Source organism: Pseudarthrobacter sp. As-47 (genome assembly GCF_058215595.1).
On the sequence record NZ_CM177088.1, the window covers coordinates 2380951 to 2436991 of the forward strand.

Below are 56041 nucleotides of genomic sequence, written 5' to 3' on the forward strand. Positions count from 1 at the left end.
CGTCGGAAAAGATGAACGCCGTGATGAACAGGGTTCCCCACCACAGCTGGCCGAGCGGGTAGAACACCAGCGCGCCCACCACCACTCCGGCGGTGCCGATGACCGTTACCGCATCCGGCGAAATCCCGATTTTGAGGAGCCAGCGGGCAAGGGGGCTGAACAAGGCGGTGAAAAACCCGCGCGCGTGCCTATTCAGCATCCGTCTCCCCGGGCCAGGCGTCGGCCACCTGCTGGCGGACCTCGTCAAGGGTCTGCGTGATGGCCTTGGTCTGGGCGATGATGGGGAAGAAGTTCCCGTCGCCGCCCCACCGGGGAACGATGTGCTGGTGCAGGTGCGCGGCAATACCGGCACCGCCGACAACCCCCTGGTTCATGCCCAGATTGAAGCCGCCCGGATTGGCCACCTTCCGCAGCACCCGCATGGCTGTCTGCGTGAGGTCCGCAAACTCCGCCGTCTCATCGAGTGTCAGGTCGGTGTAGTCGGGGATGTGCCGGTAGGGGCAAACCAGGAGATGCCCGGGGTTGTAGGGAAACAGGTTGAGCACCACGTAGCAGGTCTTTCCACGGTGGACGATGAGGGCTTCCTCATCAGTACGTCCGGGACCGATGCAGAACGGGCAGTCGTTCTCGTTCTTGAACTGGTGCTGCCCGCCCTTGATGTACGCCATGCGGTGCGGAGTCCACAGGCGCTGGAAGGCGTCCGGAACACCGGCGAGGTCAAAGTCGTCGGTAACGCCGGCATCTCCTGGATACCCTGCGCCTGTGTTCTCCTGCACGGTGCTGTTCCGTTCCGCTAGCTGGTCCGGTTACGGACGGCTTCCGTGATCCGCTTGACGGCCTCGGCCACAGGCACGCCGTTGTCCTGGCTTCCATCGCGGAAGCGGAACGAGACGGCGCCTGCTTCGGCATCGTCGCCGCCGGCAATCAGCACGAACGGAATCTTGTCCTTGCTGGCCGTGCGGATCTTCTTGGGGAAGCGGTCCGAGGAGGTGTCCACTTCCGCGCGGATGCCTGCCGCCTTCAGCTGGTCCACGACGTCGAACATGTACTCGTTGAAGGTCTCCGCCACCGGAATGCCCACCACCTGGACCGGTGCCAGCCATGCGGGGAAGGCGCCGGCGTAGTGCTCGGTGAGCACGCCAATGAAGCGCTCGATCGATCCGAACAGGGCACGGTGGATCATCACGGGCCGCTGGCGGCTGCCGTCAGCGGCCTGGAATTCGAGTTCGAACCGTTCGGGCAGGTTGAAGTCCAGCTGGATGGTGGACATCTGCCAGGTGCGGCCAAGGGCGTCCTTCGCCTGCACGGAGATCTTGGGGCCGTAGAAGGCGGCCCCGCCCGGATCCGCGACCAGTTCCAGGCCGGATTCCTCAGCAACCTCGGCGAGGGTACGTGTAGCTTCTTCCCAGGCCGCGTCCTCGCCGACGAACTTCTCCGGGTCCTTGGTGGAGAGCTCCAGGTAGAAGTCGTTCAGGCCGTAGTCCTTGAGCAGGTCGAGGACGAACGTCAGCGTCTTGGTCAGTTCGTCCTTCATCTGCTCGCGGGTGCAGTAGATGTGGGCGTCGTCCTGTGTCATGCCACGCACGCGGGTCAGGCCGTGCACCACGCCGGACTTTTCGTAGCGGTAGACAGCGCCGAATTCGAAGAGCCGCAGCGGCAGCTCACGGTAGGACCGTCCGCGGGAACGGAAGATCAGGTTGTGCATGGGGCAGTTCATCGGCTTCAGGTAGTAGTCCTGGGCAGGCTTCCGGACTGTACCGTCTGCGTTGAGTTCCTCATCCACGCGCATGGCCGGGAACATGCCGTCCTTGTACCAGTCCAGGTGCCCTGAGACCTCGTACAGATGCCCCTTGGTGATGTGAGGGGTGTAGACGAACTCGTAGCCGGCCTCGACGTGGCGCTGGCGGGAGTAATCCTCCATCTCCTTGCGGATGATGCCGCCCTTGGGGTGGAAGACGGGGAGGCCTGAGCCGAGTTCATCCGGGAAGGAGAAGAGGTCCAGTTCCGAGCCGAGCTTGCGGTGGTCGCGGCGTTCGGCCTCCGCGATGCGTTCCTGGTAGGCCTTGAGGGCGTCCTTGGTGGGCCAGGCCGTGCCATAGATGCGCTGCAGCTGCTGGTTTTTCTGGTTGCCCAGCCAGTACGCGGAGGACGAGCGGGTGAGGGCAAAGGCGTTGGAGATGAGCTTGGTGTTGGGCAGATGCGGGCCGCGGCAGAGATCGCACCAGACGGTGGTCCCTTCCTTGCGCTCAACGTTGTCGTAGATGGTGATATCGCCCGCGCCGACCTCGACGTTCACGCCTTCGCCGGCCTCTGCGGCCTCGTTTTTCTTGCCCAGCAGTTCAAGCTTGTAGGGCTCGTTCTTCATGGCTTCGCGGGCTTCGTCCTCGTTGACCACGCGGCGGACGAACTTCTGGTTCTGGTTGATGATTTTTTGCATCATCTTCTCGAGGGTCTTGAGGTCCTCGGGAGTGAACGGTTCGGCGACATCGAAGTCGAAGTAGAACCCGTCAGTGATGTACGGGCCGATGCCCAGCTTGGCGTCGGGACGCAGCTGCTGGACAGCCTGGGCCATGACGTGGGCAGTGGAGTGGCGGAGGACGTTAAGGCCGTCAGGCGAGTCAATGGTGACGCCTTCGACGTCGGCGCCTTCCGGGAGCTCCTGGTCAAGGTCCTTCAGTTCTCCGTTGACGCGGGCTACAACAACATCACGGCGCTCAAAGAAGAGTTCCGCACCGGTTGTCCCGGTAGTCACCTTGGTCTCTTCGCCATCGACGAGAAGGGTGATCTGCTGGGCATCTGACACGGGTGTCTCCTATTCAAAGTTGAGGCTTCATAGCTTGTGGCATACGGGGACCACAGCCAGCCATCGTCAATGCTATCGGTTCCGTTGGGGCCCGACCAACGCGGCGCACGGAAGGGTCAGCCGCTGAATCCCGTGATGGCGAGGCTCCTGGTAACTCCATCCAGCGGGTGCCGGACCTCTGGTTCCTGCGGACGGGAATCCGGGAACGGCAGTGTCTCTGTCCTGCCAAGGTCCCAGGCCATGCTGGCGCTCAGGCTGATTCCCCGCGGTCCGGTCCGCCTGGTGGTCCCTCGGATCAGCAGCAGCCTGGTGCCGAACAGGAGCATTCCTGCTTTTTCCTGGGCCTCGTGGAAAAAGACCGAATCTATGCAGCCGGTGCCGTCGTCGATACTGATGAAGACCACCCGCCTCCCGCCCCGCATGGGCGGCGTCTGGGTTGCCACCCGCACCCCGGCCACCAGGACTTCCGTCCCGTTGCGCAGGCCAAGGAGTTTGTCCGCCGTGATGACGCCCAGCCTGTCCAGCATTGGCCGGTGGCTGTCCATCAGGTGGCTGCTGACATCAACTGCCATCAGGTCCAGTTCGGCACGGACGTTTTCCACCAGGGAAGGCACCGGCAGTCCCGGCTTAACATTGCGAAGCTCAACATCACCCAGGGGAAGGGACAGCTGCCCCTCAAGGACTTCCACGCCTTTCCGCCCGCTGCCGGAACCCTGGAGCTGCTGCAGGTGGTGGACAAGATCGGCGCGGTTGGCCGTGCCGCCCGCCTCACGGTGAAGCGAATCAAATGCCCCCAGCTGGGCCAATCTCTTGATGTTGGGCTTGCTGACCCGGGACCGTGCCCTCAGGTCCGCCAGCGAGTCGTAGGGCTGGCCCGCAACGATCCGCTTGAGCTCCGTTGCGGACAGCCCGTAGATGCCGTTGAGGCTCAGCCTGATACCCAGTTTTCCTGCGTCCTTGCCGGCTTCAATCCTTTCCACCCGGTATTCGCCCTTGCTGCGGTTGATGTCCAGGGGAAGGATGGGGATGCCAAGCCGCCGGGCTTCCGCCACCAGCAGCCGCTTGGGGTACATGCCAGGATCGTGCTCCCACAGCCCGGCAAGGAATGCTTCAGGATGATGGGCCTTCAGCCAGGCAGACTGGTAGGTGGGCACGGCAAAGGCGGCGCCGTGGGCTTTGCAGAATCCGAAGCTTCCGAAGGCCTTCAGCGTTCCCCAGACGTTGTCCACTACCTCCGGCTGGTACCCCTTTTTCCTGGCCGCTGTGCGGAAGAATTCCTCCACTCCCAGTTCGAGTGCCTCGTTTCCCAGGGCGCGGCGGAATTCGTCGGCCCGTGCCAGGCCGCAGCCGGTCATGACATCAAAGGTCCGCAGTATCTGTTCGTGGAAGACGGTGACGCCATGGGTTTCCGCCAGCACCGGTTTCAGGTCAGGATGAGGATAGACCTCGGGCGCGAAGCCGTGACGGTGTTCCAGGAAGGGCCGGACCATGTCCGACTTCATGGGGCCCGGGCGGAACAGGGAGATGTCGATGATGAGGTCGTTGAACTCACGGGGGGCCATCTTGCCGATCAGTTCCCGCTGGCCGGGTGATTCAATCTGGAAACAGCCCAGGGTGTGGGTGCTTCTGATGAGTTCAAATGTGGCCTTGTCATCAAGGGGAACGGCGTTCAGGTCGATATGGCCGTTCTCCGCAATGTAGTCAGGACCGCTTCCGCCCGGACCTGACGGATGCCGGCCGGCGGCCACCACCTCCTCCTTGGACGGGTGGATGCGGATGACCTCACGGACGGCAAACGCCATGGCGCTCTGCATGCGGACTCCCAGGACGTCCAGTTTGAGCATGCCCATGGGATCCATGTCGTGCTTATCGAACTGGCTCATGGGCAGGCCCAGCCCGCTGGGCTGCACCGGGGTGCGGTCCAGGAGGGTGGCGTCACCGAGGATGACGCCACACGGATGCATGGAAATATGGCGGGGCAGCCGGTCAAGCCGTTCCGTCAGGTCAACCAGCAGGTCAAGCTGTTGGTTGCCGTCCACTTCCCGTTGTTCCACCCGGCCGGCAAATTCCCGGAGTTCAGGCTTTTCCTGCAGGGCATCACGGAATTTCCGGGCTGAGAAACGCCACAGCTGCTTGGCGATCTCCCCCACCTCGTCGCCGTCCATGCCCAGCGCCATGCCGGCATCCCGCACGGCACCCCTGGCCCGGTAACCGTTCTGCATGCTCATCAGGGTGACCCGTTCGGACCCGAAACGCTTGAAAATGCGGTGGTAGACGTTGTGCCGCTCAGCGCTTTCAACGTCAATATCGATGTCCGGAAGGGTGGCCCGGTCCCGCGACAGGAACCGTTCAAAGATGAGGTCGTGCTGCAGGGGGTTCACCTGGCTGACATCAATCAGGTAATTGACCAGGCTGGAGGCGCCTGATCCCCTGGCTGCCGCACGCACCCCCATCTCCTGGATCATTCGTGACACTTCTGCAACTGTCAGGAAATAGGAGGAAAAACCGAGGTTGCGGATGATGCCCAGTTCATGGTCCAGCCGGGATCGCATCTTCTCTCCGGCAGCACCGTTGATCCCCGGAAAGCGGCGGCTGATACCGGCCTGGCACCGTTGCACCAGTTCAACGTGTGGATCCTGGCTGATCCCCAGGGCTGAGGCTTCGGGCACAACCGGCTGCTTCCAGCCCATGTCCGTTTCCGGATCAATTCGGCAGCGGTCCGCGAGCGCCTCGGTCTGCGCCATCAGCTGTTTCAGGTCCGCGGCACCATATCCTGCCGCTGAAATGATCTCCTTGCCCAGCCGGAGCATTTCCGGGGAGGATTTCAGCCACCCCTGCCCGGTTGGCTGCAGCAGCGGTTCATCCGCAAGTTCGGGAAGGGATTTCAGGGTGCGGGCTGAGTCGAGCACATCGGCGGTGGGCGCGCCGTCTGCGGCGCAGTACCTGGCTGCGTTGGTCAGGACAGCCGGAACCTGATGCTCTTCGGCAAGCTTGAGCATCCGGACCGCGTGGGCGGTACTCAACGGCTTTCCCGGAGCGCTGAGCTGCGTCACGATCTCGGCCACCAGCGTGCCTGGGGGCATTGCATCCAGCCATTGCTTGAATAGTGTGCGGGGGCGAAGGTAACGGCGCCCTCCCATGGCCCGTCCGACGTCGGAATCAGGCCCCAGCAGGACAGTCAATACCGGTTTCAGGGTTTGCGGATCGAGGGTGCGGGACGCCAGCTCGGCCCGGGTGACGGCCACCGGGACAGTTCCACCGGCTTTTCCCGTGGTGCGGGCGTGGGCATCGGAAATCAGCCTGCACAGGGCGCGGTAGCCTGACCCGTTGTTGTGGCCCCGGGCCAGTACCACCACCCTGCCCGCCAGCTGCGTGCGGTGGTCGCCGTCGTCGTCGAATACCGCAAGGTCAACCCCAACGATGGGATCGATGCCCGCTGCCATGCACGCCTTGAGGTGCTTGATGGTCCCGTACAACCCGTCCCTGTCCGTACAGGCGAGCGCGGTTGCGCCGTCAGCGGCTGCTGCCTGCGCCAGTTCCTCGGGCCAGGAAACGCCGTAGTGGGCGCTGAATGCTGTGGAAACGTGAAGATGGGTGAAACTCATGCTGTCCTGGGCCGGAGTGCGTCATGGATGCGCAGGAGCCGCCACCTGCCGCTGCGGATATGCCGGGTGAGGTCGAGGGTCAGCGGCTCAGCGGCTTGGGCACCCCGCACCGGTGCGGAAGGCAACACCTGGACCCGCCAGATCTCATGGTCCACCACTCCGGGGCCACTGCCCAGCGGTGCGCGGGTTTCTTCAGCCCACCATTGCCGGCGCTCGTACCAGCGCACCGGTTCCGCGCAGACTGCATAGGACCGTCCAGCCCACAGCAGGCCGATGGGTTCGCCGCCCGCAGTGCAGTCGACGTCCACGGATTCGCTGAACATACCCATGGACCCTCCCCGAGTGGATGTAGCTGAAAGTATTCGAACACATATTCGAATAGAACCAGTCTACCCCTGCCCTGAACGGGAGCATAGATGGGCTGCGGGAGGGACAAAGAGATTGGCCGGGAAGGGTGGACGGACCGATCGGCAGGGAGCAGGATTGTGCCATGAAAACCCAAGACGCACTTCTGAAGCAGGCAAGCATCACAGCCCAGGATTCCACCGTGGTGGCCACGTTCGATATAGACGGCACCATCCCGGATTCCGGCGCCTACGTGGTGGGGCTGATGGGGGCCACCCCCGACTATTCCTCGCAGCGGAGGCTGTGTATTGAGTTCATGAACGGGAAGGCCATTGCCTTCTATTCCTTTAACCGCGAACAGGGAGTCGAGGAGGACTACGACCTGTCCGGGGTAACCCATTCAGAGAACACCATCACCGGCAGCTTTCCCCTTGCCGCCCTGAACGGCCTGGGCAAGGGACACCTCATGTCAGCCTTCAGCGAGGCGGAGGGCAGGGAATACCAGCACGGCGTTCCCGTGGAGGAACACCTGTAACCAGGCCCGCAGGGCGGGAGGTCAGCTGTTCTCTTTGTGGACCTTCAGTTCCAGTTCGATGAACCCGGAGATCATGGCCCTGTACGTGGACTCGACGATGTCCGGGTCGATGTCCTTCTTTTCCGCGGCTGAGCGGACGTGTTCAATGATCCGCTCCACCCGGCCAGGGGCGCGGACTTCGGCGTCGTCACCCTTGAGTGTTCCGGCGATGCGGATTAGCCGTTCGCGGCGGGCGATGAGGGTGACAATCTGGTCATCCACCTCGTCAACAGCAACACGGACGGCAGCGAGCTGTTCCTTGTCGGCCAAAGCATCTCTATCGTTTCCTTGAATTGTCGCCATCGTCTGACAGTATCGAAGCATGCAGCCAAGAGTCGACTTCATTTCGCTGGGCGTCCGCAGTGTTGCCGCGTCCCGGGCTTTTTATGTTGACGGGCTTGGCTGGCCTGTCCACCGGGAAGTTCCCGGCGACGTGGTGTTCATCCAGGTGAACCACGGGCTGGTGCTGTCCCTGTGGGACGTGCGCCAGATGCAGGCCGACGCCGGTGTCACCGCGTCCGGAGCTGTCCCCTGCATCACGCTGAGCCACAACCTTCCCGGCACGGAGGACGTGGACCGCGTTATGGAGGAGGCCGCCGCCGCGGGAGCGGAGATCATTGCCGAGCCCATCACCCAGCCGTGGGGCGGCTACAGCGGCTACTTCGCGGACCCGGACGGTTTCCGCTGGGAGGTGGCGTACAACCCCACCTGGGCAGTGGACGACGACGGCGCGGTCACCGTTTAGCCCTCCCCCCCAGGATTTGGCCCGGGCTGCTCACAGGGCCGGCTGCTAGAAGAGCGCTTCAACGGGCCGGATCAGTTCCGGCCCGTTGTTCCTGACGTTGCCGACCTCTTTCCCTACGGATTCCACCTGCCAGTCGGCGGCTACGTCCTTGACCCCTGCCCGTACCAGGTCCACGAGTCCGGCCGGATCGTCGGCCTGGGGGTCCAGCCAGGTCTGCATCGTGGCTTTGTCCATGGGAAGGGGTACCCGGTCATGGAGTGCCGTGAGTTTGCCGAACACCGTGGACTCGCTGCCCGGCGGGGGCGTGTCCGTGGTCAGGATGGACGTTGAGAGCAGCCACCCGCCCGGCTCCCCTGCCGGCCAGGAGGGATCCTTCCACCACTCATAGAGCCCCGCGAACACCAGGCCATGGCCAACGCCCGGGTGCACGTAGTACGGCTGCTTGGACTTTCCGGGCCCCTGCTTCCACTCGTAGTAGCCGTCTGCCGGGACAGCGCAACGGCGGGACTGCATGGCTTTCCGGAACGCCGGTTTCTCAAGGACGGACTCGCTGCGGGCGTTGATCATCCGCGAGCCGATGCCAGGGTCCTTGGCCCAGGACGGGACCAGTCCCCAGCGGGCGGCGTGGAGCTGGCGGACGTGCCTGTTCCCGGACTCGCCGTCCACCAGGCGTTCCAGGACGATGGGGACCGGGTCCGTCGGCGCCACATTCCACGACGGCGGGATGCTGACCTCGTCCTCAAGTTCGGCGTCGAACTCGGCAAGGAGGTCCCCCACGGCGCGTGCCATCACGTAACGTCCACACATGGCTCCAGCATGCCATCGGCGGCAGGAGCTGTCATCCGCGGGGGTGCGGCCGGCCCGGAAGCGGGGGAATACCGGACTGCACGCTACCGTTACAGGAACGAAACCGTTATCAAGCACAGAGGAGAGCTCCGTGGACTTCACTCCCGAATCCGGCACTATCACCATGTTTTCCACCACCTGGTGCGGCTACTGCAACCGGCTGAAGAAGCAGCTTGACGCCCAAGGCATCGGCTACACCGAGATCAACATCGAGGAAGTGGAAGGCACCGCCGAACTCGTGGAGCAGCTGAACGGTGGAAACCAGACTGTGCCCACCGTCCTCTTCCCGGACGGCACTTCTGCCACCAACCCGTCAGCCGCCGAGGTCAAGCAGCGCCTCGCAGCCTAGCCCTTTCACAACGGGACCGGCATTTCCACTGTTGGTCCCGTTGCGCTGCCTGGCAGTCAATGGGCCGGTTATGCCCCAAGGCTGCTGAATACAGCGGTTTTGAGGGTGGCATGATCCGCGTACACGGACAGAAGGGCATCCTCCACCGCTGCGACGTCCACACCAGGCACAAGGTCGTCCACCGCCCCTGCCGTGGCAGGGTCCCAGTCCAGCCCCAGGGCTGCGTAGCTGTCGGTCAGCACTTTGCGGATTGGCGCTGAGTTTTCCACCACGATCACCGAACTGAACAGCCACCCGCCGGCCACCACCCGCTGGGCGGTGCCCACCAGTTTCACCCGGTGCGCGCCGTCAGACGGGTCCGTGCCGTGCACGCTGAACTCCCCGGGGCAGTATTCCCCCGGAATCTCGCCTACAGCCGCCTGCACGCCGACACGGCGGAGGGCGTCCGCAAACAGTTCCCCGAAGTACCCGAACCTGGTTTTGGAACCGGCGATGGCGTCCGGATCGGGTTCAATGTGGTCCACCACCAGGGTTCCCTCGTGATAGGCGGCCGCCCGTCCCCCTGCCCGGCGGACCAGGGGTTCGAAGCCGTTGGCACGGCATGCCTTCGCAGCGGCGTCGAATCCCGGCAGGCGGGTGTCACGCTGGCCGAACGCGACCGTGGGGGCGGGCCGGTACAGACGCAGCGTGGGACCGATGTCCCCGCTTTTGGCCCTGGCCAGCAATTCCAGGCCGAACTCCAGGTCCCGGCCGGCGCCCAGCGTCTTTTCCTGCCGCACCACTGTCAGGGTGCGGGGCCCCGGACCGCCGTCGTTCATATTGCTAAGCTCCCTTATGGTCATTCTGCAATTCCTCGTTGTCGCCGCCGCCTTCGCAGCGATCGACGCCATCTGGCTCAAGCTGATGAACCCCTTTTACCGCAGCCACATCGGCGAACTGCTGGCGGACAAACCACACCTAGGTTACGCCGTGGCGTTCTACGTCATTTACATCGCCGGAATTGTGTTCTTTGCCCTCCGGCCCGCGCTCGACGGCGGCAGCTGGCTGGCTGCCCTGGGTTACGGCGCGGCGCTGGGCGCCTTCGCCTACGCCACCTATGACCTCACCAACGCAGCCACCCTCAAAGTGTGGCCGCTGCAGCTGATTGTCGTGGACATGCTGTGGGGCGCCGTGCTGACTGGCCTGTCAACGCTCGCGGGCTGGCTGGTTTTCCACGCCCGCACCTGACGCCCGCGCCGGCAACGGCTGCGGCCTGGGCACTTCGCTGTCAGAGGCCGCGCCGGCCTGCCCAGAGGCCATGCAGCAACGGAACCACTGAACCGGCCATAAGGATGCCGCCCAGGACGGCGTCGTCAGCCCGCACGATGGCGCCGGCGATGAGCAGGGCGGCAAATACCAGGGCGGAAGCAGAGCGCCGGGTGGAGCGGTCCAGCCGGGCGATGCGCCGTTCAAGGCGGGGATTTGCGACGGCGAGCGAACCTTCCTCGAGCCGGCCGGCCAGCGCATCCAGGCGTTTCGGCAGGCGCAGCGCGGTTGCCGCGGCGTCGAGGGCCTGCTGTGCCACGTCCTCCACGATGTTGCCGCGCTCGTCGCGCAGGAGCCGGGCAGCATACGGTTCCACGGAATCCCAGAGGTTGAAGCGCTCATCGAGCGAGGAGCACACCCCCGAGGTCAGCGACATCGCCCGGATGATGAGCAGGAAGTTTTCCGGGAGCTGGAACGGCAGCGAGCGGACAACGTCGCCGAATTCCACCGCGAAGTCACGGAACTCCCTCGGATCCACTTCCCGGAGCTCGGCGAAGCCCATCCCGCCGAAGCGGGCGAAGAGGTGCGTCATGGCGCGTTCCATCTCCACTGTGTCGGCTGACGGCGCCAGCACGCCGACGTCGTTGATCGCCGCCACCAGCCCACTGCCGTCACGCGCGGCGGCCGCAATCAGCAATTTCCGGAGTCCGCTGCGGGTGGAGGCGGTTATTTCTCCCATCATGCCGAAATCGATGAACGTCAGCTTCCACGGGCGGTCGCCGGCCGCTGCCGCGACGGGGGTGACGAAGATATTCCCGGGGTGTGGGTCGGCGTGGAAGAAGCCATTGGTGAACATCTGGTCGAACATAACGGCGGCGAACACAGGAGCCACCTCGGCCGGGTCGATGCCCGCCGCCCTGAGCGCCCCTGCCTCCGTGATCTTGATGGCCGTGACGTCTTCAAGGGTGAGCACGCGGCGGGTGCTCCGCTCCCAGGCAATGCCGGGCACGCAGACCCTGCCGTCGTCGGAAAAATCGGCGGCGAAGCGTTCGGAATTCGCCGCCTCGTGCAGGTAGTCGATCTCCTCGAAGCTGGTCTGCGCAAACTCCTCCACCAGGGCCGGCATATTGGCGCGGCGGGACACCAGGCGAATGCGGCTGAGCCAGCCGCCTACCTTGCGCAGGGCTGCAAGGTCGACGTCTACAATCGCCTCAATGCCCGGACGCTGCACCTTGAGCACCACATCGGTGAACCCGGTGTCGGCCGCATCGGTTGAACGAAGGCGTGCCCGGTGCGCCTGCCCCAGCGACGCGGCAGCGATCGGTACCTCCTCCACGAAAGCGAATACCTGGTCCAGCGGAGCGCCCAACTCCTCCTCGGCCAAAGCGCGGATCGCAGGAAACGGAACGGGCGGCACCTCGTCCTGGAGGCCTTCAAGCTCCCTGGTGATCTCCGGCGGCAGGATATCGAGCCTGGAGGAAAGGAACTGTCCCACCTTGATCATCAGGCCGCCCAGCTCCACGGCCAGGCCATGGAAGCGCCGGGCGAAGCGCTGCATCCTCCGCGGCCGCGTACGCTCCGCCACCCGGGCAAGTCCGATCCGCGGAAGGAACAGTTCAAACCACCACGTCACCGCCAGGTTCCAGGCGGCAAAGCGCAGGATCCGGCGGTAGCGGGCACGGGTGTCCCCGGCGCCCGCGGCCGGAGCGGCACGATGCAGGCGGACAGACGCCACCCGGGTCAATCCTGGGCGAGGATCGCGTAGAGCCGGCGCCGTGCGTCGTCGAGTACCGCCACGGCCTGCTGCACCTGGTCCGGCGAGCCCGTGCGGCCCACCTGGGCTGCAGCCTGCGCGAGCTCCACCCCCGCTTTGGGCAGGGATCCAAAGCTGCCGGCGTGCGAGCCCGGCGTGTCCCAGGGCGTTGCCCCGCGGTCCTGCGCAACTTCCTCCCGGCCGGCCTCGGTCAGCGAATAGATCTTGCGGCCGTTGGACTCCTCGGCGCTGATGCTGCCCTCGTCCGCGAGCAGTTGCAGGGTGGGGTAGACGGAACCGGTGCTCGGCTTCCAGCTGCCGCCGCTACGCTCCTCGATCTCGCGGATGATCTGGTAGCCGTGCATCGGCCGCTCAGCAAGAAGCGCCAGCACTGCCGACCTCACCTCGCCCTTGCCGGCACGGGTTCCGGCGCGTTTTTCGAACCGGGAGCGCAGCTCCTCGACGGCCTGCCACATGCCGTCGATGTTGCTCCCGCCGAATCCGGCTGCCGGGTATGAACCACGCATGATGATCTCCTCTGTAAACCGCCAACGATATACAACGATACTCAACGATACATCCATCGGGCCCGCAGGAGTTGCCGCCATATGGCGGCGTTCTGGGAACGCTGAGAGGTGCTTCGGATCGGTGACCGGGTGCACGCGCCTGCCATGTCTGGTAATTGCATTAATCGAAACTGATTTCCGTACAACCCTTCATTGTCACGGGTTCTGCGCCGGAGGAGACTTGGGGCGACGGCATCCCATCCCGGACCGCCCGCGGGGCCACCCGGCTGCGGGGCCTCACAGTTACCCTGCAGCGGCTTGGTGGATCGATGAGCTCCATGGCACCCCTCCCAAAGGCCGCTCAGCGGCCGTGCCATCTCCTGCCCCTGGTGGCTATCGCACTGATTGGATTCCTCGGCGGGTGCCAGTATGAGTCCGACGGCGTCTCCCTCCCGTCCGCCAGTACTTCGACTACGGAGTCTCGCACCGTTCCGCCGACGCCAGAGGGTGACGACACTCGTAGGGTCTCACCGCTGCCGGAGAATGGTGACATCGCTGCCGGCACATACCTCGTCCTCGCCACCGGCTTCACGGCGCCTTTCCAGATCACCGTCCCAGATGGCTGGTCGGTTACCGACGGCGAAGGCCTGGCCAAGGACGACCCGGATCACCCGGATGAATGGGGGGTCTTCGTAGGTTGGTGGCCCGCCCATTATGTGCCGACAGACGCATGCGCCTGGCAGGACGCGCTCGTCAAAGTCGATCCGTCGGCTCAGGCCTTCGTCGACGCGGTAAGGGCTCAAACGTCAACGGTGAGTACTCCTCCCGTCGAGGTCTTGCCGGGCGATTACTCCGGCTTCGAGTTCGACCACTCGGTCGAGGGCGACGTGGACATAACAGCCTGCGACCGCGACAAGTTCTGTGTCCACTCATCACTCTCAAACGAATGCACACGCTGGTACTCCAGCGCCGCTGAACGCGAAACCTACCGGGTGGTCGACATGAACGGCCAGCGCAGCGTGATCTGGGTGGTCCAGTTCCACGAGTCGATCAATCCGGAGCTGACGAGGGAGGCAGGCGCCGTCTTCGACTCGATCGTGTTCAGGTCCGACAAGTAACCGGCTGATACGGTACTCGATCCGCCCGCTGGCGCCGACTCCTTCTCTAAGCCCATCTGGGTGTCTCCTAGCCTCAGAGTCTCGAGACCCTAGTGTTTCGAGGCATATGGGTTGAGGGACACCTCGGATGGATGGGAGATAACTCTCATAGTTCGTCAGCGACATTCGGACTGACTCCCTTGTGACGATCTGGCAGAGGAGGACTCCGTCGTGGTGGGCGGGGAACTTTCTGGGGACTCCCGGACACTATTAGGTATGGAACAGCTGGGGGAAACAGATGCGGAACTGTGGGATAGGTGCAGACAGGGAGACGCAGACGCGCTAGGCGGGCTGTTTGACCGCCATGCAGATGCTGTCTTCCGGTACTGCCTGAGCCGGACCGGGTCATGGCAGGATGCCGAAGACATCGTCTCTGTCACGTTCCTCGAGGCGTGGCGGCAGCGCACCCGGCTCACGCTGGAACGGAAGTCAATCCTTCCTTGGCTTCTGGGCGTGGCTACCAACTCAGTACGGAACCGAGCCCGGTCTGTGCGCCGCCACGAGCAGTTCCTCAGGCAGCTGCCACACGCTGCTGTGGAACCCGATCATTCGTCTTCAATCGCAGACCGGGTCGACGCCGAAAACCTCGTGAAGGAACTGCTGGACGGCGCCGGGAACCTCACACGCGGTGAACGGGACGCGTTGTTGCTGTGCACTGTCAACGGCTACTCCTACCTTGAGGCGGCGGAGGCCCTTCAGGTCCGCGTTGGCACTATCCGGTCCCGTGTGAACCGTGCGAAAACAAAGTTGCGGGCCGCCGCGGTGGCCTCACCCTTGCTCTTGGCCGAGCAGAACAATCCTGTGGAATCGAGGCAGTCATGAAACTTTCAGACATCCACTATCCGGCCGAAACACGGCAGGCTGTGCGGGACGCGGTGGTTAGGGAAGCGGCTGCGCAGTCCCGTCGCAGGCCGTGGTGGCGCCGACCGATGGCGTTGTCCCTGGCCGGCCTCGCGTTGGCGGGCTCGACGGCGGCAGTGGCGTACGTGGCCTTCGCTCCGGTTGAGGACAAACGGGACATCCGGTGCTACTACCGCGCAGACCTCACCGCCACCTACCCATCTCCTCATTCCCCCGGAAACAGGATGGAACCCTATCTCCTTGCCGGGGCTATGGATGAGGGTTTCAATTATGACGCCGAAGCCCTGCAGGGGGACCCAAACGCAGGAAAGAAGCAGATTAGCGATCCGATCGGCCTTTGCGCTTTCAACTGGGACCAGGGACTGATGAACCCGGGAGGGATCACCGATGACCTTATTCCTCCGGATTACCAAGAGCCTGCCCCGGCTCCCGCCCCGACAGGGACCGTAACGGATGCTCAAGGCAACCCCGGCACGGCTTTCCCCAACACCTTTGGCCCTGGGCACTTTGTGCCTGAACTCAGGGCCTGCGTAGTCGACAACACAGTCGCAGTGATACCGGGTCCTGCGGATGTCTGCTCCCGACTCGGTATCCCCGTCCTCGAGAAGTAGATACTCACCCCCCAAGTAAGTGCCATAGGAGAATAATCCACACACAGCACATCACATCGTCTCGTGACCCTTGTCTTACGTGGCGGCTCACGCCCGTCGAAAAGGCCAAGCCGGCAAGACCCTAATTCGGGCGATATCCCGCGGCTTCCTCCCGGTCGGCGATTCTTATAACTATGCCTCAAAACCTGCGGGCTTATTCGGCATACTAATCATTAGTTATGGGACACCTCGAAGCAGCCCACGACGGAACTTATTGGCTACCCGGTAGCTCAACCGGCATCGGTCCACTCATCGAAAACAGGCGGATCTTCTGGCCGCCGGCGTCCACCCTGTTGCTCACGGAATATCCGGAGAGGGAGCTTTCCGACCTCACGTGATCAGGCACTCGAGGCGCTGATCGATGGGACCGTCTTGCGACCACCACGCTGGACAGGCTCTGGTGATCTGCCCAGTTCATTTCTGTCTTCGCCGACGAACTTCACACGGAAGGCAACGATCCCGAACCGCCGGTTGCCCGCGATCCCGGAGTGTCCCAAGCTCCCTCAGGCGGCCAGCATCCCTGAACAGGCGAGGTAACGCTCCGAAAAGACCGCCATCGACTGCCGCGCTCCACACCCGGCGGTCCCGTCAGGTTCTTCGGAGTGTGAGGATCTGCTCCGCGCGCCCAAACGGCCCCTGGAGGTCGTGCAGGACGGTGGAGGTCAGGCCTATCCCGTCCCCGCCGAACGAGACCGCGTTGTCCAGGCCCAGCCACTCCCCTTCGGGCCGGCGGTACATGTGGATCTGCAGGTCAAGGTTGGGAAAGGAGTAACTGCCCTTCCCGGGCGGCACCCTGGCCGCGATGCCGTTGGCCGTGTCCACCATGCCCATGAGCCTGGCCAGGGCACCGCTGTCCGCGCGGTCCGTCAGGGGATGTTCCGTTCGGAGCCAGACCTTTCCGGCCCCGGGCCGGTGCCCTTCCGCCACGCGCATTTCCAGCGAGCGGATGTAGCCGCCGGGCCACACGGACGCGCCGTCGTACGGCTTGCAGTCTTCCGGACCGGGAATGGTCGTGTCCTCGATGGCGGCCACCGGCGTTGTATCGCTGGTTGCCAGCCGCCAGGCGGTGGCACGGATGGCGGTCCGGCCGCCCGCCACCAGCTCGGCCTGCAGGAGTTCGATGGTTTTTCCGGGCCGGAGGGTGGTGGCTGCGATCTTGAACTCGCCGCCCGGGATGAGGCCGAGGATCTCGTAGCTGATCCGCGCCATCCGCATGTCTGGCCGCGGGTTATGGCGTTCCAGGCTGTCCGCCAGCAGGCCGGACGCCGGCGCCATATGCTGCTCGTGGACGTTCCAGGCACCCTGGGCATGGATGGTGGAACGGAAACGCCCACCGCCCAGGTTCAGGTAGTAGAAGTTTCCTTCAGCCAGTTCAGGCAGCTCTGCGGTCAACGTTGGCCCCTTTGGAGTTCCAGTGAATCGGCCTTAACTCTATCCGGGACGGGTGCCCCGCCTGCGCCGGACCCGGGCACGGCATTTCGCCCAAAGGGACGCGGCGAAATGTTGGCCGCTGGCGGGATCCATCCGACTAGACTCAGGAACTGGTCCTGTCAGCAACCCTCTGAAGAGGTGTTCCATGCGCGTCATCAGCTACAACCTCCGCAAGCACAAGGCGAGCGGCGAACTCCTCGCCCTGGCGCGGAACCATGACATTGATGCGCTCTGCCTCCAGGAGGTGGATTCCAGCGATCTTCCGGAAACCCTGGGCCCGCTGCATCTGGCGGATGCCACGAAGGGCAACCGGCTGGGGCTGGCCATCTACTACCGCACCAGCCGCTTCACTGCCCTGGACACCCAGTCCTTCGCCCTGAAGAAGTCGATGCATGACCGCGTCCTGGCCCCGGCCCATGAGCGGCTGATCGGCACCCGGGTCATGGACAATGAAACGCAGCATGAACTGGTGATCGGCTCGTTCCACGCAGCCCCGCTTACCGCCTCCAACTCGCTGCGGCGCAAGCAGATCCACGCGGCCCACGCGGAGCTGCTGAGCATGGGCAAGGGCCTGATGACCCTGATGGTGGGCGATTTCAACTACCCGTTCTTCACCAAGAACCTTGACCTGCACATGAAAAACTCGGGCTATGCACTGTCCCTGAGCAACCGGCGCACCTACACCCGGTACAAGGTGTTCAAGGGCCACTTCGATTTCGCCACGTCACTGGGCCTGGATATTGAAAGCGTGGAGACCCTGCCGCGCGGCAACTCAGACCACCTCCCCATCCTGGTCACGGCCGAGTACGGCCCGGACTACTAGGACTCGAGCCTTGCACGGAGGTCCGGCCAGGACGCTTCGAATCCCGGGTGCAGTTCCAGGGCACCCACCTCGGGCAGCGGGACCCACCGGAGCTCCAGGCTTTCGGGATCGCTGATGACGGGGTCAAACGCCTCCCGCACCAGCACCACAACCGTGGTGTAGCTCCAGTACCCCACGTCCAGCCGGGACGTGAAGAGCACGTCCACATTGTCCGCGGGCACGGCGGCTTCCTCATAGGCTTCCCGGAGCGCGCCGGTCACGGCCTCCTCGCCCTCATGGAGTGCGCCGCCGGGCAGCCCCCAGGTTCCACCGTTGTGGCTCCACACGGCCCGGTGCTGCAGCAGCACCCCCTTGCCGGGATCGTGGGCCAGCACCCCCGCCGCGCCGAAACGCCCCCAGAAGCGCCCGCGGCTTCCCTCGACCCAGGCGTCGCCGGGGTCCCTGGGACCGGTGCGGACGGGAGGGACGGAGGACGCGGTGGACGCCGGAAAGTGATCCATCGTTCCAGTCTGACAGGTGGGACGGGTGGGCGGCACCCGCCAGTCCGCTGCGCCGGTCAGGCCTGGTTTGCTGTACCGCGCTCGACGGCGAAATCACCGCCGGGGTACATGATCGTCTCGTGTCCGTCATCAAAGCGAACACGGTAGGGCGGCGCTCCGCCCTGGCCGCGCACCTCAAGAATCACCCCATGCCGGTCCGCCGCCCCCACAGTCCTGCCGTGCACGATGATGCGGTCGCCCTGCGTTGCCTCCATGGCAATCACCTCCGAGCCCAGAGTACGACCGGCTGCCCGCCGGGAAAAGGGCGAATCGAAAGAACGCCGGAAGGGTCCGCAGGAGGGGGCGAGAGACCTGTCCCCGGGAACCCGGCGGGCATGGCAGGATCTTTCCCATGCCGCTGAATCTTGTCCTGGTCGCCGATACCCACGTCCCCAAGCGCGCGCGTGACCTTCCTGCACAGGTGTGGTCCGCCGTCGAAAGCGCCGACGTGGTCTTCCACGCCGGCGACTGGGTGTCGGCAACCCATCTGGAGGAGTTCCGGCGGCGGAGCCGCCTGCTGGTGGGCGTCTATGGAAACAATGACGGACCGGAACTGCGCCGGAGCCTTCCGGAAACGGCGGAGATCACGCTGGAAGGCGTCCGGTTTGCCATGGTGCACGAGACCGGCCAGGCCAAGGGGCGAGAAGCCAGGTGCGAGGCCCGGTACCCGGAGGCGGACGTGCTGGTTTTCGGCCACAGCCACATCCCGTGGGACACCACCACCCCGCGCGGGCTACGGCTGCTGAACCCGGGATCGCCCACTGACCGCCGCCGGCAGCCGGCCTGCACGTTCATGACCGCCACGGTGGATTCCGGAAAGCTGGGGGACGTCCGGCTGCACGAGGTCCTCCGGGATTGACCGGTTTGGCAAGGCAGGCCCCAGGTGCCTAGGCTTGGAACGGTAAGCATGCTTAGCTTTTTGTCATCCGAGCACCAGGAGGACCACCATGACAGACCAGTACACCTTCCGCAATCCGGTCACCGCCGACGAAAAGATCTCCCCGCCGAAGCAGCACCAGCCCGAGCCGGGACTGGACGCGGAGCTGGCACCCAAGGCCGATCTTGGCGAAGAGACCTACCGAGGTACCGGCAGGCTGGAAGGGCGCAAGGCGATCGTCACCGGCGCGGATTCCGGCATCGGTGCAGCAACGGCCATTGCCTTCGCCCGTGAGGGGGCCGACGTCGTTCTCTCCTACCTTCCGGAGGAGGAAGAGGATGCCGCCCGCATTGCGGGCCTCATCGAGGCCGCCGGGCGCAAGGCCATCAAGGTCCCCGGCGACCTCAAGGACGCCTCCGTGTGCCGCGATGTGGTGGACACAGCTGTGGCGGTGCTGGGCAGCATCGACATCCTGGTCAACAACGCCGGGAAACAGGTGGCGCAGGAGGACCTCGCCGACATCACGGATGAACAGTTCGACCACACACTGAAGACCAACGTGTACGCGATGTTCTGGCTGACCAAGGCAGCACTCCCCCACATGCCGGCCGGGTCCACCATCATCAACACCACGTCCATCCAAGCCTACAGCCCGTCCCCGACCCTGGTGGATTACGCCACCACCAAGGCCAGCATCAACAACTTCACGAAGGGCCTGGCGCAACAGCTGGCGCCCAAGGGCATCCGCGTCAATGCGGTGGCGCCGGGCCCCATCTGGACCCCGCTGCAGGTCAGCAGCGGCCAGCCGAAGGAGGAACTGCCGGAGTTCGGGCAGTCGACGCCGCTGGGCCGGGCCGGCCAGCCGGCGGAGCTCGCCCCCGCCTACGTCTTCCTTGCCTCACCGGAATCCAGCTATGTTGTGGGCGAGACGCTTAACGTCAACGGCGGCAGCCCCACACCGTAGCCCCGGGCTGTACCTGAAAGATAGCGACGGCGGTGCCCCGCGCCTGATGCGCGGGGCACCGCCGTCGGCCCTCTAATTCCTGGACCCTACTTCTCGTCCTCGCTTGCCAGCAGTTCGTCAGTGGCGGCGTCGGGCTGTCCATCAAAGAACTGGGCCAGGACCGTTTTGAACACGGTTTCCCCCGGAGCCGCCCGGAGAAACAGCGTCATGGAGGAGTGCAGCTTGCGGGCGTCGATGCTCCCGAAGATGTCCCCGGCCGGGCTGCCTGAGTGGTTGGTAACGGCCAAGGCGGACTCGAGCAGCCGTGGACCCAGCACCGGATGGGCCAGATACTCCCGTGCTTCATCAAGGGAGCTGATGGCGTACCGTCGCGACATGTCGCTGTGGCCCAGGCCCGCGAACTGCGGAAAGACGAACCACATCCAGTGGCCGGTCTTCCGTCCCAGCTGCAGTTCCGCCAGCGCCTGGCTGTACGTGCCGCCGCTGTCCTGGGCGGCGACGAACCTGTCGAGGTTATAGGGATCGTTCATGGGTGTCTCCTTGTAGTGGGGCTTGTTGGTCAATGAAGGCGGCGGCGGAGCGCAATTGGCTGTCGGAGTCCGTCCGCCACCGTGCCAGGACCACGGCTGCGCGCTGCCTGTCCCGCCCGCCGAGCCTCGCCAGGAACGGCGCCACGACGTCGGCCAGCAGCGGTTCCGTCAATTCCCGGGTCCCGGCAGACCGGAGGAAGCCCTCAATGCGGGTCAGGTCCGAATGGCGCAGGAGTGTCCTGGTGGATTGCAGCAGGACAACAGCAGCGAGCCGGCGCTCAAAAACGGCCCTCGAACCGGGGCCGGGCTGGCCCCACAGGGCGGACGCCAGGTGGACAACGGCGTCGTGGTCGAGTTCCTTGTACTTCCGGAGGGCGTCACGGACGGTTCCCCGGACTGCGCCCACCGAGGAGCCGTAGGAGGCCAGTTGCCCGCCCAGCCTCGCCTCGACGTCGTCCGCCCGGTACCAGGCGCCCTCATTCTGCAGGGTCCGGTCAACGAAGCCTGCAGCCGCGGCCACCTGGTCCAGGGTGCCGCTCACTGGCTGCGGCCCGCAGAGGCGTGGCGGATACAGAACGGGGTCCACGGCCGCGCCTCCAGCCTGCCCTCGGCGATGGCCTCCCCGCACACGGCACAGATCCCGTACGTGCCGGCGGCGATCCTCGCCAGCGCGGCCTCCACCTGGTCGAGCCCTGCGCTGCTCTGCTTCAGCAGGGCAGACGCCTGGGACAGCTCGAAAGCGATGGTGGAGCCTTCCGGGTCATGCTCGTCGTCCACATTCGAATCCTGGCGCGCCGAGTTGGCGGAGGCGATGTCTGCGCGCAGGGCCGGCAGGAGGGCCACCTTCCGCTCCCGTTCCTCCTCAAGCAGGATCCGGAACCGTTCATAGTCGGGCATGGGAAAAGCCTAGCGCGGCGTCAGTACCAGTTCCTGGCCACCGAGTGGTTCCAGGCGGCGCACGGCGAGCCGTAACGCTCCCTGATGTAGCCCAGCCCCCAGTCGACCTGCGTCCGGTAGCTGGTAAGCCAGTCGGCACCGGCACTTGAATACTTGCCCGGCGGCAGGGCCTGCGCGATTCCGTAGGCGCCGGAAGAGGGGTTGGTGGCGGTGGTCAGCCAGTTCGATTCCTTGGTCCACAGCTGGGCCAGGCAGAGGAACTGGTCCTGCCCCCAGCCGTGGGCGCCCAACCTGGTGGAGGCATAGTTTTTGGCTCCTGCCGGGTCATTGACCGTGCCGCCGGGGAGGGAAGGCACGACGACGGGCGGCGGGCTTGGCGGTGCGGGGGCCGGCGCAGGGGGCGGGTTGACGGGGGCAGGGTTAGCCGGGGCCGGGTTCGCCGGAGCCGGATTGACAGGCGCGGGGGCCGGGCCGCCGGGCCGGGGCGCTTCCGGTGCCGCAGGCCGGGCGGCGGGCAGCGGCGCGGCCCGGGCAGCTGCGTCGGCCTGACGGCGGGACTGCTCTTCCGCCGCGGCGCGTTTGGCCGCCTGGGATGCCTCGTAGGCAGCCAGCGCCGCCTGGCCCTGCCGGTAGGCGTTCTCCACCTCCGCCGTCGTGCCCTTGAGCGACGCCAGCTGCGCCGTTAACTGCTCGCTGCGCTGCTTCTCCTCCGCCGCCTGGCGGGCCACGGCGTCCTGGGCTGACCGGGCCTCCGTGAGCCTGGCTTCGGATTCAAGGGACAGTCGCCCGCGCTCATCCTTCGCAGCCTGTTCCTGGGCCGCCAGCGCAGCAGCAATCTTTCCTGCGGCCTGCGCCTTGTGCACGAGCGCGGCGGTCTTGTCCCCCACGATCTGCACCACGTTGAGCCCATGCACGGTGTTGCCCTGGACGGCGTCGAGGGCAACAAAGAATCCCATGTTGGTACCACCGGTCTTGTATGACTGGGCAGCCAGCGCACCGAGCTCTTTCCTGTGCCGGACCAGCTCGGAGTCGGCCTGCGCGGCCTGCGCGGCCAGGGCTTCCACCCTTGCAGACGCAGCCTGCAAGGCCGCATCCGTCACCGCGTACTCCGCCGCTGCCTGCACCGCCACGGAGCCGGTGGTCTCGGACTGGTCCTGGAGGGCGGACAGCAAACCACCGATCCTTGCAATTTCCCCGGCTTTCCCGGCTTCGCTCTCTTTCGCGTCCTGTACCTCCTCCCAGGAGGGGTAATCACCGGGCGGGACCTCCGCAGCACCCGCCGGGGTAAGCCATAGGGTTCCCACCAGCGCACACGAAAGAAGCGCCGCGGCGAGCCGCGCCCTGGGTTTGGTAACGAACCGGCACATAGTCGGGAAGCCTACCGCCTTCACCCTCAGGTTGAAGGCAGACGTTTCTACATCGTTATGGATCGGAGGCAGCTACGGTGGCGGCAAGGGCAGAAGGGCCGGCCCTTTACAGATGCCGGCCGAACCAGGCAAGGGTGTCGTTCCATGCGGCCGTCGCCTGGGCCTCGTTGTAGCGGTCGCCTGTGTCGTTATGGAAGGCGTGGTCCACGCCGGGGTAGACCGTGAGCTGGTGGACAACGCCGGAGGCTGCCAGCGCATCCATAAGCGCAGGCATGGGCCCGGTGATGCGTTGATCGAGTTCAGCGTAGACCCCGAATACGGCCGCCTTGATGTCCGGCACTTTGGCCAGGTCAGGGGCAGGTCCGTAAAACGCCGCTGTTGCCTTCAGGCCGTCCAGCTCGGTGGCCGCCTGCCAGGTGATGCCGCCGCCGAAGCAGTAGCCGGTCATCGCGACGCGGCCGCCATCCACGAAGTCCTGGGCCTGGAGGTACTCCAGTGCTGCCGCGAAGTCGGCCACGTGCCGCTGGGCGCCGGCCTGGGTGAGGGCGCCGGGTACAGCGTCCCGGTCCATGCCGGCCGTCCCGCCTTCCCGGCTGAGCAGGTCGAGGGCGAGGGCCGCGTAACCCTCCTTCGCGAACCGGCGGGCCACGTCTTCGATATGGGGCGTCAGCCCGCGGTTCTCATGGCAGATCAGAACGGCAGGAGCACGCCCTTCCTGCCCGGGCCTGGCCAGGTAGGCACTGACGGAGGCGCCGCCGGACGGAAACCGGACGGACGCCGTGGTCATTCCTGGCGCCCCCTCCGGGACAGAGAGCGGGCTTTTGGCCCCGGGCACCGCCCCCGACCCCGCAGTCCCCGCAGCGGACGTCGGGGATGGTTCCGGGGTGGGCATGGGGTCGGTGCTCCGCGGCACCTCGCTGGGGGTACAACCCACCAGCAGCATCGCCGCCGACGCTGCCGCCATGCTGCCGGTGATGAATGCAACACGCCGGGTAAAGGTCCGTTGACTCAGCGCGCCGGACCGGTAGTCATCGAAAAATTCCTCGATCAGGTATCTCTCAAACTTGCCAAGCTGCGTCACGGTCTGCCTCCTCGGGGGTGCCGAACATACTCCTCCCCCAGCCAGCTCCGGACAAGGTTTCCCGGCGGTCTTTGCTCCCACCTTTATCGCTTTGTGATAAAAAACACTCTCTGCAAAATCGGCGCGCCTTGTATCCGCACCTACAGCCCCATGGCACGCGAAATCCAGTCGATGGCGCAACCGAGAGAACCGCCTCGCATGTTATCCAAATGTGACAATGGGTAGTAAGTCGGGTTATGGTCTTCTGGTGTCCCTCCCAGACGGGACATTCCCCGTCAGAATGCCGAGCCCTGCCACTGACCCGGGAACCAACGCTTTCCAGCTGGCAGGGACGGGGGAACCAAGTTTCCGCGGCCTTCAGAAGGCCTTGGGGTTAAGTCGATAGTGCCTCCGTTCCATTCGGAGTTGTTACCGGCCGGGTATCTCCAACCCGAACCCGACAGCTCACCCCGCAGGCATGGGAGAGGCGATCAACTGTGTCAAAAAATTCCACCACTGCCCGTCACCGCGCAACCCCGGCCCGCTCCATCGTGATCGAGGGACTGGCTGTTTCGGCCAAGTCCCTGGGCCGTCCGGCTCTCGCCGTAGCAGCAGCCTCCGGCATTGCCTTCGGCGTCGGCGCCCCGGCCCACGCCGGTGTGAACGGTCCGGACACCACCGAGACCGCTAGCGTCCAGGCGTCCGCCGCCCCCGCTGCGGCAGTTGCAGCCCCCGCCGCAGCGGCCGGCAACGTCCACACGGTTGTATCGGGCGACACCCTTGGTGCCATCGCGTCGATGCACGGTGTCAGCCTGAATGACGTCCTGTCAGCCAACGGGCTTTCAGTCTCCACGATCATCTACCCCGGTGACCAGATCCAGATTCCCGCGGCGGGCTCTGCTCCGGCCGCAGCCTACGTAGCACCGGCTGCAGCACCGGCACCGGCTCCTGTCCAGACCGCTGCCGCCGCCCCGGCGAACACCGGAATGAACATGTCCTACGCGTCAGCACCGGTTGCAGCCACGGGCAGCGGCGCCGGTGCAGCCATCCTGGCCAACGCCTACGGCCAGGTTGGCCAGATCCAGGACTGCACCGCCATGGTGGAGAAGGCCCTGCGCACCGTCGGCAAGTCCGTTGGTGACCTGGCCCCCGGCCAGTTCTACCAGTACGGCACCACCGTGGGCACCCCCGCCCCCGGTGACCTGGTGATCACCGCCGGCCACGTAGGCGTGTACGCCGGCGACGGCCAGGTTGTCAGCGGCGGCGTAAACGGCAACCAGACTGCTGTGCACTCCATCAGCTGGCTCAGCGGCGCTTCCTTCGTCCGGGTGGCATAGTCACCACGGCAACAGCAGCCGGCCCGTAAGGGCCAGGCCACTGCACACAAGGGCGGCAGCCGGGTTCTCCCGGCTGCCGCCCTTGTGTGCGTCCACGCTTTTTATTCCGGATCCGTCCGGAGGCCGGCGCCTTCCCGGGTCAGGTGCCGCAGAAGGTCCGGTAGGCGCCGAAGCCTTCCGGCGGGCCCTCGGTGTAGCGTTCCAGCCCCCGGCGTTCCTGGAACGGGGACCTCACCACGTCCAGGAAACGGTTGAACGGGGCCATGTCCCCCTCCGTTGCAGCCGCCAGCGCTTCCTCCACCAGGTGGTTCCGGGGAATGTACACCGGATTGACGCTGTCCATCAGCCCGGCGTCGGGCTTCAGGGCTGCCCAGCGCCCAGCCCAGGCATCAAACGCGGCGAGATCCAGGACCATGCCGCGCGCCGGCCTGTCATCGCCCCGGGCAGCCTGGCCCAGGCTCCGGAAGAACTGTGTGTAATCGACAGGGCCGTCCTTCAGCAGGGCGATTACCCCGTCCACCAGTTCCGATGCCTCGTCTCCCTCCTTGCTTCCGGCCGGTCCGCCTTTGATGCCAAGCTTTGCCTTCATGCCGTTGAACCAGGCGTCGCTGTAGTGGCTGCGGAACTTCCCCAGCGCCTCCACGGCGGGGGCGACTGCCTGTTCCTGGTCCTCATGGAAGAGCGGCAGCATGGCCTCCGCCAGCCGCGCAAGGTTCCACTCAGCCACCACCGGCTGGTTGGCGTAGGCGTAGCGGCCGCCGACGTCGATGGAGCTGTACACGGCACCGGGGTTGAAAGCGTCCATGAAGGCGCAGGGGCCGTAGTCGATGGTTTCGCCGGAAATGGTCATGTTGTCCGTGTTCATGACGCCGTGCACGAACCCCACCAGCATCCACCGGGCCACCAGCCCGGCCTGGGCGGCCACCACGGAGGCGAACAGTTCCAGGTAGGGATGTTCCGCCCGGGCTGCGGCCGGGTAGTGCCGGCTGATGGCATGGTCCGCCAGCCGGCGCAGGAGCTCCATGTTGTCCGTGGCCCGGGCATATTGGAAGCTGCCCACCCGGAGATGGCTGCTGGCCACCCGGGCCAGGACGGCGCCGGGCAGCATCGTGTCCCGGCGCACCGGGCGTCCTGTGGCCACAACGGCCAGGGCCCGGGTGGTGGGAATGTTCAAGGCGTGCATTGCCTCGCTGACGAGGTATTCCCGCAGCATGGGGCCGACGACGGCGCGGCCGTCGCCTGCCCGGGCGAAGGGCGTACGGCCGGAGCCTTTGAGATGTATGTCCCGGCGGCGCCCGGCAACGTCCACCAGTTCGCCGAGCAGGAGCGCCCGGCCGTCGCCGAGCAGCGGCGAGTAGCCGCCGAACTGGTGCCCGGCGTATGCCTGGGCAACCGGGGTGGCGCCGGCCGGGACGTGGTTCCCCAGGAGCAGCCGCACGCCTTCGGGGGTCTTGAGGTATTCGGGGGCAAGTCCCAGCTCGCCGGCGAGGGCATCGTTGAGGACCAGGAGCCCGGGTTCGGGCGCTTCCTCAGCCTGCCAGGGAACAGCGAGTTCCGGGAGTGAACTGGCGAATAGTCCCTCGAAGGTGACAGTTGATTCTGCTGCTGCAGTCATGAATCAACCCTATCGCCGTCGTTTGTCCTGCGGTTGATCAGCCAGGTGATAAGCCACAGGATGACCCCAATGGCCATCAGTCCGCCGGCGATCTGGTACTGGATGATGTTCCTGCCCACCCACGGCCCGGCCAGGAAAGCGCAGAGCATGGCGGCCACCAGCGGGAGCGGGCCGGGTGAAGTGAAGAAGACCTTGCGGTGGGGATCCCGCTTGCGGCGCAGCACCAGGCAGGCCACGTTGACCGCAGTGAACACGCACAGCAGCAGGAAGGCTGTGGTGCCGGACAGGTTGGCCACAATGTTGCTTTCGGGATCACTGGTGACGTACAGGATGAGGCCCAGTGCCAGGACAGTGGAGAAGGCAATTCCGGCCCACGGGGTGCGCCGGACCGGAAGGACTTTCCCCAAGGCACCGGGCAGGACGTGCTGGCGGGCCATGCCGTAAATCAGCCGGCTGGCCATCAGCATGTTGATGAGGGCCGTGTTGGCGACCGCGAAGACTGCCAGGAAGGGGAAGACCCTGTCGATGGGGAAGTCCGGTGAGCCCTTGTGGACCACTTCAAGCAGGGCAGCGCCCTCAGCTTCCCGGATGCCCTCGAGTTCGGTGGGCGAGAGGACGCTCACCACGGACACCGCCACCAGCATGTACAGCAGTACTGCGATGCCCAGGCCGGTGAGCATGGTGCGGGGAAAGATCTTCTCGGGATTCCGGGTCTCTTCCACCATGTTGACCGAGTCCTCGAAGCCCACCATGGCAAAAAACGCGATGGAGGTGGCTGCGGTGACGGCCAGGAAGAGCCCCTTGTCCTGGGAGTCGTTGAAGACAAAGATCTCGCCCGGGTTTCCGGTCCCTTGGGCCATGACAAAGAACCCGACGCCGATCACAATGCACAGTGCGGCCATCTCCACCACCGTGAGCACCACATTGAACTTGACGCTCTCCCCCACCCCACGCAGGTTGATGGCGGCCAGGAGGAGCATGAATCCAAGGGCAACCGCGGTGATCACGCCCTGGCCGGGTTTGCCCATCCAGCCGTTAATCTCAAGGCCGCCAAAGAAGTTCTGCGCCAGGACGTTCGCAGAGGTGGACGCGCTGGTGATTCCGGAGCAGACCACCGCAAAGGCCACCAGGAAGGTGACGAAGTGTATGCCGAACGCTTTATGCGTGTACAGCGCAGCCCCCGCCGCCTGGGGATACTGCGTCACCAGTTCAAGGTACGAGAAGGCGGTCAGCGTGGCCACCACGAAGGCCAGCAGGAACGGCAGCCAGACGATTCCCCCCACGGTGCCGGCCATGGTCCCGGTCACCGCATAGACGCCGGCGCCGAGGATGTCCCCCACGATGAACAGCAGGAGGAGCTTGGGTCCAAGCACTCTCTTGAGGGTGGGCTCCTTGCCGTGCGCCGTAACGTCTGACACTTCTTCTGAAGCTGCACTCATGAGTGACCTCCATGGCTGGCTTGGCTGGATGAGGGGTTCGGCATCGATGCGGTAAGCGGCCCGTGCTGCAGCACGGCGCCTTGGGACCAGCGCCGCCGCTGGGGAAAGCCGATGCGCTGCAGGTCCTCTGCCGCGATCACCGCAGCAGTACCCGCACGGGCGCGCGCTTGAGGTTGAGTCTGCAACGTGGCCCGGGTGGCTCGGGAACAGGGGCGGTGGTCCCTACCGGCGGGCTGGTGCGGCTGCTAAATTTGCACGCCTTGGGCCACCCCCCGCGCCAGGAAACCCGTTATCCGGAAGGTAACCATCATGCTTTCAGACACCTCCCTCCCCGTGATCAGGGCAACGCTGCCTGTGGTCGGCGAAAATATCCAGGAGATCGCCAAACGGTTCTACCAGCACATGTTCGAGGCACGGCCGGAGTTGCTGGACGGCCTGTTCAACCGGGGAAACCAGGCTGACGGCCGGCAGCAACAGGCGCTGGCCGGATCCATCGCAGCGTTCGCCCGGTACCTCGTGGAGAAACCGGACCAGTTGCCTGACCACCTGCTGTCCAGGGTTGCCCACAAACATGTCTCGCTGGGCCTGAGCCCTGACCAGTACCAGATTGTCCACGAGCACCTGTTCTGGGCCATCGTTGATGTGCTCGGCGAGGCCGTAACGCCGGACGTGGCTGCTGCGTGGGACGAGGTCTACTGGCTGATGGGCAACATGTTGATCAACCAGGAGCGGGGGCTGTACAACGCTGTGCACTTGTCACCGGAGACCATCTGGCGCACCTGGCGGGTGGCTGAGCGCATCCAGGAGACGGACGACGTCGTCACTTTCGTTGTGGAGCGCGTCGACGAGAGGGAGGTGAAGCCTTCCCTGCCGGGACAGTATGTGACCATCAAGATGCGCATGAAGGACGGCGTCCACCAGCCGCGGCAGTACAGCCTTACCCGCGCGGACGACGGCAGGCACCGCCACTTCGCCGTCAAGCGGGTGCACGGGCAGGGAACTCCCGACGGTGAAATGTCCAATCTGCTGCACGACGACGTCAAAGTCGGGGACGAAGTGGTGCTCTCAGCCCCGTTCGGGGATGTAGTACTGGAGTACACGGACCGGCCGGTGGTCATGGCCAGTGCCGGGATCGGGGTGACGCCGATGGCGGGCATGCTCTCGCATCTGGTGAAGGCCGGCAGCCAGCGCCAGGTCATGCTCCTGCATGCCGACGACAGCCCGGAATCTTTTCCCCTGCGCCGGCAGGTCGCCCGGGACCTTGAGTTGCTGTCCGACGGCACCATGCACACCTGGTTCCTCAACCAGGACGCCGACGCCTCCGGCTTTACCGGATTCATGGACGTGAACGACGTCGAACTCCCGCTCGACGCCGAGTACTACCTGTGCGGCCCGCTGCCCTTCCTCCAGTCCGTGCGGAGCAGCCTCATCTCCAAGGGCATTCCGCCGAAGGACATCCAGTACGAAGTGTTCGGTCCGGACCTCTGGCAGGCCGACTTCCAGTAGGGGAAACCAACTTGGGCGGACAGGCTTAGCGGCTAAGCCGGCGGACAAAGGGCGCCTTGCCCAGCGGTGTCCGTTCAAGGTGGTCCACCATCCCCACGTCAACGGGTGTCCCGATGACCCCCGCGGCGTGGAGCGCGCCGGCGACCGCAGCCTGGACCCCCTGGGCGGTGTTTCCTGCGGCAAGGCCCAGAAGCAGAACGCGCAGCCCCGCCGGCTCCTGCACCACCTGCCATCCGCCGGCAGCTGCCTGGTCGAGAACGTGGTGGAAGACGATGGGGTGGACCCTGACCGGACCCGCCGTACCGGGCAGTTCCAGGACATCCTCGATCCGACCTTCGATGTCCTCCAGCAGGGTGAAGGAGCGTCCACACGGACAGCCCCGGCCGCCCAGCCTTACGTTGTCCGACATTTCGTACCGGATGAGGGGAAGGGTCCGTGAGAACAGGACTGTGACCAGCACCTTGGCCCCCGTTTCTCCCGGCGGTGCCGGGTTCCCGCCCTGGTCTACGGGTTCGACGATCAGCAGGTCCTCGTAGAGGTGGCTGTTGCGGTAGACACACGGGGAGGCGATGCCGGCCGTTTCGGTGGCAGCGTAAACATCCACCGGCGCACTCCCCCAGGCCTTCTCCAGTTCTTCGGCGGCGACGGGCGTAAGCACCTCGGCGGCTGACATCACTGCCTGTGGCAAGATCCTCAGGCGGCCGGCCAACTGTTCCACCGCCAGAGGGCCCAGGGCTGAGGGATAACCAACAAGTACCCTGGGCTGGAACCCGTTCAGCGCGGCCACCGTCTCACCGATCGGGGCTGCCACATCCAGGCGGAGCGTCGGGACCAGCCCGGAGCGCAGTGACGCTCCAAGGACGGCGGACTGGTGCGTGGGGACGCGGGACGTAACCAGCGCCAGTTTCAGTGGACGGCCCGGCCCGGCCTTGATTCCTGCCCAGTCGTTCGCCCTGGCGTAGGAAGCCACCACGGTTGCCCACTCGGAACGGTTCCAGATGAAGGTGCCGCGCGGCCCCGCGGTTCCAGCCGTCGCTGCGGTCCACCAGCACCCCCTCCATGGCACGCCGGGGTCTCCGTCCTCCGCGGCCAGCGACCTGAGGTGCTGCTCCACATCTGCAATCTTTAGGCCCGGCGCAGTCACGGCCTCATCGAAGTGGCGCATGAGGTCTGCCTTGGTCACTGGAGGCAACTGGCCGAAGGGCGCCTCTTGGAGGCCGGCATGATGGCGCCGGTAGAATGCTGAACCCGCATAGGCTGCGCGGCGCAGTTCCTGCAGTGCGTGTTCCTGATGTGCGGCGATTTTCATGGCGTCCCACTGGTCCCGTCTCCGCCAGGCAGCGCGGAGGGACAACACCCGGGACACAATCCGAAGGTCCATATCCCACCTGCGAAGAGCTGGCAGCCGGATGCCTAGGCTCCGCGGGCGCGGCGGAGCGCCGCCAGCCGCGAAGTGTATTCCGTCTCGTCTATGTCGCCGCGGGCGAAGCGTTCGGCAAGCAGGTCCTCCGCCGCGCTTTGACCGGGACCGGCGCTTCCGCGCCCGCGGTTACCCGGGGACATGGAGCGGGCAAAAAGGACGATGGCAGCGATGACCGCACCCCAGAACAGGATGAAGCTCACCACCATCAGGACGAAACCCCAGGCGCCCATGTTCCCGTCCCAGTACATCATCGCTGCTCCTCCGCCCTGTTGCCGGCACTTGCTCGACTATCCCGGCAGGGGGCCGTCGGGGGCCAGAGTCTTCTGTCCCCTGGCTTCACCTGCCCGGCTTACGTGCTTTCCGGCTTCTCAACGCTCCAGATCGTCCGGTTCGAATTCACTGAGCGGCGACCCGCCGTAGGTTTCCTCAGCATCGCTGGCAGCGGCCTCGCCAAACTCGGCGTCGGCAACGGGCTCATCCTGGATCAGCGGATCCTCCTGCCAGCGGTCCGGATTATTCTCGGCCGCGCCCGGGTAGCTGTCCGGCTCGCCATGCACGGGGTCAAGTTCAAGGGAGGCAGCCGCGCCGGGCGTCTCATCAAGGAGCACGTCGTCATCCTGGACAATTTCAAGACCCTCGTCGGGAAGGTTCTGTTCCGTCATGGTGATGCCTTTCTCGTGAACCGCTGGAGTAACGATAGTAAGCATACTGACCACATGGTGGCGCTGTTGACAACGCATCAACGCCGGGATTTTGCCGTGACCTTTGGCCCTATGTCTGCCGTGGGCGCGGGGCCAGTCTTGAAAGTGACCACGCCCGCGCGAACCAGGAGATCCGGCCATGACAACTCGTAAACCAATCGCGGCTGCCACCAACGACTCACCGCAGAGCCAGGCGGCGGTGCTGTGGGCTGCACGCCGGGCGGAGCGGGCCGGTTTGCCCCTGGTGATCCTTCATGTTGTGGACGACAGGTGGGTGGCGGAGCCGTACCCATGGATCGGCGTCATGGAAGAGGCCGGGGACCGGCTCCTGCAGACGGCGGCCGGACGCGTCCGGGACGCGTTCCCCATCAGCATTACCACCCGGCTCCTCACCGGGAGCATAGGGCGTTCGCTAGCGAAGTACTCAGCCAAGGCGTCCATGCTGGTCATCGGCTCGGGCACCGGCCACCTGGGCGGTTCGCTGGCCGACCGGGCCCTTCAGGTCGCAGCCTCTTCGAAGGTTCCGGTGGCCGTGGTGGGAACGCAGGACCTGGAGGGCCGCTCCGGCGTGGTGGTGGGTGTTGACGGTTCAAAGGAAGCCACCCAGGCCGTGGCTTTCGCCGCAGCAGAGGCAGACCGGGAAGGTGACGAACTGACCGTGGTGTATGCCATCATCGCCCCGGACCGGGTGGTGGATGCCGGCCTGACATCCACGAGCCTCGCCGAGTTGATCGCCGAAGAGGAGCGCCTTGTTTTGGCCGAGACGGTGGCCGGGCTCAAGGTGGACTATCCAGGCCTGCAGGTACGCCAGGTGCTGGAAACCGAGCGGGGTCCAGTTGAAGCCCTGGTGGATGCCGCCCTGAACGCCAGGATGCTTGTGGTGGGCAACCGCGGCAGGGGCGCGATCCAGCGGCTCCTGCTGGGCTCCACGGCCCATGGCGTTCTGCGGCACCTGCCGTGCCCCACCGTCATTACCAGGATCCAGGCCAGCAAGAACAAGAACTAGGCCGGACCGGCCCCCGCTTCTCCTGCTCATTTTCTGTCCCTCCTCCTATGTTCCGGGTTGGCACCATGAAGAAGACTGCTTCAGTAATAATGCTCATCCTTGGGATCCTCATCTCGATGGTTGGCCTCGCCACTCTGGCCGGAGGCGCGGTGGCATCGGTAGTGGGATCCGCACAGGGAGACGGATACCTCACGTCAGGCACCGCCCGCCTGGCCGTCGGGTCCCACGCCCTGACCTCGCCCCGGCTTGATGCGGTGGGCGAGGGTATCCCGCCCCGCCTGCCTTTCGACGTCGGGACGCTGAGGCTGCGGGCCACGTCCGCGGACCCGGGCAAGGAGATCTTCATTGGGGTTGCCCCGCAGGACGACGTTGAGCGGTACCTTTCGGGCGTGCACCATTCGGAACTGCTTGAAGTGGACAGCCGGCCCTTCCGGGCCGAATACCGTGACATTCCAGGCACCGGCACGCCCGCACCGCCTGCTGAGCAGGCGTTCTGGAGCACGTCCGCCTCAGGCCCTGGTGAACAGGAACTGACCTGGGACCTGGCGGCCGGCAGCTGGGCAATAGTCATCATGAACGCCGATGGCAGCCTTGGGGTGGACGCCGAGGTGCAGGCGGGCTTCCGCTCCGATCTGATCATGCCGGCGGCCACGGGGCTGCTGGTGGGAGGGGCCGTTGCACTGGCCATCGGAATCCCCCTGCTGGTCCTGGGCGCCGTAGGGCTCGGCCGGCACGCGCGGCAGTATCCCCGCGGACCTGCCGCACCGCCGCCCGGGTACGGACCGCCAACAGGTTACGGGCCGGGATATGGCACACAGCCGGGCTACGCAGCTGGGTATGGCCCACCGCCTGGCAACGCGGCCGGGTCTGCCCCAATGCCCGGACAGGAACCGCCGCCCGGGTATGCAGGAGGAGGGATCGGGGCATCAGCCCCCGGCACCCAGGGAGCGCCGGGCGTGCCGGGAGCCGCGGTCCAAGGAGTTCGGCCGCTGCCCCTCCCCGGCGCCGCAGACCGGGTAGACCGCGCCCCTTATCCCGCCCGGCTCTTCGGTGACCTTGACCCCGCGCTGTCCCGGGCGATGTGGCTGGTCAAGTGGTTCTTGGCGATCCCGCACTTCATCGTGCTGGTCTTCCTGTGGTTTGCGTTCCTCGTGACCACGATTGTGGCAGGCTTCGCCATCCTGTTCACCGGCCGCTACCCCCGGCCGCTGTTCGACTTCAACGTGGGAGTTCTGCGGTGGAACTGGCGGGTGGCGTTTTACGCCTACGCCGCCGCGGGCACCGACCGCTACCCACCCTTCACCCTGGCACGCACGGACTATCCGGCGGACTTCGACGTGGACTACCCGGAGCGGCTCTCCCGCGGACTGGTCCTGGTGAAGTGGTGGCTCCTGTCCCTCCCGCATCTGCTGATCATCGCAGCACTGTCCGGCGCCACATGGACATGGGAGGCGGAAACCACTGATCTGGGGACCACCTACGAGCGCGCAACAGGCCCGTCCCTGCTGGGCCTGCTCGTCCTGGTCGCCGTGGTTGCCTTGCTGTTCACCGGACGGTACCAGCGGCCGCTGTTCGATTTCATCCTCGGCATCAACCGCTGGATCTACCGCGTCCTGGCCTACACCGCCCTGATGCGCGATGAATACCCGCCGTTCCGGCTTGACCAGGGGCCCGCCGACGTCCCGCCCGCGGTGGTGGGACCAGGTCACCAGGAACCGCCACGCCAGGAACCACCTCTGCAGGAGCCACCAGCGACTCTCCCTTAACCTGCCGGGAACCCCCGCAGTGACTTTCGGCCCTACCTCCCGTCGTCCCGCCGGGACATCATTACGATGGACCGCACGGGTCACCTGAGGAGCTGAGATGAGTACTGCTGGAGCACCATTTGCCCGGATCCTTGTGGGCGTCGACGGCTCGGAACCGTCCATCGAAGCCTTGCGGCAGGCCCAGCGCCTGGCAACTCCGCTGGGCGCGAAGGTCCTGGCCAACGCCTACTGGGATTACCCGCAGGTCTATGCGGGCTACGTGATGATGGGCATTGAAGGCTTCGAGGAGCGCGCCGGGGAGATCCTCGACCAGGCGGTCAAAACAGCGTTCGGTGACGAAACGCCGTCGAACGTTGTTCCCAGCCTGGTCCGCGGCCATCCGCGCGAATCGCTGATCGAAGCCAGCCGCGACGCGGACATGGTGGTGGTGGGAAGGCGCGGACACGGCGGTTTCGGCGGGCTGCTGCTGGGCTCGGTCAGCTCAGCCCTGGTGGCCCACGCCCACTGCCCGGTGCTGGTGGTCCACACCCCGGATAAACAGTCCTAGGACATTCCGGAGGAGGTCCACGTGGCCGGGACTACGGCAGGCGCAGGCCGTTGACGGAGCCGCTGCGAGGTGACGCACGACGGCGGATGGCGGCAGCCGCCGTCGTGCTTGCCCTGATTGTCCTCGCCATCGTTCTTGCCGTCCTTCTGAGGGAACCGGCGGAAAGTCCTCCGCAGCCGGCGGCGCCCTCCACTTCCCCGGGCGCGTCCACCAGCCCCGGCCCGGCTGCTTCCGGCGCCTCTCCCTCAACAGCCCAGCCCTCTCCATCCCAGCCCGTGGAGCCATCGACGGAAACGCCGGAGGCAGGGCAGGATCCTGTCCAGCCACCCGCCACTGTGCCGCCCGTCCCGGTCCCACCGTCCGCGCCGGACGCCGGACCCGGCCCTGCGCCGGATCCAGGGCCGCCGGCGGCGCCGTTCCCTTCCGCGCTCCTGGGGCAGGACCTCACGGCCATCCCGAACGCGGGCCGCGTGGTGGCGCTGACTTTTGATGCCGGTGCCAACGCTGCGGGACTGCCGAAAATCCTGTCCACCCTGTCAGCCAAAGGGGTCACGGGCACGTTCTTCCTCACCGGCAACTGGGTGGAGGCCAACCCCGGCGGGGTGGGCCAGATTGTCTCCACGGGGCACCGCGTGGCCAACCACTCCATGACCCATCCGGGTTTCACCGGGCTGGACGGCACGCAGATAGCGCGGCAGGTCCGGGGAGCGGAGCAAACCATCCTGGCGGCCGGAGGCGATCCGCGCCCGCTGTTCCGCTTCCCTTTCGGTGAACGGGATGCCCGCACCATTGCCGCTGTCAACAGCCTCGGCTACGTTGCGGTCCGGTGGACCGTGGACACCCTGGGGTGGAAGGGAACCAGTGGCGGCGTGACCGCGCAGGCGGTCGCGGACCGCACGCTGGCCGCCCTGCAGCCGGGCGAAATCGTCCTCATGCACATCGGTTCGAATCCCGACGACGGTTCCACGCTTGACGCCGACGCGCTGCCGGACATCATCGACCGGATCAGCGGCGCAGGGTACGGCTTCTCGACCCTTGACGCGCTGCTGGCCCCCTAGGAGAGAAAGGGCCAGTCATGGAAAGGACCAGGCAGGCGGGATCCACCGGCAGGCGTCCGGCTGCGGCAGCCGGCGGAACGGCTGACCCCGCACACCACGGGCTCCCCCTCCATGAGGTGGTCCTGCTGCTCGGGACGGACCACGTGCAGGGCCTCGCGTCCGAGGAGGTGGCCCGCCGCCAGGTCCAGTTCGGCGCCAACGTCCTTCCGCGCTCACGCGGCGGGGGGATCTTCCGGAAACTTGCGCGGCAGTTCAACAATCCGCTGGTGTACGTGCTGCTGGCAGCGGCGGCCGTCACGTTGTTCCTTGGTGAGTACCTGGATTCGGGCGTCATCCTGGCCGTCGTCCTGGTGAACACGGTGATTGGCTTTGTCCAGGAAGTACGGGCAGAGGCTGCCCTGGATGCACTCCACTCCCTGGTCCGCACGCGTGCGGTGGTGGTCAGGGACGGGCAAAGGCAGGAGGTTCCCTCGGAGGACCTGGTCCCCGGCGACCTGGTCCTGCTCGACGCCGGCGACAAGGTACCGGCCGACCTGCGGCTGGTCCGGCTGTCCGGCCTGCGTGCGGACGAATCCGCGCTGACAGGCGAATCCGACGCAGTGGCAAAGGACGAGGTGGTCCTTCCCCTGACCACACCGGTGGCGGACCGCCGGAACATGGTCTACAGCGGCACCCTGGTGACGGCCGGCACGGGCGCCGGGGTCGTCGTCGCCATCGGCGGCGAGACGGAGCTCGGTGAGATCCATCGGCTGATGGGCGCGGTCCAGCCGGTGGCCACCCCCCTGACCCAAAAGCTGGCACGCTTCAGCATGACGCTCACCGTGGCCATCCTTGCCTTGGCCGCCGTGGCCTTCCTTGCAGGCGTGGCACGCGGCCAGGAGCCCGACCAAATGTTTACTGCCGCCGTCGCGCTGGCGGTGGGGGCAATCCCGGAAGGCCTTCCCGCGGCGGTCACGGTAACGCTCGCCATCGGCGTCCGCCGGATGGCCAGGCGCCGGGCGGTGGTGCGCCGGCTGCCGGTTGTTGAGACGCTGGGCAGCACCACCGTGATCTGTTCTGACAAGACCGGCACGTTCACCGAAAACCAGATGACGGTGCGGGCCATCTGGACTCCGGCCGGCACGTACGACGTGACTGGCTCCGGGTACGGCCCGGAGGGGCGCATCCTTCCCGCAGGTGCAGGTGTCCGCTGCGCCGCGGAAGAGGCTGGTGGGGCGGCGGCGACGGCGACGGCGGACGTTGCGTTGCACTGGTCCCTGCTGGCGGGCGGCGCCTGCAATGACGCGAAAGTGATCAGGGAAGGGGACGCCTGGCAGGTCCAGGGGGATCCCACGGAGGCCGCGATGCTGGTGGCCGCCGGCAAGGGCGGCGTGGACGCCGCGCACTTCCTCGCCGCCACCCCGCGCCGCGGCGCACTGCCGTTCACGTCGGAGCGCCAATACATGGCCACCCTCCACTCCCCCCGGCTTCCGGACGGCAGCGCCACCGGGCAGGACACCGTGTTGGTGAAGGGCGCCGTGGAAAGGGTACTGGAGCTGTGCTCCAGGCAGATGGACAGCCACGGCGTCGAAGGGCACCTCACTACGCAGGCTGTCCTGGAGGTTGCCCACCGGTTTGCCGGCACAGGCCTGCGGGTCCTGGCGACTGCCGTTATGCACCTGCCTGCCGGCACCGCCCTCTCCGACGCAAACCTGCACGGGCACATGACGCTGACAGGACTCCAGGCGATGTTCGATCCGCCGCGGGAGGCGGCCGCGGCGGCAGTCCGTGCCTGCCACCAGGCCGGAGTGGCCGTCAAGATGATCACCGGGGACCACGTGGGAACTGCCGCCACCATCGCCGGGGCCGTAGGCATCACCGCGGACCGGGCGGACGGGACAGCCCTGACCGGAACCGAGCTGGACGCGATTCCAGAAGACCAGCTGCCGGATGCGGTGGAGCGCGCAACCGTCTTCGCGCGGGTGTCGCCCGAGCAGAAGCTCCGCCTCATCGGTGCCCTGCAGTCCCGGGGGCACGTGGCCGCCATGACCGGGGACGGCGTCAACGATGCGCCGGCACTCCGCCAGGCCAACGTTGGCATCGCCATGGGACGGTCGGGGACGGAAGTGGCGAAGGAGGCCTCGGACATCGTCCTAACGGACGACGACTTCGCCACGATTGAAGCAGCTGTCGAGGAAGGCAGGAACGTCTTTGACAACCTGACCAAATTCATCGTCTGGACGCTGCCCACCAACATGGGGGAAGGCCTGGTGATCCTCGTGGCAATCCTGGCCGGAGCAACGCTGCCGGTCCTGCCCACCCAGATCCTCTGGATCAACATGACCACCGCTGTGTGCCTGGGCCTGATGCTGGCCTTCGAACCGAAGGAGCCGGGCCTCATGTCCCGCCCACCCCGGGCGCCCGGCAGGCCACTCCTGACCTGGACCCTCACGCTCCGTATCCTGCTGGTCTCCACGCTGCTCGTGGCAGGCACCTGGTGGATATTCGAACTCGAACTGGCCGGTGGTGCGTCCCTTGCCGAAGCCCGGACTGCCGCCGTGAACGTCTTTGTGGCGGTGGAACTGTTCTACCTCTTCAGCTGCCGTTCCCTCACGAGGTCTGTCTGGCGGATCGGCTTCTTCAGCAACCGCTGGGTGATCCTGGGCGTCCTGGTCCAGGCGGCCGGCCAGCTGGCCATCACCTACTCACCGGTGATGAACGGACTCTTCCACACGGCCCCCATCAGCGTGGACACGTGGCTGCGGATCCTGGGCATCGCCGTGCTGGCTTCACTCGTTGTCGCCGTGGACAAGCGCTTCCGGCGCCACACGTTCTAGGCAGGTCCAGCATTCCAGCATCTTTGCCGCACCGGGGCAGCGTCCTCATGGCGTTGGCAGGAGCCGGACCATCACCAGGCCGGTCACTGCGGCCATGGCCAGTGCCATCAGGACGGCCGCCCCCATCCCGATGGCGGCTGTGAGCCACAGGTCCTGGCCAGGCTGCCAGAGCGGGGTTGCAACTGCCATAAAGACTCCCAGTCCCAGGGCCCAGGCGGCGGCACTTCCGGCGATCCACCGCCAGGCCAGCGGGACGTGGCGGCGCAGTTCGAACCATTGGGCGCAGCCAATCGACACCAGGAGCACCACCGCGGCCCCGGTTCCCGTAATGAATTGGGCTGCTGCCGGCCATCCCTGCCAGGACCCGTTGCCGAAAAAGGTGAGGCCCACAGTCCAGGCAACAACGGCCCCGGCAGCCGTGAGCAACACCCAGCGCCGGGCGGAAACGGCGGGGAGCCTGGTCCTGAGAACCCGCACCTGGAACCACCCCAGGACGGCACCCTCAACAAAGCCTGCAAGCACCAGCAGCGGCACTGCCGCCGTGGGCCATACGGCAGCCCAGACGAACTGGGCGGTGGCAGGGGCAAGGAATCCCAGGGCCTCGCCACAGCCCACCCACCCCACCCAACGGGGTAGGAACGTGTTTCCGTGCGTCGCAACGGATCCCTCGGCAGCCACCCTCCCAGAGTAGGGGACCAATGGCTCTGCCACCCGCCCGGTCCCCGTGCCCATACTTAACGCCACCAACGGGCGGACGCTGCCGGCCCCCGCGTGCGCAGGCCTGCTGCGTGCGCCGGCCTGCGAAACCGCTGGGAAGGATAAGGGACCATGAATCACACCAAGGACGCTGCCGCCGAGGCAGAGGCACTCCAGGCGGTTGAGAGACATCATGCGCACATGCTCAAACACCTCAACGGCCTGGTGGCCCTCCTGGTGGAAGCCGTGGAGGCACGTGATGCTGCGGCCGAAGGTGCAGCGCAGGCCACGCTCCTGGACTGGTGCGACACCCACCTGATTCCCCATGCCCTGGCCGAAGAGGGCCCTTTGTATGGCGGACCGCATGCCACGCCCGAGGGAAGGCTCCTGGTGGAGGGAATGCTGGCCGAGCACCGAGTGATAGTCGATCTCGTGGAGGAACTGCGCACCTCCAGCGGACTTGCCGCCGCCGTGGCCGGCTCTGCCATCCAACGGTTGTTTGCCCTGCACCTGGACAAGGAAAACCGCCTCCTGATGCCCTTCATTGTCCAGTCCCCGGACATGTCCCTTGCTGAATCAGTGCAGGGGCTGCACGAATTGACCGGAGAAGCCGCGGGCCAGCACGGCGGAGCGCACGACGACGGCACGCACCATAGCCGATGACCCGGACTTACTGCCCGTCATCGCTTTTCCGTGCGTGGCTTCCTTTTTGTCGGTGTGCGGCTTCCTCCGGGGCGTGGACCACCAGGACCGGGCAGTGGGCGTGGCTGACGCACGCCGAACTCACCGAACCCAGCACCAGGCTGCCGTGACCGCGCCGTCCCACGATGAGGAGGGAGGCGTTCCGGCTCCCCTCAATCAACTGCTCGCTGGCTTTTCCCCGCACAACCCGTGGATGGACAAATGCGGGCAGTTCGGGGCCGAAAGCGTCCGCAAGGGCCTGCTCCAGTGACTGCCTGGCGGCGTATTCGAAGCCCTCGATGCCCACCACGAGGTACAGCCCATAGCCGGGAGGCACATCCCAGCAGGCCCAGACTTCCACCGTTGCCCCGAGTGGCCCCGCCAATGACCCGGCTGCATGAAGGGCCGCTATCGAGGCGTCGGAACCGTCCACGCCTACGACAATCCTGGGGTGCCGCTCGGGGGCGTCCATGAGGCTCCGATCTCTTGGGTCTGCTCCCAGACTGTACAGGGTCCGGGCAGCGGGATAGGGCCGAAAGTCACCGGCCGGCCGGTGGCGCCGGGCCGTCGGGGGCAGCGGCCGGTGAAGGGGGCGGTTGTATGATCAGGACTCCAGACTTTGGTCCCTTCCGGCGGGTCCGCGCGGAAGGAAGGATGGGACTAGGGCGTGTCTCCTAAAGCTGTCAGCCAGATGCTGATGGCCCGGAGGACTGCTCCGCCGCGGTAGGTGAGGGCAAGTTTGTCGTATCGGGTTGCCAGGGCGCGCCACTGCTTGAAGGTGTTGAAGTTTCGTTCGACGACGTTGCGGCCCTTGTAGTCCTCTTTGTCGAAGGCTGGAGGGCGGCCGCCGGTGGATCCTCGTCGTTTTCGATGGCCGATCTGATCGGATGGTTGCGGGATGACAGCGACAATGCCGCGGTCGCGAAGATGGGTCCTGATTGCTCTGGAGGAGTATGCCTTGTCACCGCGTACACGGTCCGGGCGGGTGCGCGGCCTGCCCGGACCTGCGCGGTTGATCTTCAGTTGGTCCATCAGGTGGGTGAACATGGGTGCATCCCCGCCCTGGCCGGGGGCAACGAGCAGCACCAGCGGCCTGCCTTTACCGTCGACCAAGGCGTGAATCTTGGTACTTAATCCACCGCGGGAGCGCCCGATGGCGTGATCTTCGGGCTCAGCAAACAGATTCATGTAATTCGAGCAGGCCCCCTGTGGTGCGGGGAAGGTTGGTCCCGTGCTGGTGGGCACGGTTCACCGTCGAGTCGACCGAGACCGACCAATCCACTTCACCGCGGGCATCCGCAGTCGTCAGCAGCGCTGCCAGGATGGTGTCCCAGGTGCCGTCACCGCTGTAGCGGCGGTGCCGCTTCCAGATGGTCTGCCAGGGACCAAACTCCGCAGGCACGTCACGCCAGGCGATCCCGCACCGATATCGGTAAATGATGCCTTCGACCACCCGGCGGTCGTCCCGGAAAGGACGACCCCGGCGGCCAGCGGAGGACGGCAGCAACGGCTGAATTTGGGACCACTGCCCGTCAGTCAAAACAGAAGTACGAGACACCCATCAAGCATCTCGGATAAAGAGCCTGAGATTTAGGAGACACGCCCTAGGCCCCTGGCACGGGCTGCCGGCACAGAAGTGCGGGCATAGTCCTTAAGACAATTGGGAGCATAGGGTGCAAAGGCATGAGTCAGGCCCGGACGGGGCTGCAAATCCCCAGGAGCCGCTTCGCGTGTTCATTCTCGATGACCATGAGCTTGTCCGGCAGGGCCTGAAGGACTTGCTGGAGGGCGAGGGGTTCGAGGTGGTCGGGGAAAGCGGGTCCGCGGCGGAGGCGACGCGACGCATTCCGGCGCTGCAGCCGGACATCGCGATCCTGGACGGACGGCTCCCGGACGGCACCGGCATCGAGGTCTGCCGGGACGTGCGCTCGCTGGACCCGCGCCTGCACTGCCTGATCCTGACGAGCTACGACGACGAGCAGGCCATCCGCGGCGCCGTCCTGGCAGGAGCATCCGGGTACATCCTCAAGCAGATCAGGAGCGACGACCTCCTCGCCGGGATCAGGAAGGCTGCCGCCGGCGAGTCCCTTTTTGAGCCCGGAGTCAGGGAGCGGATCATCGCCGGGCTTTCCAAGACCCAGACAGACCCCCGGCTGGAAGCGCTCAGCGCCCAGGAACAAAAGGTCCTGGCCCTGATCGGCCAGGGCATGACGAACCGCCAGATCGGCGAGGAGCTCTTCCTGGCCGAGAAGACAGTGAAGAACTACGTCTCATCCATCCTGGCGAAGCTGGGATTCGAGCGGAGGACACAGGCCGCCGTGTACGTCACGCGGAACACCCAGGACGGGCAGTAGCCGGTCCCCTGGACCCGCAGCTGCCGGTCAATGGCAGCAGTTCAGGGCGGGCCGGTTTCCGGTTCCGTCACAGGCGCTGGGCGGTCCACGTAATCCTGGTGCCCTCCCCCGGCGCGCTCCTGATGGTGCAGCTGCCACCCAGCATTTCCGCCCGGTGCCGCATATTGGCCAGCCCGCTCACGTGTGCGGGTTCGTCAAAACCGCACCCGTTGTCCTGGATCACCAGCTCAACCTGGCGCTGGGTGACGGACACGGCAACCCGTATCTCCTTGGCACCGGAGTGGCGGGCGGCGTTGCTCAGTCCCTCGGAAAGAACGGACAGCACATGGCCGGCAACGTTCTCCCGGACTGAGTCCACGGGACCGGCAAAGGCCACTTTCGGTTCCACGGCGTAGCTGCGGGAATTATCCTGGACCACTCCCAGGATCCGGCTGGTCAGCGGTTCATGGTTTTCCTCGCCGGTCCGAAGGGAATAGATGGTGTCCCTCAGTTTCCGGATGGTGTCGTCCAGTTCGGACGTGACCGTGGCTATCCGTTCGTGCGCTATGGGGTCCAGGGTGTAGCGGCGGAGGCTCTGGATACTCAGGCCGGAGGCGAAAAGCCGCTGGATGACAAGATCGTGCAGGTCACGGGCAATCCGCTCCCGGTCCGTGAACAGGAGGTTCTGTTCACGGAGCGCATGGACCCGTGCAAGGTCGAGTGCCAGCCCGATCCTGCTCCCGAAAATAGAGCTGGATTCCGCCTCGGCCTGGCTGTAGGCAGTCGATCCCTGCGGACGGGCGAGGAGCAGCACGCCGTTCTCGCTGTTGCTGTGGCCGATGGCGCACACCAGCACCGAGCCCAGCTTTTCCGCCACCTGGTCACCAAACACCTGCTGGGGATCACGCACCACGCGGGACTCCCCCGTCTCGATGACCCTTGAGACGGCATCGGAAGCGCCGATTTCCTGCCCCGCCTGCAGGCCCTGGACGCCCAGGGAGGACCTGCACCTCAAGGCACCGTCACCAGCCGGAACAGCAATCACGGCAAGCGCGGAGTCTGACACCCGCAGGGCGGTTTCGGCCACCAGGTCAAGGTTGTCCGAGTCTCCGGGATGCGGCGCCATGATCAGCCTGCTGCTCAGTTCCATCCCCGCCTCCAGCCATTTTTGGCGCCGCTTGCTGTCCTCGAACAGCCGGGCATTCTGGATGGCCACCCCGGCAGCGGCGGCCAGGGCCACGGCAAGGTCTTCATCCTCCGGCGTGAAGTCCTGCCCGCCGTCCTTTTCCGTCAGGTAGAGGTTTCCGAACACTTCGTCCCGGACACGGACCGGCACTCCAAGAAAGGTGTTCATCGGGGGATGGTTGGGAGGAAAGCCTGAGGCCATGGGGTGCTGGCCGAGGTCGTGGAGCCTCAACGGCCGCGGCTCCCGGATGAGGTGTCCCAGGACGCCGTGCCCCGTAGGCAGGTCACCAATGGACCGGATGTCCTCTTCGTCGACTCCGACGGTGATGAAGTGGCTCAGGCTGCGGTCCTCCGCGATCACCCCCATGGCGCCGTACTTCGCACCCACCAGTTCACACGCTGACCGGACAAGGCGGTCCAGCACGGCTTCCAGGCTCAGGTCCTGGGCAAGGGCAACGACGGCGGCAAGAAGGCCGTTCATTCGTTCCTGGGTTTGCAGAAGCTCATCTGCGCGGGCTACGAAGTCCCGGAGGAGGTCTTCGGCCCGTTCCTTCATGGGAGAGCTCCACGGCTCAGTGCTCATGTCCGACCTCCTGTGGAAAGTGCCTGCGTCGTTGCGGGCCCTCAGCGGTGTTGCACGCGTCCGGGAAGTGGTTCCCCCGGCAACGCCGCTTCTGCCTGAGTACGAAGCGACGTCCCGGCACCAGTCTAGGAGAGGAAGTCAAGGTCTGAAATGCCCCATTTTTGGAACGCCGGATTCCAGCTGCCGCCGGGACCGGCTGCAGCAGGACCTTCTTCCCTAGCCCGGCCCCGCTCCGCGGCCTAGGCTACGGCCATGGACACAGCCGCAACAGAACCGGAACCCGAAAACCTTGGAGTGCATGACTGCTGGAGATACCTGCGGTCAACGTCCGTGTGCCGGATGGCCTTTACCCGCGGCGACACGGTGGAGATCTTCCCCGTCAACTTCGTGCCCAGCAACGGCACCCTGCTCATCCGCACCGGCCCGGGAACGAAGATGGATGCAGTGGCCGGCCGCAAGGCAGTGTCCCTGGAGGCCGACGGGCTGAACCAGTACGGCACCATTGCGTGGAGCGTGGTGGTGAAGGGGCACGCTGCAGTCGTGGACGACACCGAGGACTTCCAGGATGCCTCCGACGCAGGTTTGTCTCCCTGGCAGGCAGGGGCCAAGGACAGCCTCATCCGGGTAACGCCCGAGGAAATCACCGGGAGGAGATTCGTTATCGCCCCGCCAACCCGGTGGTGGGCCCCGCAGGAACCGGCCGACAGGGCCTGAAGCCCTGCCCGGCATTAAGAACTGTCAGCACCAGCAGCACCACGGAAGGTCACCCATGGACGCACACAAGCCCGTCGCCGTCGGCATCTCCGACTCCGCCCCTTCCAGGACGGCCCTGCAGTGGGCAGCCGCCCGTGCCCGAAGGCAAAAGGTGCCGTTGGCCATCCTCCATGTCCTCGACGACCGCTGGATGGCAGGCGAAAGGATAGAAGCGCTCCCCTACATCGACGTCCTGCGCAAGTCGGCGATGGACATGCTGGAAGAAGCCGGAGAAACGGTGCGCAGCGCAGAACCTGACCTTCAGGTTTCGCTCGAACTGCTGGAAGGAAGCGTTGGGGCATCCCTTGGCAAGTACTCGGAAAACGCCTCGATGCTGGTCCTGGGCAGCAGCGGCCACTCCCGAGGTGCGCTGACCGACCGGGCCCTCCAGGCAGCAGCCACGGCCGAATCCCCGGTGGCCGTGGTCGGGGCAGGCCAGGGCGGCGGGCAGGGTGTGGTGGTGGGTGTGGACGGGTCGAGGGAGTCCACGCAGGCCGTGGCGTTCGCCGCGGCCGAGGCTGATGCGCTGGGTGAGGAACTCACCGTCCTGTACGCGTTCACCGGCCCCAACCGCTGGATCAAGGCGGGCCTGCCCTCCAGCAGCTTCGCCGGACATGTGGTGGAAGAGGAACAGGTTGTCCTGTCCGAGACTGTGGCGGGGCTCCGCCAGGACTACCCGGGCCTTGTGGTCCACGCAGTCCTGGAAACCGTTATGGAACCTGCAGACGCCCTGGTCCGCGCAGCCGCGAACGCCAGGATGCTGGTCCTGGGCAGCCGGGGCAGGGGAAGCTTTGGCAGGCTCCTGCTCGGATCAACGGCGCACGGCGTCCTGACGCAGCCTCCCTGCCCCACAGTCATCACCCGGCTGAAGAAGTCCCGGCATGACTCATGACGGGCGGGCTTTGCGCTCCACGTGATGTTTGAAGCAGGGGAAAGCACCGGGCGGCACGTGGACTCCGGCGGCCCGGCGGGACGGCCGGGGCTGGACGGACTCAGCTCCGCCGAGGTCCTGGCACGGACCAACGCGGGACGGATCAACAGCATCCCCGGGGCAACCACCCGCAGTGCGTGGGACATTGTCCGGGCGAACGTCCTGACCCTTTTCAACGCCATCGTGGCGGCCTGCTTCGTCCTGCTGCTGGTGCTGGACCAGTGGCGGGATGCACTCTTTGGCTTCTCGGCGCTGGGGAATTCCCTGATCGGAATCATCCAGGAATACCGCGCCAAGCAGTCCCTGGACAGGCTGGCCATTCTCCACGCGGCACAGAGCAGGGTCATCCGGGACGGCAGCCCCCGGCTGATCCCGGCGGAGGCCCTGGTTCCGGATGACATCGTCCTGCTCAGCGCCGGGGAACAGGTGGCCGCTGACGTGCGGCTCCTGGACGGCGGGTACGTGGAGGCGGATGAATCCTTTTTGACCGGTGAGTCGGCCCCGGTTCCCAAGCAACCGGGAGCAGTGCTCCTGTCCGGGTCACTGATCATGGCTGGCAACGGGCGGGCGGTGGTGGTCCGGGTGGGACCGGACACGTTCGCCTTCAAACTGACTGCCGAAGCCAGACGGTTCGCCCTGGTCACGTCCGAGATACGCTCCGGCCTGGACAAGGTGCTGCGGGTCATCACCTGGCTGCTGCTGCCGACTGCCGTCCTGGTCACCCACGCCCAGGTCCGGAACGCCGGCGGCTGGGAGGCCGCCCTCAGCTCCGGACAGTGGATACCTGCGGCGGTGGGACTGGTGGCCAGCATCATGTCCATGATTCCCCTTGGCCTGGTCCTGCTCACCAGCGTGGCTTTTGCGGTGGGCGGGGTCAGGCTCGCCGGCCACATGGTCCTGGTCCAGGAGCTTGCGGCCGTTGAGGTCCTGGCGAGGGTGGTGTCCTGTGCCTGGACAAGACCGGGACCTTGTCCTCCGGCGCCATGACATTCGACGCCGTGCACGGCGCCGGTATCCCGCCGGCCGAGGGGTGGCGGAAGGCCCTTGAGTGGTTCGGCGCCAAGGAGGAAGCCAATACCACCGCCAAATCCATCGGTGATGCTTTTCCCGCGGCCGATATTCTGCCGGAAACTTCCTCCGTGCCTTTCACCTCTGCCCTGAAATGGAGCTCGGTGACGTTCCCGCCAGGCTCGCCGGCCGCCGGAACCTGGGTCCTTGGGGCCCCGGATTTCGTACTGGAGGAATCGTCGTCCGGCGCCCCCGCCCGCCGGAGCGCCGCGGCGCTGGCCTCCACGGGCCTGCGGACGCTGGCGCTCGCCCACCTGCCCGGGCCCCTGCCGGTACCCGCGCAAGGCGGCCGCCTGCCCGCTGGACTTGTTCCCGTGGTGCTGCTGACCTTCCGCGAGGATATCCGCAAGGAGGCACCAGGGACCCTTGCCTACTTCCGGCAGCAGGGGGTTGCCTTGAAGATCATCTCCGGTGACGACCCCCGCACTGTGGCGGTCCTCGCGCGCGCGGTTGGCTTGGGACAGGGCGGGGCCTACGACGCCAGGAAACTGCCCACGGACCCGCTGCTGCTGGAGGAAACGGTGGAGAAGCATCACGTCTTCGGAAGCGTGACCCCTTCCCAGAAGAGGGACATGGTCCAGGCCCTGAAGCGGCGCGGACACACGGTGGCCATGACCGGCGACGGGGTCAACGACGTCCTGGCACTCAAGGAAGCCGATCTGGGCATTGCCATGGACACCGCGTCTCCGGCCACCAAGGCAGTAGCCCGCCTGGTCCTCCTGGACGGGCGCTTCGACAGGCTGCCGGCGGTTGTTGCCGAGGGCCGCAGGGCCATCAGCAACATCGAGCGGGTTTCCATGGTGTTCCTCAGCAAGACCGTCTACATCACGGTCATCTCGTTGACGTTTGCCCTGCTCCTCTGGCCCTTTCCGTACCTTCCGCGCCAGATGTCAGTCCTTGACGGCCTGACCATCGGCCTGCCGGCGTTCTTCCTGGCACTGCAACCCAGTGCGCAGCGTTATGAGCCCGGATTCCTGAAGCGCTCCCTGGCGTTCTCGGTGCCGGCCGGGGTGTGCGGTGCCCTCTGTGTGCTGGCTGTCAGCCTGTACGCTCGCTCCGCCGCACCAGGCAGCGCCGAGGCCACGCAGCCTGCCGCCGTCATCACCCTGGCCCTGGTGGCCTCCTGGATCCTCGTGACCGCATCCCGGCCCCTCACCTGGATGAAGACCCTCATCCTGGCCGGCATGTACGCCGGCCTGGCGCTCCTGTTCACCGTGCCACCGGCAAAGGAGTTCTTCCGGCTCGACTGGCCGCCCCCTGACCTCCTGGCCGTTTCGGTCACGGTGGCAGTGGGCGGCAGCCTCATCATCGAAGCAATCCGGTACTTCCAGCGGCGCCTGGCCGGCCGCTCAGCGGACTGAAGACCATGGTGACTTTCGGCTCTGGGAGGAACAGCCAAACCCGGCCATTGTTGAAAGAGCCGGCGGAAGGAGGAAAAAATGCTCGCATGGTGGGTGGGCCAGCCCGGTCCCCTGCCCGGCCGTCCCCTGGTCAAGGGCATCCGCGACGACCCCAGGCCCGCGGCCAATGAACTCCTGGTGGACGTGAGTGTCTGCGGAATCTGCCGGACCGACCTCCATCTGGCCGAAGGGGACCTCCAACCACGCCGTCCCGGGGTTGTCCCGGGCCACGAGGCGGTGGGCGTGGTGGTGGAAACGGGCGCGGGTGCCCACCGTTTCGCGCCGGGCGACAGGGTAGGCGTAGCGTGGCTGGGCGGCGTCTGCGGGACATGTGCGTACTGCCGCCGCGGGGACGAGAACCTCTGTACGGCGCCCGTCTTCACCGGCTGGGACAAGGACGGCGGCTACGCCCAGCAACTCACCGTCTCCCAGGACTTTGCCTACCTCATTCCGGAGGTGTTCACCGACGAACAGGCAGCACCGCTGCTGTGCTCGGGCATCATTGGCTACCGTGCGCTGAAACGCGCCAACCTGCCGGCCGGTGGGCGCCTTGGCATCTACGGTTTCGGCAGTTCCGCCCACCTGACCGCGCAGATGGCGATGTACCAGGGGGCATCCGTCTTTGTTATGACCCGGTCGGAGGAGGCCCGTGCCCTTGCCCGGGACCTGGGAGCTGAATATGCCGGGGGCGCGTATGACAATCCACCGGTGCCCCTTGATTCCGCGATTCTTTTCGCCCCTGTGGGCGACCTGGTGCCGGCCGCGCTCGCAGCCCTGGACCGCGGCGGAACACTTGCGATTGCCGGTATCCACCTCACCGATATACCAGCCCTGAACTATGAGGCCCACCTGTTCTACGAGCGCCAGGTCCGCAGCGTCACAGCCAATACCCGCGCTGACGGGCGTGAGTTCCTTGCGCTCGCGGCCCGGATTCCACTCACGCCAACCACCACCGCCTACCCGTTCGATGCCGCGGACACTGCCCTCGGCGATCTCGCCGCGGACAGGGTTACCGGTTCCGCCGTCCTGCGGGTCCGCCCCGAAAAAGCATGAAGCCGGGGTGGGACCTTGGACTCTGGAACAGCACCTGCAGAGGGCGGAAGGTGTTAATGCCGGGTGATGCGTCGGCCCGGCTCACAATGAGCAGGAGGCAACAATGACTGACCTGATGAAGTGGTTCGATTCCCGCCGCTCCCCTTTGGATGTGATCGAAAGACTCTTTGAAGGAGAGATGGGATCGTCCGCCATCCGGGTGGAGGAAATGGTGGACGGCAACACCCTGGTGGTGCGGGCGGAGCTGCCCGGAATCGACCCGGAAAAAGACGTGGACGTGACCGTGACCGACGGCGTCCTGTCTATCAAGGCCGAGCGGCAGGAGAAGACGGAACACAAGGACAAGGACAGCTACCGGTCCGAATTCCGCTACGGTTCTTTCGTCCGGCGGCTCCCCCTCCCCAGCGGGGTGCAGCAGGGTGACGTCACCGCTTCCTACAAGGACGGCGTCCTGGAAGTCCGCGCTCCCCTTCCGGACCAGCAAGAGGTGGCCTCGGCGTCGAAGATCCCGATCAGCAGGGGCTGACGGTTTGTGCCTGGTCCCCCGTGGGGCCAGGCACGGTCACGCCAGCCATACGCACCGCCAGCCACCCTCAGCCGAACAGGACTGCTGCTTCCCGGTACCGGGCCTCGGGAACCACCTTCAGGCTTCCGAGCGCAAGCTCAAGGCCCACGGTGACGACGTCCGTGCCGCGGAGGGACACCATGGTCCCCCATGAGCCAGTGGCCGCCGCTTCGACGGCCGCCAGGCCCAGCCGCGTGGCAAGGACGCGGTCATAGGCGGTGGGCTCCCCACCGCGCTGGATGTGGCCCAGGACAGTGGCCCGGGTCTCTATCCCGGTGGCCTGCTGCAGCTGCTGCTCCAACAGCCGGCCGATGCCTCCAAGACGGGGCCGGCCAAAGGTATCGAGCCCACGGGGCGCATAGGGTGTTTCCTGCCCCTCCGGCAGAAAAGCTTCGGCCACCACCACCAGGGGCGCCCGCCCGCGGTCCCGTGCCGACAGCACCCACGTGGCGATCTGGTCCAGGGACACCGGGTGCTCCGGGATGAGGATGGCATGGGCGCCCGAGGCCATCCCCGAGTGCAGGGCGATCCAGCCGGCATTGCGGCCCATGACCTCAGCAATCATGCACCGGTGGTGAGACTCCCCCGTGGTCCTCAGCCTGTCAATGGCTTCAGTGGCTGTCTGGACCGCCGAATCAAACCCGAACGTGTAGTCCGTCGCACCAAGATCGTTATCGATCGTCTTGGGAACACCCACCACGTTGACGCCCTGGTTACACAGCGCCTTCGCCGCGGCAAGCGTCCCCTCGCCGCCTATGGCGATCAGGCCCATCAGGCCATTGCGCCGCAGGCTTTCCCGCACCGCGCCGGTTCCGCCGCCCTCCAGCGGGTTGGTGCGGGAAGTTCCCAGGATGGTCCCGCCCAACCGGGAAATGCCGCGGACGCTCCGCCGGGGCAAAGGAACCACATCCTGTTCCAGGACTCCCCGCCAGCCGTCGCGGAACCCCACGAATCCATATCCATAGACAACCTCACCGCCCAGCACGGCTCCGCGGATTACTGCGTTGACGCCGGGGCAGTCCCCGCCGCTTGTCAGGATTCCGAGTTTCTTCATGATGCGGCCGGTCCCTCCACCTGCGTGGGCAGCCGGAATGTCCTCACCTGACCGGCCGCCAAGGCAGTTTTCCTGCCGTTGACGCGCACGCTGATGGGTTCAGCGTCTCCTGCCGCCGAGGCAATCCTCATGCGCCCGTCCTTGAGTTCGACGTTCAGGTAATGTCCGCGGTACCGGACCCTGAAGGCTACGGACCGGAGGCCGGTGGGCAGGTTGGGCGCGAAGACGAGCGCGTCGCCGCTGAGCCTCAGTCCGGCGAAACTTCGCTGGATGACGTCGATGCTTCCAGCCATGGCCCCCAGGTGGATGCCCGTGCGCGTGGTGCCGTGCTGGGTATCGTCGAGGTCGGCGTCGAGCGCTTCCCGGAAGCTGTCCCAGGCACGGTCGGCGTCCAGGGCGGCGAGCACGGAAGCGTGGGCAACCCGGCTCAAAGTGGACCCGTGGGCGGTCCGCGCGAGGTAATACTCGATGGTCCGGTTCAACAGGTCCCGCGTGAACACGTATCCCAGTTCCTGGAGCAGGGCTATCACACCTTCATGGCCCAGCAGGTAGGGCAGCATCAGGACATCGGCCTGCTTGGCAAGCTTGTACCGGTTGGTCTGATCTCCCTCGGCTTCCAGGATGAGGTCCAGCCGCTCGATGCTGTCATAGGATTCCCGGTACCGTTCCCAGTCGAGTTCCTCGAGTTCCTCGTAACCTGCAAACTGGCTGATGACGCCGTCCGTGTGGAACGGGATGAACATGGCCTTGCCCACCTGCTCCCAGCCCGCCGCTTCCTCATCGGTGATGTGGAGCCTCTCCATCAGGCCGGCGAGTTCGTTGCCGTGGAGGATGCCGGTGATCTCCGCAGCCCGGAGGCAGACCCAGGCAGCCATGGCGTTGGTGTAGGCGTTGTCGTCCAGCCCGGGATCCGTGCTGCCCGGGTATCCCGTGTGGTACTCATCGGGTCCGACGACGCCGCGGATGTGGTACCGCCCGGTGTCCTGGCTGAACCCGGCCCGCGAGGCGAAGAACCGCGCAACGTCGATCACCAGCTCGGCGCCCTTCCGAAGGAGCCAGGCTTTGTCGCTGGTGGCCTGGAAATACTGCCAGACGTTGAAGGCCACGGCCAGCCCGGAGTGCAGCTGCATGTGCGAGTGGTCCTTCACCCACCTGCCGGATCTGTCGTTGTAGAGCCACTTGGGGGTTTCTTCCGTACCGTCGCTCCCGCTTTGCCAGGGAAACTGCGCCCCGGAGAGGCCCTGGACCGCTGCCGCGTGGCGGGCTGCCGGAAGCCTCCGCCACCGGTATTCGATGAGGGAGCGCGCCACATCCGGCGTCCTGGTGGTCAGGAGCGGCAGGACAAACAATTCGTCCCAGAAGACATGCCCGCGGTACCCCTCGCCGTGAAGGCCCCGGGCGGTGACCCCGGCGTCGAGTTCCGCCGTGTGGCGGGTGAGGGTCTGCAGCAGGTGGAAGATGTGGAGGTTGAGGACCAGGCGCACCTGCACCGGCGCCTCGATGTCCACCAGGAATGGATGGAGTTCATGCCGCCAGGCGTCCTGGTGTGCGGTCAGGAGGGCGTCGATGTCCCCGCCGGCGCGGGCCAGCACGGCAACCGCGGCTGAAGCCGGGGAGGCGATCGCCCGGTCGCGGGATGTCGCCACCGCCACGGTCTTGCTGATTCTTGCTGCAGCTCCGTCAGCGAGGGCCACCTCGAAGGTCCGGAAGTGGAACGGGCCGATGCTGCCGGGCTTCCCCGCGCCTGTCCCGCCAGAGCCCGATCCGCGGCTGCCCGTTCCGCCGGCGCCTGCTCCCCCGGACACACTCGTGCGGAATGCCACGGCTACCCGGATCAGGCTCTGGGTGGTCTCGGCCTCGACCACGGAAACGTCGTCCGGAGCAGGCTGCCTGAAGCTGCCGCCGTCCATGGTCCGGTCAACAAGGTGAACCCCCGGGCTGGCGGCCGGTTCGGGGACGTTCGAGTTGGTGACGCCCGTAGTGACGCCGCTGCGCACTTCCACGGCACCGCTCCAGCCCAAGGGCGTGACCTTCGTTTCCAGGCCCAGCAGGTGGGGCTCAGCCATGGACACGAACCTGGTCTGCACGACCTCCATCCGCCGCTTGTCCACGGCTTCCAGCAGGAGCCGCCGTTCCAGAACCGCCCGCTGGAGATCCAGGGTGCGGCGCTCGCGGACAACCGCCAGGCCTCCTTCCGACCACCACTGCCCGTCCGCCAGCCGCAGGTCCAGGGGAAGGCAGTCAGGCGCGTTCACCATGTGTTCTTCCACGAGCACCTCGCCGGCGACTTCGGCCGCCAGGCGGTTGAAGACTCCAGCCAGGTACATGCCGGCATACCGGATGCTTCCGCCGCCCTCCGGGGAGGCGCCCCGCACAGCCAGGTAGCCGTTGCCAAGGGTGGTGAGCGCTTCCCGGTGGCCCTCGTGCCCGGCATCGAAGCCCTCATAGACAAGCTGCCAGGGATCGCCAAGGACGAGTCCCAGGTCCAGTTCACGGACGTCATTGAGGACTGTGCCGGCACCGGCGGCCTCGAGTTCCCGCCGGGTTCCGCTGCGGTCGATGCCCACCACCAGGCCGAACCCGCCCCGGTGCGCTGCGAGGACCCCTGCCACCGAGTCCTCGATGACCACGGAGTGGGACGGCGATACCCCAAGGCGGAACGCGGCCGCCAGAAAGACGTCGGGGGCGGGCTTCCCCCGCAGGCCCAGGTTGGCTGCAGCAGTCCCGTCCAGGATGACGCCGAAAAGATCCGGAATGCCGGCTGCATCAAGGACCGAGGACGCATTGCGGCTGGACGTGACCACTCCGGTGGGGACCCCGGCGTCGGAAAGCCTTTGCAGCAGTTGCACCGTGCCCGGGTAGCTCTGGACACCGTCCCGCCTGAGCCGCTCCTGGAAGAGCCGGTTCTTCAGGGCACCAAGGCCGAACGCTGTCCAGGTGCCGGGCTCGTCACCGTCCGATCCCTTGTCGACTTTAACCCCCCTTGACGCAAGGAACTTCACGACGCCTTCTTCCCTGGGAAGGCCGTCGATGTAGCTGCGGTAATCAGCTTTGGAAAGGGGTGAACGGTCGGCGGTGTCCGGCACCCTGGGGTCCTGCAGGATCTGTTCGAAGGCCTCCCGCCAGGCGGCCTGATGGACCAGGGCCGTGTTGGTCACCACCCCGTCCAGATCAAAAATGACGGCGTCAAAGGGCGGCCTCGCGGCTGCGGCGGTGGGTGATGGCGCGGTCATATGACAGGGATACCAGCAGGCCGTCCGCGGTTGACAGTGCCGTTAGGCCTGTCTGGCCAGCCGCTGCTCGGCTGCGGCGATGACGGGCAGGGTCTTCACGTAGGTGTCCGGGTTCAGCGAGATGGAATCTATGCCGCGGCCGATCAGGAATTCGGCAAGATCCGGGTGGTTGCTGGGCCCCTGCCCGCAGATTCCGATCTTGATGCCTGCGGCATGCGCCTTGTCGATGGCCTGGGCAATCATCGCGCTGACGGCAGGGTCCCTTTCATCGAACAGCCCGGCAAGCTGTTCGGAATCGCGGTCCACCCCCAGCACCAGTTGGGTCAGGTCGTTGGAGCCGATGGAGAACCCGTCGAAGCGTTCGGCGAACTGTTCGGCCAGGACCACGTTCGAGGGTATTTCGCACATCATGTAGAGCTGCAGCCCGGCACTGCCCCGCACCAGTCCCTGGCCGGCCATGGCTTCGATGACCAGGTCCGCCTCCCGGACGGTCCGGCAGAACGGGACCATAACGATGATGTTGGCGAAGCCCACTTCTTCGCGGACCCGCTTGAGGGCTTTGCATTCGAGGGCGAAGCCTTCCCGGTAGTGATCGCTGTAGTAGCGCGAGGCTCCGCGGAAGCCCAGCATGGGGTTCTCCTCCGGACGCTCAAAGAACCCGCCGCCGATCAGGTGGCTGTACTCGTTGCTCTTGAAGTCGCTGAGCCGGACGATCACCGGTTTGGGGTGGAAAGGCGCCGCAATTTTGGCGATTCCGGTGGCCAGCACGTCAACAAAGTACTCCGTGGGGTCGCTGTAGCCGCTGGTGAGCTTCCGGATGAGCGCGGCTTCCTCCGGGTCTGTGACTTTTTCAGGGTGGACCAGTGCCATGGGATGGATGCGGATGAGGTTGTTGATGATGAACTCCATCCTCGCCAGGCCCACTCCCGCCGCCGGCAGCCGCCACCATTTGAAGGCTGCGGCAGGACTGCCAATGTTCACCATCACCTCAGTGCGGGTGGCGGGAAGGGCCTCGAGGTCCACTTCTTCCACGCTGAACTCCAGCATCCCTCGTAGACGCGCCCTTCCTCGCCTTCGGCGCAGGACAGGGTGATGGGGGCGCCGTCAGGCACGGCTTCCGTTGCGTTCCGGGTTCCGACGACGGCGGGCACGCCGAGTTCCCGGCTGACGATCGCTGCGTGGCTGGTGGGGCCGCCGTGGTCGGTCACTATGCCGGCTGCCCGCTTCATGACCGGGACCCAGTCCGGGTCCGTCATCCTGGTCACCAGCACGGAACCGTCCACGAAGGATTCGATGTCTTTTGCGTCCCGGATGACGCAGGCCCGCCCGCCGGCGATGGCATCCCCAATGGCCGCCCCCTCGGTC

The 56041-nt window shown here is 66.0% G+C and carries 52 protein-coding genes, 2 pseudogenes and 1 riboswitch (2 of these 55 running past the window's edge); of the genes and pseudogenes, 24 read left to right on the plus strand and 30 right to left on the minus strand.

Features of this window, described 5'->3' with window-relative positions; genetic code table 11:
- The 5 genes from pgsA to AC4BCK_RS11010 form a co-directional block, all read right to left on the minus strand.
- On the minus strand, positions 1–199 hold the beginning of the coding sequence (gene pgsA / locus AC4BCK_RS10990; protein WP_174181128.1) for a phosphatidylinositol phosphate synthase. The gene continues 425 nt to the left of window position 1, outside the view; only the first 199 of its 624 coding nucleotides appear in the window; it begins with the start codon at positions 197–199; its stop codon lies off the left edge, out of view.
- On the minus strand, positions 189–776 hold the full coding sequence (locus tag AC4BCK_RS10995; protein WP_174181130.1) for an HIT family protein: 588 nt from the start codon (positions 774–776) through the stop codon (positions 189–191). The genes pgsA and AC4BCK_RS10995 overlap by 11 nt, the downstream gene beginning before the upstream one ends.
- A 17-nt stretch (positions 777–793) precedes the next feature.
- Positions 794–2803, minus strand: coding sequence for a threonine--tRNA ligase (gene thrS, locus AC4BCK_RS11000; RefSeq protein WP_251425550.1), 2010 nt, complete (start codon positions 2801–2803; stop codon positions 794–796).
- 116 nt (positions 2804–2919) lie between these two features.
- On the minus strand, positions 2920–6408 hold the full coding sequence (locus tag AC4BCK_RS11005; RefSeq protein WP_490565923.1) for a DNA polymerase III subunit alpha: 3489 nt from the start codon (positions 6406–6408) through the stop codon (positions 2920–2922).
- A complete protein-coding gene (locus tag AC4BCK_RS11010) occupies positions 6405–6737 on the minus strand; it encodes a DUF6504 family protein (RefSeq protein ID WP_174181136.1) in 333 nt (110 codons plus the stop codon). The genes AC4BCK_RS11005 and AC4BCK_RS11010 overlap by 4 nt, the downstream gene beginning before the upstream one ends.
- 161 nt (positions 6738–6898) lie before the next feature.
- Here AC4BCK_RS11010 and AC4BCK_RS11015 point away from each other — a divergent pair, with 161 nt between their 5' ends.
- On the plus strand, positions 6899–7288 hold the full coding sequence (locus AC4BCK_RS11015) for a hypothetical protein (RefSeq protein ID WP_174181138.1): 390 nt from the start codon (positions 6899–6901) through the stop codon (positions 7286–7288).
- A gap of 21 nt (positions 7289–7309) precedes the next feature.
- On the opposite strand, the gene AC4BCK_RS11020 is transcribed toward AC4BCK_RS11015, so the two are convergent.
- Complete coding sequence (locus tag AC4BCK_RS11020; RefSeq protein WP_102975683.1) at positions 7310–7630, minus strand: chorismate mutase; 321 nt, start codon at positions 7628–7630, stop codon at positions 7310–7312.
- A gap of 19 nt (positions 7631–7649) precedes the next feature.
- Between AC4BCK_RS11020 and AC4BCK_RS11025 the strand changes: the two genes are divergently transcribed.
- Positions 7650–8072: a VOC family protein gene (locus AC4BCK_RS11025; RefSeq protein WP_174181140.1), complete on the plus strand. Its 423-nt coding sequence runs from the start codon at positions 7650–7652 to the stop codon at positions 8070–8072.
- Positions 8073–8117: 45 nt separating this feature from the next.
- Here the strand turns inward: AC4BCK_RS11025 and AC4BCK_RS11030 are convergent, their stop codons facing one another.
- Positions 8118–8861: an SOS response-associated peptidase gene (locus tag AC4BCK_RS11030; RefSeq protein ID WP_490566908.1), complete on the minus strand. Its 744-nt coding sequence runs from the start codon at positions 8859–8861 to the stop codon at positions 8118–8120.
- Between the two features lie 148 nt (positions 8862–9009).
- Here AC4BCK_RS11030 and AC4BCK_RS11035 point away from each other — a divergent pair, with 148 nt between their 5' ends.
- Entirely contained in the window at positions 9010–9267 is a 258-nt protein-coding gene (locus tag AC4BCK_RS11035) for a mycoredoxin (RefSeq protein ID WP_363959448.1), read from the plus strand.
- A 68-nt stretch (positions 9268–9335) separates the two neighbouring features.
- Here the strand turns inward: AC4BCK_RS11035 and AC4BCK_RS11040 are convergent, their stop codons facing one another.
- Complete coding sequence (locus tag AC4BCK_RS11040; RefSeq protein ID WP_490565924.1) at positions 9336–10109, minus strand: lipoate--protein ligase family protein; 774 nt, start codon at positions 10107–10109, stop codon at positions 9336–9338.
- Between AC4BCK_RS11040 and AC4BCK_RS11045 the strand changes: the two genes are divergently transcribed.
- On the plus strand, positions 10102–10494 hold the full coding sequence (locus AC4BCK_RS11045; protein ID WP_104185968.1) for a DUF2177 family protein: 393 nt from the start codon (positions 10102–10104) through the stop codon (positions 10492–10494). The genes AC4BCK_RS11040 and AC4BCK_RS11045 overlap by 8 nt on opposite strands.
- Before the next feature lie 40 nt (positions 10495–10534).
- Here AC4BCK_RS11045 and AC4BCK_RS11050 read toward each other — a convergent pair whose 3' ends face one another.
- The gene (locus AC4BCK_RS11050) at positions 10535–12247 is read right to left on the minus strand and encodes an ABC1 kinase family protein (RefSeq protein ID WP_363936117.1); all 1713 of its coding nucleotides are present in this window, start codon (positions 12245–12247) and stop codon (positions 10535–10537) included.
- Between the two features lie 5 nt (positions 12248–12252).
- Positions 12253–12792 (minus strand): PadR family transcriptional regulator, encoded by a 540-nt coding sequence (locus AC4BCK_RS11055; RefSeq protein WP_490565925.1) that lies wholly within the window; start codon positions 12790–12792, stop codon positions 12253–12255.
- Between the two features lie 368 nt (positions 12793–13160).
- Here AC4BCK_RS11055 and AC4BCK_RS11060 point away from each other — a divergent pair, with 368 nt between their 5' ends.
- From AC4BCK_RS11060 to AC4BCK_RS11070, 3 genes are all read left to right on the plus strand, one after another.
- Complete coding sequence (locus tag AC4BCK_RS11060; protein WP_490565926.1) at positions 13161–13889, plus strand: hypothetical protein; 729 nt, start codon at positions 13161–13163, stop codon at positions 13887–13889.
- A 255-nt stretch (positions 13890–14144) separates the two neighbouring features.
- The gene (locus AC4BCK_RS11065; protein WP_174181151.1) at positions 14145–14750 is read left to right on the plus strand and encodes an RNA polymerase sigma factor; all 606 of its coding nucleotides are present in this window, start codon (positions 14145–14147) and stop codon (positions 14748–14750) included.
- The gene (locus AC4BCK_RS11070) at positions 14747–15400 is read left to right on the plus strand and encodes a hypothetical protein (protein WP_174181153.1); all 654 of its coding nucleotides are present in this window, start codon (positions 14747–14749) and stop codon (positions 15398–15400) included. The genes AC4BCK_RS11065 and AC4BCK_RS11070 overlap by 4 nt, the downstream gene beginning before the upstream one ends.
- Positions 15401–16027: 627 nt before the next feature.
- Here the strand turns inward: AC4BCK_RS11070 and AC4BCK_RS11075 are convergent.
- The gene (locus AC4BCK_RS11075) at positions 16028–16831 is read right to left on the minus strand and encodes a thioesterase family protein (protein WP_490565927.1); all 804 of its coding nucleotides are present in this window, start codon (positions 16829–16831) and stop codon (positions 16028–16030) included.
- A 184-nt stretch (positions 16832–17015) separates the two neighbouring features.
- Here AC4BCK_RS11075 and AC4BCK_RS11080 point away from each other — a divergent pair, with 184 nt between their 5' ends.
- Complete coding sequence (locus AC4BCK_RS11080) at positions 17016–17693, plus strand: endonuclease/exonuclease/phosphatase family protein (protein WP_066276355.1); 678 nt, start codon at positions 17016–17018, stop codon at positions 17691–17693.
- Here the strand turns inward: AC4BCK_RS11080 and AC4BCK_RS11085 are convergent.
- Complete coding sequence (locus AC4BCK_RS11085; RefSeq protein WP_174181157.1) at positions 17690–18193, minus strand: NUDIX domain-containing protein; 504 nt, start codon at positions 18191–18193, stop codon at positions 17690–17692. The two genes, AC4BCK_RS11080 and AC4BCK_RS11085, sit on opposite strands and share 4 nt — an antisense overlap.
- A 56-nt stretch (positions 18194–18249) precedes the next feature.
- Positions 18250–18447, minus strand: a complete 198-nt coding sequence (locus tag AC4BCK_RS11090) for a DUF1918 domain-containing protein (protein ID WP_174181159.1) — start codon at positions 18445–18447, stop codon at positions 18250–18252.
- Between the two features lie 137 nt (positions 18448–18584).
- Here AC4BCK_RS11090 and AC4BCK_RS11095 point away from each other — a divergent pair, with 137 nt between their 5' ends.
- Both AC4BCK_RS11095 and AC4BCK_RS11100 read left to right on the plus strand, forming a co-directional pair.
- Complete coding sequence (locus AC4BCK_RS11095) at positions 18585–19091, plus strand: metallophosphoesterase family protein (protein ID WP_364319847.1); 507 nt, start codon at positions 18585–18587, stop codon at positions 19089–19091.
- Between the two features lie 88 nt (positions 19092–19179).
- Positions 19180–20073: a glucose 1-dehydrogenase gene (locus tag AC4BCK_RS11100; RefSeq protein WP_490565928.1), complete on the plus strand. Its 894-nt coding sequence runs from the start codon at positions 19180–19182 to the stop codon at positions 20071–20073.
- An 86-nt stretch (positions 20074–20159) separates the two neighbouring features.
- Here AC4BCK_RS11100 and AC4BCK_RS11105 read toward each other — a convergent pair whose 3' ends face one another.
- The 5 genes from AC4BCK_RS11105 to AC4BCK_RS11125 all read right to left on the minus strand — a co-directional run bounded on the left by AC4BCK_RS11105 (position 20160) and on the right by AC4BCK_RS11125 (position 23948).
- A complete protein-coding gene (locus AC4BCK_RS11105) occupies positions 20160–20603 on the minus strand; it encodes a DUF1810 domain-containing protein (protein ID WP_490565929.1) in 444 nt (147 codons plus the stop codon).
- The gene (locus AC4BCK_RS11110) at positions 20587–21144 is read right to left on the minus strand and encodes a DNA alkylation repair protein (protein ID WP_310112655.1); all 558 of its coding nucleotides are present in this window, start codon (positions 21142–21144) and stop codon (positions 20587–20589) included. The genes AC4BCK_RS11105 and AC4BCK_RS11110 overlap by 17 nt, the downstream gene beginning before the upstream one ends.
- Positions 21141–21500: a TraR/DksA family transcriptional regulator gene (locus tag AC4BCK_RS11115; RefSeq protein ID WP_174181179.1), complete on the minus strand. Its 360-nt coding sequence runs from the start codon at positions 21498–21500 to the stop codon at positions 21141–21143. The genes AC4BCK_RS11110 and AC4BCK_RS11115 overlap by 4 nt, the downstream gene beginning before the upstream one ends.
- A 20-nt stretch (positions 21501–21520) precedes the next feature.
- Entirely contained in the window at positions 21521–22867 is a 1347-nt protein-coding gene (locus tag AC4BCK_RS11120) for a coiled-coil domain-containing protein (protein WP_364319851.1), read from the minus strand.
- 106 nt (positions 22868–22973) lie between these two features.
- Complete coding sequence (locus AC4BCK_RS11125) at positions 22974–23948, minus strand: dienelactone hydrolase family protein (RefSeq protein WP_490565930.1); 975 nt, start codon at positions 23946–23948, stop codon at positions 22974–22976.
- 302 nt (positions 23949–24250) lie between these two features.
- Positions 24251–24421: riboswitch (cyclic di-AMP (ydaO/yuaA leader) on the plus strand.
- A gap of 3 nt (positions 24422–24424) precedes the next feature.
- Between AC4BCK_RS11125 and AC4BCK_RS11130 the strand changes: the two genes are divergently transcribed.
- A complete protein-coding gene (locus AC4BCK_RS11130) occupies positions 24425–25264 on the plus strand; it encodes a LysM peptidoglycan-binding domain-containing protein (RefSeq protein WP_174182012.1) in 840 nt (279 codons plus the stop codon).
- A 139-nt stretch (positions 25265–25403) separates the two neighbouring features.
- Here AC4BCK_RS11130 and AC4BCK_RS11135 read toward each other — a convergent pair whose 3' ends face one another.
- Both AC4BCK_RS11135 and AC4BCK_RS11140 read right to left on the minus strand, forming a co-directional pair.
- Positions 25404–26879, minus strand: a complete 1476-nt coding sequence (locus tag AC4BCK_RS11135) for a protein adenylyltransferase SelO (RefSeq protein WP_490565931.1) — start codon at positions 26877–26879, stop codon at positions 25404–25406.
- The gene (locus tag AC4BCK_RS11140; RefSeq protein WP_174182017.1) at positions 26876–28318 is read right to left on the minus strand and encodes an APC family permease; all 1443 of its coding nucleotides are present in this window, start codon (positions 28316–28318) and stop codon (positions 26876–26878) included. Before AC4BCK_RS11140 ends, AC4BCK_RS11135 begins: the two co-directional genes overlap by 4 nt.
- A gap of 309 nt (positions 28319–28627) precedes the next feature.
- Between AC4BCK_RS11140 and AC4BCK_RS11145 the strand changes: the two genes are divergently transcribed.
- A complete protein-coding gene (locus AC4BCK_RS11145; protein WP_174182023.1) occupies positions 28628–29824 on the plus strand; it encodes a globin domain-containing protein in 1197 nt (398 codons plus the stop codon).
- Positions 29825–29849: 25 nt separating this feature from the next.
- Here the strand turns inward: AC4BCK_RS11145 and AC4BCK_RS11150 are convergent, their stop codons facing one another.
- The 3 genes from AC4BCK_RS11150 to AC4BCK_RS11160 all read right to left on the minus strand — a co-directional run bounded on the left by AC4BCK_RS11150 (position 29850) and on the right by AC4BCK_RS11160 (position 31909).
- Positions 29850–31205, minus strand: coding sequence for a phenylacetate--CoA ligase family protein (locus AC4BCK_RS11150; protein ID WP_490565932.1), 1356 nt, complete (start codon positions 31203–31205; stop codon positions 29850–29852).
- A gap of 32 nt (positions 31206–31237) precedes the next feature.
- Entirely contained in the window at positions 31238–31498 is a 261-nt protein-coding gene (locus tag AC4BCK_RS11155; RefSeq protein ID WP_174182027.1) for an SHOCT domain-containing protein, read from the minus strand.
- A 117-nt stretch (positions 31499–31615) separates the two neighbouring features.
- Complete coding sequence (locus AC4BCK_RS11160; protein WP_174182029.1) at positions 31616–31909, minus strand: hypothetical protein; 294 nt, start codon at positions 31907–31909, stop codon at positions 31616–31618.
- A 178-nt stretch (positions 31910–32087) separates the two neighbouring features.
- Between AC4BCK_RS11160 and AC4BCK_RS11165 the strand changes: the two genes are divergently transcribed.
- The 5 genes from AC4BCK_RS11165 (at position 32088) to AC4BCK_RS11185 (ending at position 39141) form a co-directional block, all read left to right on the plus strand.
- Positions 32088–32954 (plus strand): universal stress protein, encoded by an 867-nt coding sequence (locus tag AC4BCK_RS11165; protein WP_490565933.1) that lies wholly within the window; start codon positions 32088–32090, stop codon positions 32952–32954.
- 65 nt (positions 32955–33019) lie between these two features.
- Positions 33020–34720: a DUF4389 domain-containing protein gene (locus AC4BCK_RS11170; protein WP_490565934.1), complete on the plus strand. Its 1701-nt coding sequence runs from the start codon at positions 33020–33022 to the stop codon at positions 34718–34720.
- A 97-nt stretch (positions 34721–34817) separates the two neighbouring features.
- On the plus strand, positions 34818–35267 hold the full coding sequence (locus AC4BCK_RS11175) for a universal stress protein (protein ID WP_490565935.1): 450 nt from the start codon (positions 34818–34820) through the stop codon (positions 35265–35267).
- 50 nt (positions 35268–35317) lie between these two features.
- Positions 35318–36325, plus strand: a complete 1008-nt coding sequence (locus AC4BCK_RS11180; RefSeq protein ID WP_490565936.1) for a polysaccharide deacetylase family protein — start codon at positions 35318–35320, stop codon at positions 36323–36325.
- 17 nt (positions 36326–36342) lie between these two features.
- Positions 36343–39141, plus strand: coding sequence for a cation-translocating P-type ATPase (locus tag AC4BCK_RS11185; RefSeq protein WP_400640587.1), 2799 nt, complete (start codon positions 36343–36345; stop codon positions 39139–39141).
- A 45-nt stretch (positions 39142–39186) separates the two neighbouring features.
- On the opposite strand, the gene AC4BCK_RS11190 is transcribed toward AC4BCK_RS11185, so the two are convergent.
- A complete protein-coding gene (locus AC4BCK_RS11190) occupies positions 39187–39819 on the minus strand; it encodes a hypothetical protein (RefSeq protein ID WP_251425874.1) in 633 nt (210 codons plus the stop codon).
- A gap of 150 nt (positions 39820–39969) precedes the next feature.
- On the opposite strand from AC4BCK_RS11190, the gene AC4BCK_RS11195 reads away from it, so the two are divergent.
- A complete protein-coding gene (locus AC4BCK_RS11195) occupies positions 39970–40500 on the plus strand; it encodes a hemerythrin domain-containing protein (RefSeq protein ID WP_363957322.1) in 531 nt (176 codons plus the stop codon).
- Positions 40501–40507: 7 nt separating this feature from the next.
- On the opposite strand, the gene AC4BCK_RS11200 is transcribed toward AC4BCK_RS11195, so the two are convergent.
- Together AC4BCK_RS11200 and AC4BCK_RS11205 are read right to left on the minus strand one after the other, a co-directional pair.
- Positions 40508–40990: a universal stress protein gene (locus AC4BCK_RS11200; RefSeq protein ID WP_364407266.1), complete on the minus strand. Its 483-nt coding sequence runs from the start codon at positions 40988–40990 to the stop codon at positions 40508–40510.
- Between the two features lie 188 nt (positions 40991–41178).
- Positions 41179–42076, minus strand: a protein-coding gene (locus AC4BCK_RS11205; protein WP_490565937.1) for an IS5 family transposase whose coding sequence is annotated in 2 segments (ribosomal slippage) — positions 41179–41724 and positions 41726–42076 — 897 coding nt in all. Because the reading frame shifts where the segments join, the coding sequence is not laid out codon by codon here.
- A gap of 172 nt (positions 42077–42248) precedes the next feature.
- Here AC4BCK_RS11205 and AC4BCK_RS11210 point away from each other — a divergent pair.
- Complete coding sequence (locus tag AC4BCK_RS11210; protein ID WP_174180304.1) at positions 42249–42872, plus strand: response regulator; 624 nt, start codon at positions 42249–42251, stop codon at positions 42870–42872.
- 67 nt (positions 42873–42939) lie between these two features.
- Here AC4BCK_RS11210 and AC4BCK_RS11215 read toward each other — a convergent pair whose 3' ends face one another.
- Positions 42940–44619 carry a GAF domain-containing sensor histidine kinase gene (locus AC4BCK_RS11215; protein ID WP_251424204.1) on the minus strand — a complete coding sequence of 560 codons (1680 nt, stop codon included), beginning with the start codon at positions 44617–44619 and terminating at the stop codon, positions 42940–42942.
- 252 nt (positions 44620–44871) lie between these two features.
- Between AC4BCK_RS11215 and AC4BCK_RS11220 the strand changes: the two genes are divergently transcribed.
- From AC4BCK_RS11220 to AC4BCK_RS11240, 5 genes and pseudogenes are all read left to right on the plus strand, one after another.
- Positions 44872–45333: a pyridoxamine 5'-phosphate oxidase family protein gene (locus tag AC4BCK_RS11220; RefSeq protein WP_174180302.1), complete on the plus strand. Its 462-nt coding sequence runs from the start codon at positions 44872–44874 to the stop codon at positions 45331–45333.
- A gap of 55 nt (positions 45334–45388) precedes the next feature.
- Positions 45389–46264, plus strand: a complete 876-nt coding sequence (locus tag AC4BCK_RS11225; protein ID WP_251424201.1) for a universal stress protein — start codon at positions 45389–45391, stop codon at positions 46262–46264.
- Between the two features lie 24 nt (positions 46265–46288).
- Positions 46289–48732: pseudogene (locus tag AC4BCK_RS11230) on the plus strand (HAD-IC family P-type ATPase).
- Positions 48733–48810: 78 nt separating this feature from the next.
- Entirely contained in the window at positions 48811–49824 is a 1014-nt protein-coding gene (locus AC4BCK_RS11235) for a zinc-dependent alcohol dehydrogenase family protein (protein WP_472531630.1), read from the plus strand.
- 103 nt (positions 49825–49927) lie between these two features.
- Positions 49928–50350: an Hsp20/alpha crystallin family protein gene (locus tag AC4BCK_RS11240; protein ID WP_251424195.1), complete on the plus strand. Its 423-nt coding sequence runs from the start codon at positions 49928–49930 to the stop codon at positions 50348–50350.
- Positions 50351–50417: 67 nt separating this feature from the next.
- Here the strand turns inward: AC4BCK_RS11240 and AC4BCK_RS11245 are convergent, their stop codons facing one another.
- From AC4BCK_RS11245 to ppsA, 3 genes and pseudogenes are all read right to left on the minus strand, one after another.
- Positions 50418–51443, minus strand: a complete 1026-nt coding sequence (locus AC4BCK_RS11245) for an ATP-dependent 6-phosphofructokinase (protein ID WP_490565938.1) — start codon at positions 51441–51443, stop codon at positions 50418–50420.
- Entirely contained in the window at positions 51440–54676 is a 3237-nt protein-coding gene (locus tag AC4BCK_RS11250) for an HAD-IA family hydrolase (protein WP_490565939.1), read from the minus strand. The genes AC4BCK_RS11245 and AC4BCK_RS11250 overlap by 4 nt, the downstream gene beginning before the upstream one ends.
- Before the next feature lie 42 nt (positions 54677–54718).
- Positions 54719–56041: pseudogene (gene ppsA, locus AC4BCK_RS11255) on the minus strand (phosphoenolpyruvate synthase) (it continues 1091 nt past the right edge of the window).

Bases quoted from the DNA above. Each gene is read 5' to 3' on its own strand.
- AC4BCK_RS11005 (WP_490565923.1), bottom strand. From the start codon at position 6,408: ATGAGTTTCACCCATCTTCACGTTTCCACAGCATTCAGCGCCCACTAC.
- AC4BCK_RS11010 (WP_174181136.1), bottom strand. From the start codon at position 6,737: ATGGGTATGTTCAGCGAATCCGTGGACGTCGACTGCACTGCGGGCGGC.
- AC4BCK_RS11015 (WP_174181138.1), top strand. From the start codon at position 6,899: ATGAAAACCCAAGACGCACTTCTGAAGCAGGCAAGCATCACAGCCCAG.
- AC4BCK_RS11020 (WP_102975683.1), bottom strand. From the start codon at position 7,630: ATGGCGACAATTCAAGGAAACGATAGAGATGCTTTGGCCGACAAGGAA.
- AC4BCK_RS11025 (WP_174181140.1), top strand. From the start codon at position 7,650: ATGCAGCCAAGAGTCGACTTCATTTCGCTGGGCGTCCGCAGTGTTGCC.
- AC4BCK_RS11030 (WP_490566908.1), bottom strand. From the start codon at position 8,861: ATGGCACGCGCCGTGGGGGACCTCCTTGCCGAGTTCGACGCCGAACTT.
- AC4BCK_RS11045 (WP_104185968.1), top strand. From the start codon at position 10,102: ATGGTCATTCTGCAATTCCTCGTTGTCGCCGCCGCCTTCGCAGCGATC.
- AC4BCK_RS11040 (WP_490565924.1), bottom strand. From the start codon at position 10,109: ATGACCATAAGGGAGCTTAGCAATATGAACGACGGCGGTCCGGGGCCC.
- AC4BCK_RS11055 (WP_490565925.1), bottom strand. From the start codon at position 12,792: ATGCGTGGTTCATACCCGGCAGCCGGATTCGGCGGGAGCAACATCGAC.
- AC4BCK_RS11065 (WP_174181151.1), top strand. From the start codon at position 14,145: ATGGAACAGCTGGGGGAAACAGATGCGGAACTGTGGGATAGGTGCAGA.
- AC4BCK_RS11070 (WP_174181153.1), top strand. From the start codon at position 14,747: ATGAAACTTTCAGACATCCACTATCCGGCCGAAACACGGCAGGCTGTG.
- AC4BCK_RS11080 (WP_066276355.1), top strand. From the start codon at position 17,016: ATGCGCGTCATCAGCTACAACCTCCGCAAGCACAAGGCGAGCGGCGAA.
- AC4BCK_RS11085 (WP_174181157.1), bottom strand. From the start codon at position 18,193: ATGGATCACTTTCCGGCGTCCACCGCGTCCTCCGTCCCTCCCGTCCGC.
- AC4BCK_RS11090 (WP_174181159.1), bottom strand. From the start codon at position 18,447: ATGGAGGCAACGCAGGGCGACCGCATCATCGTGCACGGCAGGACTGTG.
- AC4BCK_RS11095 (WP_364319847.1), top strand. From the start codon at position 18,585: ATGCCGCTGAATCTTGTCCTGGTCGCCGATACCCACGTCCCCAAGCGC.
- AC4BCK_RS11100 (WP_490565928.1), top strand. From the start codon at position 19,180: ATGACAGACCAGTACACCTTCCGCAATCCGGTCACCGCCGACGAAAAG.
- AC4BCK_RS11105 (WP_490565929.1), bottom strand. From the start codon at position 20,603: ATGAACGATCCCTATAACCTCGACAGGTTCGTCGCCGCCCAGGACAGC.
- AC4BCK_RS11115 (WP_174181179.1), bottom strand. From the start codon at position 21,500: ATGCCCGACTATGAACGGTTCCGGATCCTGCTTGAGGAGGAACGGGAG.
- AC4BCK_RS11120 (WP_364319851.1), bottom strand. From the start codon at position 22,867: ATGTGCCGGTTCGTTACCAAACCCAGGGCGCGGCTCGCCGCGGCGCTT.
- AC4BCK_RS11135 (WP_490565931.1), bottom strand. From the start codon at position 26,879: ATGACTGCAGCAGCAGAATCAACTGTCACCTTCGAGGGACTATTCGCC.
- AC4BCK_RS11140 (WP_174182017.1), bottom strand. From the start codon at position 28,318: ATGAGTGCAGCTTCAGAAGAAGTGTCAGACGTTACGGCGCACGGCAAG.
- AC4BCK_RS11145 (WP_174182023.1), top strand. From the start codon at position 28,628: ATGCTTTCAGACACCTCCCTCCCCGTGATCAGGGCAACGCTGCCTGTG.
- AC4BCK_RS11150 (WP_490565932.1), bottom strand. From the start codon at position 31,205: ATGGACCTTCGGATTGTGTCCCGGGTGTTGTCCCTCCGCGCTGCCTGG.
- AC4BCK_RS11155 (WP_174182027.1), bottom strand. From the start codon at position 31,498: ATGATGTACTGGGACGGGAACATGGGCGCCTGGGGTTTCGTCCTGATG.
- AC4BCK_RS11160 (WP_174182029.1), bottom strand. From the start codon at position 31,909: ATGACGGAACAGAACCTTCCCGACGAGGGTCTTGAAATTGTCCAGGAT.
- AC4BCK_RS11165 (WP_490565933.1), top strand. From the start codon at position 32,088: ATGACAACTCGTAAACCAATCGCGGCTGCCACCAACGACTCACCGCAG.
- AC4BCK_RS11170 (WP_490565934.1), top strand. From the start codon at position 33,020: ATGAAGAAGACTGCTTCAGTAATAATGCTCATCCTTGGGATCCTCATC.
- AC4BCK_RS11175 (WP_490565935.1), top strand. From the start codon at position 34,818: ATGAGTACTGCTGGAGCACCATTTGCCCGGATCCTTGTGGGCGTCGAC.
- AC4BCK_RS11185 (WP_400640587.1), top strand. From the start codon at position 36,343: ATGGAAAGGACCAGGCAGGCGGGATCCACCGGCAGGCGTCCGGCTGCG.
- AC4BCK_RS11195 (WP_363957322.1), top strand. From the start codon at position 39,970: ATGAATCACACCAAGGACGCTGCCGCCGAGGCAGAGGCACTCCAGGCG.
- AC4BCK_RS11200 (WP_364407266.1), bottom strand. From the start codon at position 40,990: ATGGACGCCCCCGAGCGGCACCCCAGGATTGTCGTAGGCGTGGACGGT.
- AC4BCK_RS11215 (WP_251424204.1), bottom strand. From the start codon at position 44,619: ATGAGCACTGAGCCGTGGAGCTCTCCCATGAAGGAACGGGCCGAAGAC.
- AC4BCK_RS11220 (WP_174180302.1), top strand. From the start codon at position 44,872: ATGGACACAGCCGCAACAGAACCGGAACCCGAAAACCTTGGAGTGCAT.
- AC4BCK_RS11225 (WP_251424201.1), top strand. From the start codon at position 45,389: ATGGACGCACACAAGCCCGTCGCCGTCGGCATCTCCGACTCCGCCCCT.
- AC4BCK_RS11235 (WP_472531630.1), top strand. From the start codon at position 48,811: ATGCTCGCATGGTGGGTGGGCCAGCCCGGTCCCCTGCCCGGCCGTCCC.
- AC4BCK_RS11240 (WP_251424195.1), top strand. From the start codon at position 49,928: ATGACTGACCTGATGAAGTGGTTCGATTCCCGCCGCTCCCCTTTGGAT.
- AC4BCK_RS11245 (WP_490565938.1), bottom strand. From the start codon at position 51,443: ATGAAGAAACTCGGAATCCTGACAAGCGGCGGGGACTGCCCCGGCGTC.
- AC4BCK_RS11250 (WP_490565939.1), bottom strand. From the start codon at position 54,676: ATGACCGCGCCATCACCCACCGCCGCAGCCGCGAGGCCGCCCTTTGAC.